A 57671-nucleotide genomic window follows, 5' to 3' on the forward strand; every position below is an offset into this window, starting at 1 on the left:
TACAGGCTATCGGCCTGGGCGCCCGCGATTCGCTGCGCCTGGAAGCCGGCCTGTGCCTGTACGGCCACGACATGAACACCGACACCACCCCGATCGAAGCCAGCCTGTTGTGGGCGATCTCCAAGGCCCGGCGTGCCGATGGCCCGCGTGCCGGCGCTTTCCCCGGCGCCGACCGGATCTTCACTCAGCAACAAGCTGGCGTCAGCCGCAAGCGCGTGGGCCTGCTGCCTCAGGAGCGCACCCCGGTGCGTGAAGGTGCAGAGATTGTCGACGAACACGGCACCGTGATCGGCACCGTGTGCAGCGGCGGTTTTGGCCCGAGCCTGGGGGGCCCGCTGGCCATGGGTTACCTGGACACGGCCTTCACTGCGCTGGATACCGAAGTGTCTGCGTTGGTGCGTGGGAAAAAGGTGCCACTACGTGTAAGTAAAATGCCATTTGTGCCGCAACGTTACTATCGCGGCTGACGGATTGTTTCCATAAGTAACGCGGTTGCGTTAACGTGCACTAAACTGTAACGCAACCGCCATAAAACAGTGCATTTGCGATAGTCATTTTATAGGAATAGCCCTATAACAAGTGAACTACTCTATCGAATAAGTCAGCTGCTCAGCATTCAACAAAGTGTCATGCACCCCAGTAAAAACGGGGCCTTGCGCAGGGCTTGTTTTTTTCATATTAGTTGGCGTAGAGTTTGCTCACTGTGTTTGCATGGGTCGCTTGGAACCTGGACCTGGGCAGTAGCTGAAGTAGTTGCTACAACCCGTTCGACGTCTCTTAACTTTCCTGCAACCCAGCCCAGTACTCTTTCGTGTGAAAGGGGCTGTCATTAATTTTTAGCGTCAAAGGAAAGAAGAAAATGTCGGATAAAGGTGGACGTCAGAGCGGTACCGTCAAGTGGTTCAACGACGAAAAAGGTTTTGGTTTTATCACTCCTGAAAGCGGCCCGGATCTGTTCGTGCATTTCCGCGCTATTCAGGGCAATGGCTTCAAGAGCCTGAAGGAAGGCCAGAAGGTCACCTTCGTTTCAGTTCAGGGCCAGAAAGGCCTGCAAGCTGACGAAGTTCAAGCAGAAGGCTGATCCTTGCTGCGACAAAAAGCCCCTGATATGACATCAGGGGCTTTTTTATGGGCGCCATTGCGTAAACTGCGTGCTTTCTCCAGAGAGCCCTGCCATGTCCAAACCCCTGTTGAGCCCCCAGGGCGAATTCCCCGCCGTTGGCCTGGGCCGCCGCCTGGCAGCGATGTTCTATGACTTCCTGTTGTGCACCGCCCTGCTGATCGTCACGGCGTTCATCTACAAGCTGGTGTGGATCGCCTTCATCGGCGAAGCGAAGATGCGCACACTCACCGAGTCCGGCGCGCTGGACGGTGACCCGTTGTTGTCGACGATCCTGTTGTTTGTGCTGTTTGGTTTCTTCGCCAAGTTCTGGACCCATTCGGGGCAAACCCTGGGCATGCAGGTGTGGGGCGTACGCGTGCAAAACGCCGACGGCTCGCGGATCAGCCTGTGGCAGGCGTTACTGCGTTTTGTGGTGTCGATTGCGTCGTGGTTGTGCGTGGGGTTGGGGTTTATCTGGTCGTTGTTCGATAAACACAAACGCAGTTGGCATGACATCTATTCGGATACGCAGCTGGTGCGGATCCCGAAGCAAAAGAAGTAACTCAAGCACATCGCCGATCAACTGTGGGAGCTGGCTTGCCTGCGATAGCGGTCTTGCAGCCAAACACCTGTGACTGTTACTCCGCTATCGCAGGCAAGCCAGCTCCCACATTTTGATTTGTGTTCAGGCGTTGCCGGCCAGCTTCAACCGCGCAGCCTGGGTGAAGTCCAACATCCGCTTGAGCGGCCGCACCGCCTGCGGAATCACCGACGGCTCGACGAAAATCTCGTTACTGCCCTCACGCAAACACTGCAATGTACGCTCCAGCGTATTCATCGCCATCCACGGGCAGTGCGCGCAGCTGCGGCACGCGGCGCCGTTGCCGGCGGTGGGTGCTTCGATGAAGACCTTGTCCGGACACAGCTGTTGCATCTTGTAGAAGATGCCGCGATCAGTCGCCACGATAAAGGTCTTGTTCGGCAAGCGTTGCGCCGCAGCGATCAGTTGGCTGGTGGAACCCACCGCGTCCGCCAATTCGATCACCGAAGTCGGTGACTCCGGATGCACCAGGATCGCCGCATCCGGGTACAGCGCCTTCATGTCTTCCAGCTGCTTGGACTTGAACTCTTCGTGCACGATGCAGGCACCGTCCCACAGCAGCATGTCGGCGCCGGTCTGGCGCTGGATGTAGGTGCCCAGGTGTTTGTCAGGGCCCCAGATAATGGTCTCGCCGTTGTCCATCAGGCTCTCGACGATTTCCAGTGCGCAGCTGGAGGTCACCACCCAATCGGCACGGGCTTTGACCGCGGCCGAGGTGTTGGCGTACACCACCACGGTGCGCTCGGGATGCTGATCACAAAATGCGGAAAACTCATCCACCGGGCACCCCAGGTCCAGGGAGCACGTCGCTTCCAGGGTAGGCATCAGGATGCGTTTTTCCGGGGTGAGGATCTTGGCGGTCTCCCCCATGAATCGCACACCGGCCACCAGCACGGTCTTGGCTGGGTGGGCAGCGCCGAAGCGGGCCATTTCCAGGGAGTCGGAAACACAGCCGCCGGTTTCTTCGGCCAGGGCCTGAATCACCGGGTCGCAATAAAAGTGGGCGACCAGCACCGCGTCCTGAGCCTTGAGCTCGGCGGCGATGGCAGTACGCAAGCTTGCCTCTTCAGCAACGCTGAGAACCTTGGGCTGTTTGGCGTCGAGGTGGGCTTGAACCAGTAGGCGTTCGGAAATGTGCGTCATGTTCGCAAGACCTGCAGGCGCAGTAGCGCGAAAGTCGAGTGTACCACCGGCTCGGGAGCCCTTCGGGCGCCGCCGGACGAAGTGTTTTTGTTCATCAAGCACGGGTAAAGCTGAAGCTGCGCAAGGCTACAGAATATCCAATGGATTCAAAAGCCTAATCTGGCAACGAGGCAAGCTGCCGTCCCTTGATCGGGCCCAGCCGATTAGGCGAAGTCTTGACAACAATCCAAACCATCCCTCTGCCACTTACACGCCTTTAAGCGCAGGAATGACGGGCCTGCACACCTCAGTCCGCACCAAAAATGTGCATAAAAGCACTTAATTACGCGACCTTTCTTACGTATTGTGTGATAAATCCTACAGAGATGTAACAAACCGTCTACCACTCACTCAAGTGTGGCAAGTCCCGCTGAGTTCACTATTTGGCTCGGGCGGATGCATCGCGTGTATTTCTACGTTTAAGGAAGTCGAGTGCCACATCAGCTCTCAACCGCACACCTGTGTTGTACCCGGAAACTGGGCATCGCCCTGCTCTGCCTGTGGGCGCTGCCGGTGGCTGCCGCCGATGGCCCACAGCCCGGCCAGGAAGCCCTGCGCTTGCAGCAGCAACAGCAGCGCGATTTGCAGCAATTACAATTGGAGCAACGCCAGCGCCAAATGCAGCGCGGCAGTTTCGGCACGCAACCGGCCACGCCGGCCATGCCAAAAGAGACTGCCAAGGATGAAGGTTGCTGGCCCCTGAGCGGTACGCGTCTGGCCGGAGTTACGCTGTTCACCCGCAGCGAGCTGGACAAACACATCGAACCCTACGTGGCCCCGTGCATGGGTGTCACGCAGATCAACCGCCTGCTGGCGCAGATTACCCAGCTGTACGTCGAGGCCGGTTACATCGCCAGCCGCCCGTACCTGATCAGTGCGCCGGCCGCCGGGCAGCCGTTGGATATTCATGTCGAAGAAGGCTACCTGGAGGCCATCGAGTTGGCCGATCAGAGCCTGCCGGTGGCGCTGGGCGGGGCATTCCCCGGGATGCTCGGCAAACCACTGAACCTGCGCGACCTGGAGCAGGGCCTGGACCAGCTCAACCGCCTGCGCTCGGTGGACCTGACCGCCGACATCGCCCCCGGCAGCACACCCGGCGCCTCACGCATCATCCTGCGCTCGCGCAGCAGTGCCTCGCGCTGGGCGCTCGGGCTTGGGGTGGATAACCTCGGCAGCGCCGGCACCGGGCGTGATCGCAACGCCATCAGCGTGAGCCTGGACAGCCCGTTGCAAATCAACGACTCGCTCAACCTGAGCTTCAGTGACACGCTCAACCATGGGCCACGCTACAGCCGCAGCCACAGCCTGTTCTATTCCATCCCTTACGGTTACTGGACCTACAGCCTGTTCGCCAGCCATGCCGAATACCGCTCACCGTTCAAGCTCAGCCGCACGACGCTTTACAACAGTGGCCGCACCGATCAGCTCAGCCTGCGCAGCGACCGCGTGCTGTGGCGCGACCAGAGCCACCAACTGAGCGCCAACCTGCAACTGGCCTACAAGGACGTCGACAGTTACCTGCAAAAGGTCCGTCTGGACATTCAGAGCCCGACGCTGACGGTGGCCGAAGCGGGCCTCAACCTGTTCTGGCTCAATAGTGCGGTATGGAACCTGGACGTCAATTACGCCCAGGGCCTGACGTGGTTCGGCGCCGATCGGGATGCCGACCAGGTGCAAAAAAAACACCCCAAGGCACAGTTCCACAAGTACCGCGCCAACCTCACCCAATGGCGCAACGGCCAATGGTCGGCGCAGCCATGGCAGTGGCAAAGCCAGCTGTCGGTGCAGTACAGCGAGGATGCATTGCCTGCCATCGAACAACTGCTGATCACCGATGACTCGGCCGTGCGTGGCTACCGCGAAAACAGCAGCTCCGGCGCCATGGGTGCGGTATGGCGCAACACCTTGCGCCTGCCGCTCAACACGGGCTTGCCGGTGAAGCTCACCCCGCGCCTGGGCCTGGACAATGCGTGGGTCAAGCACGAACACGGCGCCCAGAGCCAACGCCTGAGCGGTGCCAGTGCTGGGCTCAACCTGAGCTGGAAGAACGTGCAACTGGACATCGATTACCAACGCAACCTCAACACCCCCACAGGCTTTCGCCAGGAGCCGGAGGTCTGGCTGACACGCCTGAGCCTGCAAATATGAACCACCGCTGTTTTTAGCCTGAGACAACCGCCGTACCTGACCACCACAGCAGCGTTGCAACGAACAACGCACGTCGCGGATCAGCCAACACAGAGCGAAATTATTTATGCCGACTACTTCACACAGCTTTCACCTTTCTCCCCAGGGCAAACTGCGCTGGGCCATTGCCAGCCTGTTTCTGCTGCCACAGTTGGTACTGGCTGGCGGCGTGACCGTCGTCACAGGCCCCGGCGGCACGCCGCAACTGCAAGACCAGGGCGGTGTGCCCATCGTCAACATTGTCGCGCCGAATGCCGGCGGCCTGTCCCACAACCAGTTTCTGGACTACAACGTCGACCGCCAGGGCCTGGTGTTGAACAACGCCTTGCAGGCCGGCCAATCCCAACTGGCCGGGCAACTGGCGGCCAACCCGCAGTTCCAGGGCCAGGCGGCGAGCGTGATCCTCAACGAAGTGATCAGCCGCAATGCCTCGGCCCTCAACGGCGCCCAGGAGATTTTCGGCCAGGCCGCCGATTATGTGCTGGCCAACCCCAACGGCATTTCGGTCAATGGCGGCAGCTTCATCAACACCCCGAACGCCAACCTGGTGGTGGGCCGTCCGGAACTCAACGACGGCAAGCTGCAAGCCTTGAACACCCGCGATGCCAACGGCCAACTGACGATCCAGGGCCAGGGCCTGCACAACCGCGAGGGCTCCATCAAGCTGATCGCGCCACGCATCGACAGCGAGGGTCGCCTCAGTGCCCGTGATCAATTGAACCTCACGGTCGGTCGCAACCAGGTGGATTTCGCCAGCGGCGAAGTACGCCAGGTCGACCCGGCCGGCAAGGCCCAGGAGCAACGCATCGACGCACGCCTGTTCGGCGCGATGCAGGCCGGGCGCATCAATATCATCAGCACCGCCGAAGGGGCCGGGGTACGTGTGGGTGGTGTGCAGGTGCAAGGCACTGACGGTGTAAAGATCAGCTCGGCCGGTGACCTCGATGTCAGCGGCCAAGTTCACGCCAACAGCCTCGACGCCACCCGCGCCGGGGTGCAGAGCCGCCAGGGCGACGTCGACTTGCACAGCGCCAAGGACTTGAACCTGGCCGCCACTGACGTAGGCGGGCGCAACGTCAAGCTGGATGCCGGGCGCAACCTGACCCTCAGCAGCCTGGAAAGCCGCAAGCTTCAGGAAAAGCGTGAACAGTGGGACAACAGCAACTTGCTGTTCACCTACGAAACCTACGACCGCACCACCACCGACAAGGATTCCCGCCAGCACGGCAACACGCTCGTCGCCCAACAGGACGCGGCATTGTCTTCCGGCGCCAAGGCCGACATCAAAGCCAGCCACGTCGAAGCGGGCCACGCCTTGCGCGTCAACAGCGGCGCCGACCTGCAGGTGACCGCCGCTACCGAAACCCATGAGACCCGCGACCAGGGCAACCATCGCAAGCACCTGTGGAAAGCCAACTGGGACAAATCCAGCAGCGAACAGCGCAGCATCACCAGCAGCCTCAAGGCCGGCCACACGCTGGAGCTGACCAGTAAACAGAAACTGCAATTGCAGGGCGCCGAGCTGAAAACCCCAGGGGACATCCAATTGGCAGGCCGCCAAGTGGACATCACCAGCGCCAGCCGCACCCAAAGCAGCAGCGACAACACCTACGCAGGCGACCTCACCGGCGGCAGCTTCTTCGGCAAGAACGGCGACGGCAACCAGGGCAAGACCTTGAACACCGCCAGCAAGGTGAATGCCGACGGCAAGCTGATCGTCCAGGCAGACGACGTGCGCATCAGCGGCAGCCAGGCCCGAGGCGGCAAGCAGGCCAGTGTGATCAGCGACAAAGGCTCGCTGGTGATCGACGGCGTACAAGACACCTCCCACGACAACCGCTACAGCAACGACAGTAAGTTCTTCGGCATCTCCAAGGATGAAAGCCGCAAGAACCTCAAGGACAGCACCGTGGTTGCCAGTAACCTGCGCTCGGACAGCAACCTCAAGCTGCAAAGCGCCAAGGACATCACGGTGAGTGGCTCCCAGGTGTCTGCCGCGGGTGAGCTGCAAGCGAATGCCAAGGGCGATATCAAGGTCGTTGCGGCGCAGAACACCGCCCACGACACCACCAGTACCCATACCCGCGGCTTCGATGGCTACGCCAAGGAAACTGAAGGTGTCAGCCGCCAGTACCGTGCGGGCCTGAGCTATGAAGACCAGCAGCAAACCCGCCAGACCGACACCACCCGACAGCAGGCTTCAAGCATCAACGGCGCCAGTGTGGCGATTAACGCCGGTGGTGACGTCAGCATCAGCGGCTCCAACCTCCAGGCAACCAAAGGCGATGCAAGCCTGAGCGGCAAAAACGTCGAGCTGTTGGCCGCCCATGACCAGCGCACCGAAGCCGTCGACAAGACCACCACCGGCGGCAGTTTCTACTACACCGGCGGCATTGATCGGGCAGGCAATGGTGCTCAGTTCAGCCACCAGAGCAGCCACGACACCGCTGAAAAAACTACCGCGCAAACCAGCACCGTGGCCGCGACCGGCAAGCTGACCATCAATGCTGGCAACACCTTCACCAGCGAGGGTGCCCAGGCCAAGGCCGGCACCGAGCTGCGAGTCAACGCGGGCCACATCGACAACCTGGCCGCCCATTCCACCGAGACCAGTACCCACAAGCAAAACGGCTGGACCGCCGATGTCGGCGCCAATGTGGAATACAAAGGCATTACCCGCCCGATCGAAAAAGCTGTTGAAGGCGTGGCCCAGGCCAAGTTCCATCAGCCGGGTTTGCTGGATGCATTCGAACAACCCAATGTCGGGCTGGACGTGGAAGTCGGGCATACCCACAGCACCCGCACACAACAGGACAACACCGCCGTGGTCAGCCAATTCAGTGGCGCCACGGTGCAGGTCGATAGCGTCGGCAAGTTGCAGGATGAGGGCACGCAGTACCGCGCCACCGAGGGCGGACTGACCATCAATGCCGGCGAGCATATCGCCAAGGCGGCAGCCAATACCCACAGCAGCAGCGAGCAAGGCGTGGACGCCAAGGTCGGCGTGCGGGTCTACACCACCACCGGCGAGGACGTGAATGTACGCGGCAGCGGCAGTGGCGGCAGCCGTGATGTACGCCAAGCCAGCAGCACGGCAGTGGTCGGCAGCTACGCGGGCACCCAGGGCGTGAGCCTCCAGACCAAGGGCGATGCAAGTTATGAAGGCAGCCAGTTCAACGGCGGCCAGGCAGGCGTCAACCTCAAGACCGGCGGTGAGTTGGCGCTCAACCAGGCTAACGACACCCAGAGCAACACCAGCAGCACGTTGCGCGGTAACGCGTCATTGACCGTGGGCACAGCGCCCGGCGCCAATGGCACCAACATCAACCTCGGTGCCGGTGTGCAATTGGATAACCAGCGCCTCGACACCCAGGACAGCCAGGCACGCGTCGCGACGCTCCAGGGCAACGGGCCGATCCAACTCGGCAGCGGCGGCGACATGACCCTGCAAGGTACGCAGATCGGCTCCGGCACCGCCAAGACCGGCGATATCAGCCTCAATGCCGGCGGCAAGCTGGACCTGCAAGCCGCCACCCACCGCCACGTCAGCAACGGCAGTAACCTGGGCGGCGGCCTGACCCTTGGCGCTGGCAAAACCAGCAGCGCCGAAAGCAGCAGCAAGACCGGCAACCTCAGCGCCAATTTCAACATCGGCAAGGTGGCCGAAGATGACCAGGGCGTAGTCGTCGGGCAACTGCACAGCAACGGCAAGGTCAGCCTCGCCAGCGGTGCCGATGCAGCCGATGCCATTCACTTGCAGGGTACTCAGGTCAGCGCGGCCAGCGTCAACCTCGACGCACAAAACGGCGGCGTCCTGCAGGAGTCGGCACAATCCACCCTGGCTCATGACAGCTGGGGCGTGACCCTGGGCGCGGGCGCCAGTGTGGGCAAGACCACCTTGGCCGACGCCGGTGAGCACGAGACACCCAAGACCCAACGCGGCATCAATGCGCGGGCCAAGGTCGATGTGGATCACGTGCAAGGCACCACCCAGCACGACAGCCTGATCAAGGCCGATACCGTGGTCATCAACAGTGCCGGCGATACCCGTCTGGCGGGCGCACGCATCGACGCCGAGCAGGTGAGCGGCAAGGTGGGCGGCGACCTCGTTGTCGAAAGCCGCAAGGACCAGGTCAACAGCACCCAGGTTCATGTCGATGCCAAACTGGATGTCGAGAAAAACCAGCCTGGCGTGGTCGATAAACTCGCCAAGGCCAGCGGCCCGCTCAAGGACACCGTAAAAGCCAAGGCCGAAGGCGCGTTCGACAAGCATCGCGACAAATTGGAGAACGTGGTCGACAAGGGCACCGGGCACCTGGCTGCGGCCAAGGACAAAGTGCTCGACAGCGTGGTCAACGCCAAGGAACGCCTGGAAGAAAAACTCACCCGCAGCGCCAGTTACGACGTGAACCCCGAGCCCCGCGGCGCGTTCGGCACCCGCGTGGACAAGGCCAAGGCTTACCTGGCAGACAAGAAGGATGCGCTGGGCACGCGCCTGTCGGGCTTCAAGGACAAGGTCTGGCCAAAAACCAGCGACAGCTACGTTGTCAGCGGCAAGAACACCACCGGCAGCAAGGTGGCCGATACGGCTGAAAGCGTGTTGTTCGGTGACAAGAGTGGCAACACCAACTACACCCCGACCCTGAACCTGGACGTCAGCCATGTGATCAAGGACAGCGTCGCTCAGGCGTCAGGCATTCGCGGCAGCCAGGGCGTCAGTCTGCAGGTCGGTGGTGATACGCGCCTCACGGGTGCGCGGATCAGTGCCGAGCATGGCAAGGTCGAGCTGGGCGGTTCCAGGGTCACCGCAACCACACTGGCAGGCAGCGACTACCGCGCCGATGTCGGGCTGAATGTCTCCAAATCACCGGTCAACCTCGCACTCGGGGCCAAGGACGAACTGACCCAGAAACAGGACGACGCTACGCGCAAGGATCAAGCCTTGAACCTGGGCCTTCTGCGCGCCGGTGGCCATCGAGAGAGCCAGGCCTTGCAGGCGGGGATTGATCAGACCGTCAACTAACGCTTAAAACAGCAGAATGCTTCTGTGGCGAGGGAGCTTGCTCCCGCTGGACTGCGCAGCAGTCCTATTCTCAGGGCCGCTTCGCGCCCCAACGGGAGCAAGCTCCCTCGCCACGGAATCAGCCACTGCCTGCTCGTTCTATGTCAGTTGAACAGCGCCTGCAGGTTCTTCATCGCATCATCGGCAAAGCCTTGCAGGAACGCTTCGAACGCCGGCAGATCCACCTTGCCGCCAGTGCAGGGCTGGCCAATGATGGTCCAGGTCACCAGGCTCTGGTTAGGGCCTTGCGGCGCCACTTCCATCAGCGCCCACAGGTTGCCGATATTCAGTGAGGTGTAAATCAGTGACCAGGTCATCGTCATGGCTTGGTCGTCACGGGTGTTGAGTTGCTCAATCACCACATTGCCGTCCTTGAACAGTTTCTTGCGGACCGAACGCACGCCCTCGCCCGTCATTTCGATATGGGACAACGCCGGAATGAATTTCGCGAAACCCGCAAAATCTCCGACGATACTCCACACGCTGCGCGCATCGCCATTCACGGTGACGCGGGCGACTACAGGGTTGCCGAGCGGGTTACGGACCAGGGTATCGGGTTGTTGCATGAGAGAGCTCCTCTTTTCCGGGGGGCAGATAGTGGGCTCCAACCAAACGCAGTGGGCTGTACAAGTTCAACACCTCCTTGGCGTGGTTAAGCGTTCTTGGTTGACTGCCGTAATGCCAAGGCCGCGACACCACACAAGATCAACGCGATACAGGACACATAGAACGCATCGCTATAGGCCATCAGGTACGCCTCGCGACGCACGGTGTGGATCAAGCCCTCGATAACCTGCTGTTGAGCGGGCAACAGTTGGTTGAAGATAAAACCCTCGCTGTCAGCCATGCTGGCGCGCAGGCGTTCCTGCAAGGACGGGGAAAACAGTGTGATCGACTCCCCTACCCGCTCGGAGTGAAAGCGTTCGCGCAGGGCGACGATCTGCGTCAGGCCCGCCGTACCCACGGCACCGCCAAGGTTACGCAGCATGGAGAACAACGCCGAGGCAGAGCCGGCTTCGTCTTTGGCCAGCCCGGACACCGCCAGTACCGAAAGCGCCACCATGATCAGCGGCTGCCCGATGCCCCGTACCACGGTAGAAGGAATAATCACGTTGGCAGCGCTGTCCACGTCCAGGTGCGCACCGAGGTAACACCCCAGGGCCATGATGAAAAAGCCACTGGCGACCATCAGTTTCGGATTGAGCCACTTCATCAGGCGCGGCATGAACGGCGCCAGTACCAGTTGCACCATGCCGTAGGCGATCAGACTGATGCCAATCTCCCGGGCGTTGTAGCCCTGCAACTGGGAGAGGTAATTGGGCACCAGGAACACCAGGCCGAACGTGGCCCCGCCGAAGATGAACATCGCCGCGCTGGCTACTCCGAAGTTGTAGCTCTTGAGCAGACGCAGGTTGATAAAGGAGCGGCTGCCATACAGCTGCGACAGTACGAAGTACACCAGGGCAACGCCTGCGACCAGCGACATCCACACAATGAAATCGGAGCCGAACCAGTCCTTACGCCCGCCTTCTTCCAGCACAATCTGCAAGCCCCCCAGGCCGACGATCATGGCGATGATGCCGCCCCAGTCGCCGCGCTTGAGCAGGCTCAACTGCATGGGTCTGGCATCGATGGACCATGCCACCGCCAGCAGCAAAAGAATGCCGGGAGCCAGTTGCAAGTAGAAGATCCAACGCCAGGAATAGGCATCGGTCAGCCAGCCGCCGATGGACGGCCCGGCAGCTTGGGCGACGCTGTTGGACAGGGCGAACAGGGCCATGCCCATCGCGATCTTGCTGGGCGGCAACTCGGTGATAATCAACTGGAATGACAACGGGATCAGCACCGCGCCGGCTGCGCCCTGGATCACCCGAATGATGATCATCACTTCCAGGTTAGGCGCCCATGAACAGGCTATGGACGCCACCAGAAACACAAACGAGCCCACGAGCATCACACGCCGCAGAGAGAACACCTGCACCAGCCACGCGGTAAGCGGGATCATCACAATCTCCGCGACCAGGTAGGCGGTGGAGATCCACGAGCCTTCCTCGAACGTCGCCCCCAGGGAACCCTCGATCTCCGGCAGCGCGGCGCTGGTCACGTGCACGTTCATGCCGGCCATGAAACAGCCGAACAGCCCCCCGATTACCGCCACCCAGGCGCGAAAGGAGACGCTCTTTTCAGCCGCTTCAGTCATGTGCAGCGCCCTGCTTATCTGGGCGAGTGTCCACCGTGGTGATCACCGACATGCCCGGCAGAATAGGTCCGCCTTCGTCATGCTCATCAATGACGATCTTCACTGGAAAGCGTTGCACGATCTTGGTGAAATTGCCGGTGGCGTTGTCCGACGGCAACAGCGCGAACACTGCCCCGGAACCTGGCGAGAAACTCATCACATGGCCCTTGAGCTTGCGTCCTGAATAGCTGTCGATGCTGATGTCCACGGGTTGGCCGGCACGCATGTCGCGCAACTGGGTTTCCTTGTAGTTGGCCACCACGTAGGCCTGCTGCAAGGGCACCACTGCCAGCAGCGGCAAGCCTGGCGCGACGTACTGGCGGGTGCGCACTTTGCGCTGCCCCACCACGCCGTCGATGGGCGAGCGAATCAAAGTGTCTTCCAGGGCATGGGTCGCCAGGTTCAACTGCGCCTGGGCCTGACTGCGCCGGGCAATCTGCTGCTGGAGCGAAGCTTCGGCCAATTGGCGTCGGGTGACGGCCACGGTCAAGCGGGTTTCCTGTTGGCGTTGCATGGCCTTGGCAATTTCTACCGCGGCATTGGCCTGGGTGTAGCTGGCGGCGGCCGTTTCCAGACGCTGGGCGCTGGCGGCGTGGTCGCGCACCAACTCTTCGTAGCGGCGCTGGTCGAGGCTTGCGCGGCGCAATTCTGCGGCCACACTGCGGGCGTGAGCCTCAGCCTGGGCAACCCCGGCCTTTTGCTGGGCGATCAGGCTATCGGTGACGTGCAGGTTGGCCTCTTGCGCTGCCACCGAGGCCTGGGTCTCGGCCAGTTCTGCACGAGCTTGTGCCAAGCGCGCCTGGTAGTCACGGTCCTCGATGCGCACCAGCACGTCACCGGCCTTGACGGGCTGATCGTCCTCTACCACCACCTCGGCCACATAGCCTGAGACCTTCGGGCTGATGGGAATCCAGTCGGCCCGCACATAAGCATCATCGGTCTGTTCCAGATACCGGCCGACCGTCATCCAGTACACGCCGAACACCACTGCAGCGATCAACAGCGCGGCGCCGCCCAGCAGGAGCAGATGCCTTTTGCGGCGTGGGCTGCGCGTATGCGCCTGTTCATCCTGGACAGCAGTTTTTTCATCAACGGCGATATTCATGGTTGGGTACCGGAAAAAGTGGTGTGAGCGTGGGTGGGCGCTGAAGGCTGCCAACCACCGCCAAGCGCCTGAAACAGGCTGATCTGGCGTTGCAGCAACTGGCCGTCGGCGTCGGCGCGAGTGGCCTGCAAGCGGATCAGTTCACGCTCGCTGTCCAGCACGTCCAGAAAGTCGATAGACCCGGCGTCATAGTTGAATTGGGCCAACCTGTAGGCGTGGCGGCTGCTGTCCAGTGCCTGGCTCAAGGCCGCGTGGCGCTGGCGTTCGCCGTCATACAAGGCCAGGGCCTGGCGCACCTCCTTGAGCGCCTTGAGTACGCTGGCCTCGAATTGCGCCACCTCCACCTGCTCAAGCGCCCGCGCCTGGTTGACCCGTGCGCGGTTGGCGCGCCAATTGGGGAACTGCCAGGTGATCAGCGGGCCGATGCCGAACATCACCGCGCTGCTGTCGCCCAGCTCATGGGGCCTGTTGGCCGATAAAGACACCGAGGCGCCGAAGGTCACCTTCGGGTACAGGTCGGCCTGGACGATATCCACTTGCAGCGTGGCCGCCTGCAACGCTCGCTCGGCCTGAAGGATATCGGGGCGGCGCGCCAATAATTGCCAGCCATCGCCCACCGGCAGTTCGGCATTGAGGTGTGGAACCACCTCACAGCTCGCAGCGCCAGCGCCTTGTTGCAGATCAGCCACGCCGGTCAGCATTGCCAATTCGTACAGCGCATCCTGTCGACGCGCCTCCAGCATCGGCAGCAAGGCCTGGGTTTCGCCCTGCAAGGCTTGCATACGCGTGTATTCAAGGTCCGTCACCACACCGGCCTGGCGCTGGCGATCGATCAACGCCAGGCTGCGCCCGACCACGTCCAACGAATGACGCTGGACCTTGGCACGAGCACCGAGGGCACAAGCATTCACATAGGCGCGGGTGGTTTGCGCCACGACCGTGATGCGCAACAGGTCCTCGGCGTCCTGCGCCGCCGCGGCTTGCACCTGGGCTCGTTCGATGCTGCGCTGGACCTGGCCCCACACATCCACTTGATAAGCCAGTTCAAAGCCCGGGTTGAACGCCCACTGTGACGGCGCATGGCTATCGGTGGCCTTGGCCAGGGTCTGATCATCGGCGGTCTTGCCATAAGCCGCCCCCAGTGACGCCTGGGTGGCCGGCCAGCGCTCGGCATCAGCCTGCATGATCCCGGCCAGCATCGCTTGCAAATGGGCCTGGGCCGCCGCCAGGTCACGGTTGTGCAGCAATGCCTGCTGCACCAGCCCATCGAGCTGTGGATCGTTGTACAACTGCCACCAGCGCTCGGGTAATGCCCGGGCCGAAACACCTTGCGGCAAGTGGCTCAGGGCATTGATGCGCTCTGGATGTGACTGTGCAGGCGAGTGAGCAACCCAGGACGAACAACCCGCCGACAACGCCAGCGCAATGCCCAGCAGCGCAACACGGCCATGCCATGGGGGAAAAGAAGGCGAACCCATCGAAGAAATCCAGAAGGCCAAGTAGAGACCCAGGGTAAGAGCGCAACGAGGTACGAATCTCTCGAGTTCCGGACAACCATCGTTTTGATTGGGACAAGGTGCGGGGTGGCTTGGCAGTACTCGGGGCAAATGTGGGAGGGGGCTTGCTCCCGATGAGGGAGTATCAGTTAGCAAATCTGTAACTGACCTACCGCCATCGGGGGCAAGCCCCCTCCCACATTTGAACCGAGGCTGACAGGGAAGCCTATCGCCAAGTCAAATCACACCAATCGACAGTTACTCGGGGGGTAACCCATAGTGCGCTTGAACATCGCAGTAAACGCACTCGGGCTCTGATAACCATGCTCCAGCGCCACTTCCAGGATCGACACACCACAGGCCAGCCGCTGCATGCTGAGCAACAGCCGCGTGCGCTTGCGCCATTCGCCGTAACTCATGCCCAACTCCTTCCGGAACAGCCGCGCCAAGGTGCGCGAACTCATATTGAGCTGTAGCGCCCAACTCTCCAGTGTCGATTCCTGGGAAGGGTTGTCGATAAAGCCCGCACACAACAACTTGAGCCTCGGCTCATCCGGAATCGGCACATGCGCCAGCACCCTTTGTGCCCTGTCGAGCTCCGAGAAAATCAACTCGACAATCTGTGCGTGGCGCATCAATGCCGCCTCACTGTCGAGCTTATCCCCGGCAGCGATAATCAGCTCACGCAACAGCGGCGAAACCCTGATGACCTCGCACTCCGTCGTCAAGCCACGATGCGCCCCCGGCGAGATCAACAAGGTGCGCATACGCACTTCACCGGTCATGCGGATCTGATGCTCCAGCCCAGAGGGCACCCACAGTGCATGCCCGGAAGGCACCACCCAGGCGGTCGCCTCCACCGACACCAGCATCACACCGTTGATGGCATAAACGAGCTGGCCCTCGTCATGTCGATGGGGCGCCACGATGTGGCCGTGTCCATAGTTAGCGGCGAGCGCAGCTAATGCGGTAGGCGCGTTCATTTCAGTAGGCCATCGCGGCGTTTGCTCGTTTTGAGAGAAGCGCGCTATGTCGGCAGTTGCAGGAAGAGGCTGTGGGCATCATATCGTTTTCTCCTTTCTAGGGCAGACCGCCAGGAGCGTTCGGCGCGTCTTGAGTGCGGAAATAACCCGTACATCAGAAAAAATGCACAAATGCATATTTTCGCCTTGAAAATATCACTGTATGGATACACAGTATCAGCAGGCCTCATCTTATGCCGATTCATCGCTACCGACGAGCAGCGCGGAGAGGCTGAGCCAGAGGGGTAATTCCCAGCAATTGACCGAAATATATATCGATAAGGATATCGACTCATGACTATCGTTCTTCCACCCATCGTCGTCACTGCCACCGAGCCCGGTTACCCGGCAAATCCTGGAGGCCTGCCGTTTCCCGCGCCGAACCCGGCAGTTGTGTTCCAAGGGCAGATGCTGGAACGCTTTGCTTATTATCGCCAGGGGTTGTGGCGCGAGATGCTAATCAAAATCGCCAACGAACAGGTCACCTGGGGAATGACAGGGGGGCCAGCGCCAGGGATCGTCCATGATTTGCAATCGGTGCCGTTTGCAGATAGCTACCTTTACTTTAATCCGGGCCTGACTTCTGGCCATGGTTTGAATTACGCCCAGCAATATTTCCAATCAGGTGGCGTAACCTCCTCTCCAGGCCTCTCGGGCGGAGACCTGACTCCGGTCGCAGCCGTTGGGCACTTCCTTTACGGCAAAGGTACTCCAACCGAAACCTCAATCAACCTATTCGGGCTGAACTCATCGAGCATCTCAAGCGCTGTGTTCAATGATGTTCTAGCCTCAGCGCCAATTGGAACGTCGCCGATTTCCATTGGCAACATTCCTTTTACGCCAGACGCCACGTCCTGGCAGCTTGCAACATGGATAGACAATCTTTCCCTGACCTTGCAAGGCACCCTCAATAAGGGTCAGGACGGTAGTTATCAATTTAACGGCGCCGTATCCGCCGCCAACCACACCTACGATTCGATGCCTGCCGGTTTTAAAGCGGCCATCGGCGAAGCGGCTGCAAATACGCTTCAAAGCGTATTTGACGCTCATGGCGCTATGCCCTTTGAGGTCGTGATCAAAGGCGAAACCGCAGTTACCGTTACCAAAGAGCTCACACCCGATGAAAAGGCTGCCTATACAGACGCTGTCAGCTTCGTATCGACTGCCAATGAACAAATGCTTCAAAAATATGGTGCCAACTTGAGCAAAGTTGCCCAAGACATGCAGGCTGAGATCGCTGGCAAGAAAGTCAGAAGTTATGCAGAAGCAATGGCGACCTTTGAGAAAATCAGCGCTAACCCCGCTATGAAACTGAATGCGTTGGACACCCAAGCAGTGGTCGATGCGCTGAATGCACTGGATAAGGCGACCTTTGCGGATAACATCACCCGTTTGGGCAAAGCATTCGGTGTGGTCGGTAAAGTCGTACAAGCAGAAGCCATCCGCGAGAAAACCGTTTCCGGTTTTCAAACCGGCGACTGGAAGCCTCTGATGCTTGAACTTGAAGCGATGGCAGTCGGCACAGGTGCTGGAATTTTGCTCGCCACCAGCATGGCGTTCTTCTTTCCTGTTTTTGCGTCGGCTGCCGCTGGAGTCGTCGTCGTGGCCTTGATGATGGCAGCCACCGCTGCCTATTTTGATGCAGCCAAAGTCGATGAGATCAACAACCTGATTCTTAACTAAAACAAAGGGTCCGGGCGAGCCGAGTCTTGTCCGGGCCCAGCGTGTTAGGATTAAAAATCGTACAACAGGATTTCCGAGCAATGAACAAGTCAATCAAACAGTGCATACCTCTGCCCTATTTATTCATTGCAATGACCATGGCACCTATATTTTTCATAGCTTTTTTATTTCCTGCAAAGGCCACATCCGCGCCCTATACAAATATTGAAAGCTTCATAAACACCTACCTGCTCGGCGTGGTAGGGTTTTGGTCGTCTAACTTCCCTTTCAGCTCCACAGTCATAACAAACTACATTGGCTTGCTCGGACCGATATTTGCGGTGATCTTTTTCTTGAAGGTCCGCAAGGGGATGATCATCGATGCCGATCAATATGCAAACATGACCATCAGCAAATATCTGTTCGGCTTGATAGTTTTATCGAGCTTTATCTATATGATCGTATCCGTGAGCTATTTTTACCCGCATGATCTGGCGGCTCACAACTTGAAATGGCGATTGTTTGGCACACACCTATTCACATATGCAATATTCTCTTCGGGCGTGCTATTTATTATTTACTTTATTACCTTGATCTCATACTTCTCTTTATTATACATACCGAGACTTTTAATAAAAAAGAATAAACAGCGCTAGCTTCACGCCATATAGCAAGATGACGGATAAAAGGATATTTAGTCCCGAAACAGGTGTAAGCCTATTTCGGATTGGAGACCATATCCCCTTCTCCCACTGCCACACCAATACTAGTGCCTTTTGCTGTCTTTACGGCTTTTCAGCCCCAGCAACCACCCCCACCACCCAGACTCGGCACTTGAATTAGGTGTTGGTATCACTTTCTCATTGGGATGTAGCAAATCACCCGGATAGTGCTCGTGCCCAATGCAATCGCTGTCCTCAAGCCCAAATACTTTCACGGCGGCGACCGCCTCAAAACACCAGCGGCCGAAGTAGCTTCCCATCTCAAGTGGGTGCATTACCGGATCACCATAAATGTACCACCACGGTTGCTGTTTACCGCGCCTGTTCAGCTCTGGATACCAATGCTCCACGAACGCCAGCAGTAGAGTTGCTTGCTGCGCCTGTTGCGCATCAATTGCCTTGAGCAGTCTCACATATGGCTTGGCATGTAGCAGCTTCTCCCCAATTTCCCGCTCTGGTTGGCGGTATGCAATGATCCGATCCAGCAGAATGTCCTGCCCCCCATCACCTATTAACGCAACCAATCGAAGCCACTGCTCATCGGGAATCTCCAGAGTAAGCGCTAGCCCCACCAACCAGAAACAATAGATGTAATGGTTTAAATCGGTTAGTTCGAAGGTCCAGTCTCGGCAAGTCTTAAGATCATTTTCAGCGCATATTTTGTCGGACTCTCGGTTGGAAATTTCCCATGCATCCAGAACGCCGGGGAAGAATGTTGCAATCGTCGTAATATTTCCACCACTCGAGTAGCCCCGTATAGCCGCACGCAAATTATCTTTGGCAAAGTCGAATGTAAATTGCGCTCTATATACGGGATTAGCCGAAGGCTCCGACAGAATCTTACTGACACGCTCAATCCATTGCAGATCTTTTGCCTCATGATCATCCCAATACTGCTTATTTCCCCAAGGTGCACGAATCATGGAAAAACTCCATTCAACGCCGCCTTTTTACAGGCGGCGCCTTTATTTACAAGGCAAACCCGGACAGTGTCCGGTGATTACCTAAGGGTTGATCAACTGCCCAACAGTCCACTGGTGTCCGCGTCGAAGCGCTTGCGGGCCTGATCAGCCGTCGGTTTGAGCAGCATGAGCAGCGCCGCCTCACTGTACAACTGAGTGACCGCCAGTTCCTTGGGGGTCGGCTCAATCGGGATCAGCACATCTTCGCTGTCTGCGTGCAGCCAGATTGCCACAACGTGCAATGCCGAGATGAACAGCACTCGCAGCTCAACGGTTTTACCTTGCAATTGCGCGGACTGTTCCGCCAGTTTCAGCGCATCCACCGTCGCCGCAGCCAGGGGCCCGTGGTTGAGCGAAGCGAACTCGACATGCCCGCCTACGTCGGCCAATTGCGCATCCGCAATCGTCACGCCATCGGCAAACACCAAGTAATGCCAATCGCCGACCTCAGCGTCTTTCAGACCTTTACCCTGAGTCAAATCCTCGAGGGTGAGCGAGTAGCCACGATAGGCTTCGCTCAGCCTGATGTTGCCCGGTGCGGCGGCCGCGAATGAGTGATTGCGCCCCAGGCCCTGGGTTTGCAGCGCGGCTTGCAACGCCGGACGCAGTGTCTGTACGCCGTTTGAGGGCGCCTTTGGATAAATCAGTTGCATGATGCAGCCCTCCTCAGTTTTTTACGGTGAAGTAAGTGTTGGTCCAATTGCCGCCGCCGTTGTACGAACCAGGGAACGCGTTCAACGCACGGGTCGAGTAACCGTAGATCGAATCTGCGATCAACAGGTAGTTGCCGTTGGTCCCATAGATCACCAAAAAGTGCGCACCGCCACCGTACCAGGCACAACGCAAACCGATGGGGCGGCCCCTGTTGATCTGGCTCTGGATGGCCGACATTTGCAACGAGCCTTGATTCATGCCGTTGTAGCTGCGCGTGGTTCGTAAGGCGGAATCCAGATAGCCGTAGACGTTGCACGGTCCAGGTTGATTGCAGCAGTTGCGGTCAAGCTCGCTGCTGGCTACACCGCACTGGGTCCAGGACCCGGTGCCGTAGTAGTTGCCGACCGAGGCAGAGAGCGCCGCCCAGCACCAATTGCTCTGGGTTTGTCTCTGCATGCTGAAATTGAGACTGGCGGCAGCCATTGCTTGGGGCTGAGCAGTCGCTTTGACTTCGACCAGTTGCGGATCGAGCAGATGGCCGACCAGGCAATTGGGCGGTGTGTCGCCGGTGAGTCGGGTTGTTTCAGTGGATAACATTTTTCAATCCTCCATGAGTGAAAACCAGCGTCCTGCTGGTAAACGTGTAGCGGTGTTGCTGAGCTATCGACGTTCAAGATGGCCCATATTTGATGGGGGCGTTGCGATCTGACTCGGGGTAACCCTAGGCGTTAGTATGCATATACGCAAATATGTAAATGCATTGGCGCATATTTTTGATGAGTGCGCGGAGTTTGTCTGGCAGGGTGAACCTATTTCAGGACTAGACATGGAAAAAAAAATCTGTCCCGAATGGCACTTACTTAACAGCTAACTAGCTGATTCAGCTGCAAAAAAATGAAAAAAAGGCCGTCCTTAGTCTACGGTGATAGTTGCGAACACACACCACCCGAACAAGGACAGCCCGCGTGAATCGTAGACGTCAAATCGTCAGGCATCAACAGCAGCGCGCTCATCAGCACGCAAAAAACAGCAATGCCCATGCATTCTTCAAGCTGCTCGCCGATCCAGAGCTGCTTCAGCGTGTCGAGTCAATGATGCCCAAGCATCGTCAACGGCTGTTCCCGCCCACCGAAACACTGTCGATGTTTCTAGCCCAGGCCATGAATGCAGACCGCTCTTGCCAGAATGCCGTGAACGACTTTTCAATCAAACGCTCTTGCAATGGGTTAAAGCCCAGCAGCGTACACACCGGCGCTTATTGCAAAGCTCGGGCGCGGTTGCCGGTAGAGATGGTGTCAACATTGTTGCGCTCCACGGGATCTGCGATGAGTCACAACGCGCCAGCGGCATGGCGCTGGATGGGTCGCCCGGTGCGCCTCGTGGATGGCACCACGGTGACCCTGCCGGACACCGCCGCCAACCAAGAGGCTTATCCGCAATCTCGTGGTCAGAAGCCCGGGCTGGGTTTCCCCATCTGCCGTTTGGTTGGGATTATTTGCCTGGCCAGCGGTTCCGTTTTAGACGCCTCGCTGGGACGCTTTCGAGGCAAAGGTGGTGATGAACAAACACTTCTCAGAACGATGCTCGACACGCTGAACCGAGGCGACATTGTGCTGGGTGATGCCTACTACGCGACTACGCGACGTACTTTTTGCTGTGCGAACTGCAACGTCGCGGGATCGATGGTGTGTTCGAACAATACGGCGCCAGGCGGCGCAGTACCGACTTTCAACTTGGGCAATCGTTGGGTCCGGAAGATCATTTGGTTGAGCTGAAAAAGCCCCCACAACGACCCTCCTGGATGAGCCAGACATACTACGACGATGCACCGCAAACACTGACAGTACGTGAACTGAAAACCGGTGGAAAAATCCTGGTGACCACCTTGAACTGCCCACAGCAAGCGCCCAAGGCTGGGCTGAAATCTCTGTACAAGGACCGTTGGCATGCTGAGTTGGATCTGCGCAATCTCAAGACAACGCTGAGGCTTGAAACGCTGAGCTGCAAGACGCCTGCCATGGCCGTCAAAGAGTTATGGGTGTATCTGCTGGCGCATAATCTGATTCGGATGATCATGGCCCAATCGGCGCTATTGGCGGATTGTTTACCGCGAGAGCTGAGCTTCAAACATAGCCTTCAGCTATGCCTTGCACTGAGGCATTACGGAGCGGGAGAAGACGACGAGGACGTGTTGAGCCTGCTCAAATTGATTGCCCGAAAACGTGTTGGAAATCGACCCGGTAGAATCGAGCCCCGCGCTGTAAAACGAAGACCCAAGCCTTACCCCATGCTGATGCAGGCACGAAGGCTGGCAAGGGCCGAGGTACGCGAGAATGGGCATCCGAAGAAGGTTAAGTAAGTGCCATTCAAATCTGTCCCCTTTTTTTCCAAGTCTTCTTTAGCTCTCACTTCCAGAACCTCAAACAAAAAAACATTTCCTTTTACTTTCTTAACAACCCATAAACTCCTGGACTGAAGCCTTCTGGCCACTTAGTTAAATTATTATATACCCCCCCCTGAAGCTTACACGCTTCCAACCCAACAACACTGACATCTGCCCCGGAAAAATCAGCGCCTCGAAAGTCGCAACCATCTACATTAGCGCCCTTTAAATTTGCCAAGCCTAAATCCACATTAGAAAAATCAGAATACATTAGTAACGCCCCAGACAAATTACTCCCCCTCATTCTAGACCCTGTCAATATTGCATTAACCATTGAAACATTTTCCATGCACACATGATCTAACACAGAAAAATAAAAAACGGAATTCCTCAGATCACCACCTGTAAAATCAGCCCGACTAAAATCCAGATACTCAAATATAGCACGATGAAAATCTATCCCCTTAAGATCCGCTCCGACAAAGCTTTCAATAGGAAGCTGTAAATTGTCACCCGTCTCAAACCTTACAGTAATCATCTGTTATCCCAATCTAAAGGTGAAATCTCAAGATTAACGGTTGGCCTTTTCTTACTAGCTTTGTAGCTAGTCAACACACCAGGATCTATCTCAGGCTCCTTACCAAGTATTTTAGCTGCAATATATCTATGATTCCCATCCACAATAACACTGCCATCCATTTTAATTGGTGGAGCAACATCCCCTTTAAGGAGCCTATCAACGTACCGTTGAATCATTGGCAGAGAAACACCATCTTGCGCACTAATAGTTTTGTCATCCCTCAGTGCTTTCTGGATAATTTCTGGAGTTACATCGCTTCCTTTAGTTACCAGTGGCTTTGCATTTGCACCGCCCGCTTTTTTAACTCCAAACAGCATAGCTGTCCACTTGGAAAGCATACCCACCGTCTCAGGGGCTATGTCAACGCCTACCTCTCCTGCCGCATTACTTGCTGCCTGTAATCCACCGTCGACAATTCCTACACCGACCACCTTCAACCGGGAGTTGACGTTCAGCAAGTCAACTGCCCCTAGCATGCGATCCACCTCACCAGGTAGGTCGCCATGGGCCCGTACTTGGGAAATCATCTCATGGGTTTTGTCATAGCTCGCCACCCAGTCGCCATAAGCTTCCTTGCACTTAGCAGGATCGCTTTCACAAATAGCATTCAGGCGTTTTTCGTTAGCCTCATTCAAATCAGCATATTTATTGATGACATCTCTGCAGCTGTCTGTGGCGGTACAGGTCTTGGCTTCGCCAATGAGTGCTTCAACCTCCTTGTGCTGCAACTCGTTGTAAATTGTTCCCTGCTGAGCCACCCACCCCGCCACTTCCTGGTCTTTTGCACTTCCACCCACACCTGCCGCAACCGTCATTCCGATTAACTGAGAGGTCATGGCCAACACGCGATCATGGGCCTCGCCAGGGAATAACTTCTCACCAAACGTTTGTATCAGGGCCTTATTCGCGCCAGCAGCAATAGCACCAGAAGCGAAATCCCCTCCTGCCGCTTCGGCGATTAATCCTCCGACAATCGCATGCACTGCCACCTTAGTGGAAAGGTTGGAACCAACGAGTTCGGTCCCCACACGCTCGTAAATCATTCCAGACAGGACGCTGGCAGTCAGATCAATAGCTGCTTGACCAATATTCTTAGTAAAACTGCCGCCATTGGTGACAGTTCTCAGCGCCGAGTTGACCGCCAATTGCCTCCCAAGGTCTGCGGCAGTGAATTCACCGGTGACGCCGGCAAACTTCGCTATCGCCCCACTGAGCCCTGCGATTGCATAGCCTTTCAGGCTATCGCCCGACGTCACATCCTTGGCAATATCGCCTAAGTTCCCTTTGTTGTTGATGGTACTTGTCGCGCCTTTGACTGCGACCGCAGTAACCACCGAGTTCGCAACGAGACCGGTTGTTGTAGTAGACGCCGCTCCGACAAGACCCGCTCCAGCGCCCCAGGTGAAGTAAGTGACAATGATGGCGATGACCAACGCCGCACCACCACCCAGGCTTGAGTTGTTGTACTTGAAGCTATCGTGAACCTCTTGGACCTTGCGCCAATCCACGTCCCCGCGCTGCTCGGCTTCTTTCAACCAAGCCAGTTGCGGGTCGGCCTTAACCATCACATCAATGGTCTGGCTTACGGTGCGCTGGTCGATCTGCTTGACATCAATCTTCAAACCATCGACCGCTTTGATCACGACGCTACCTTGCGCAATCATCTGCGTTTGGCGCAACGTCTCGTCGGTCTTGCCTTTGCCTTTGGAGCTCGTCCACACCATGTCACTCTTGCTCTTGGTGTGGCTCTCGTCATGCAGATCCTTCACTGCCTCAAACGTCACCGCCCCACCACTGACAATCGCAATATCCCCACCACTCTCAAGCTTCGCCGCCTGATACTTCTGATCACCTCCACTCTCCAGCGTCAAATCCCCCCCAGTCTTGATCTCGCTCCCGACATTCTTCACATCGGTCACTTCATCACGCTGAGTCTTCTTGCTGCCCCAACTGCCCTTCTTGCTCATGTCATACAGCGAGTAGTGGCTGTCCTGCGCCGCCAGCATTTGCAGTTCGTTATCCGCATGCACATAGGCTTCATTGCCCGCGCTGATTTTGCTGGCGACTAGCGTGAGGTCGGTGCCAGCAATGGCGATCAGGTCGCCGCCGGCTTTGAGTTCGGCGCTTTGTTGGGTGACGTCGTCCAGTTGAGTAGTGGTTTTGGTACCGCCTTTTTTGCCTTTGGAGTAATCGTGCTGTTCGTTGGCGGCGGCGGCCAGGGTCAGGTTTTCGCCGGCTTTGACGCTAAGGTCTTTGGCAGCGCTGACGGTGCTGGCGACCACTGCAACGTCGCGGCGGGCGTCGATGGCGAGGTTGCCGCCCACGTCCACACCGGAGACGTGTTGCAGGATGGTTTGCTCGGTGCCGCTAATGCGGCGGCGTTGGTAGGCGTAGTCGTCCTGTTCGGTCTGGCTGGCGATCAGCACATCACGCCCGGCGGTCACGCTGGCGTTGCCACCGGCTTTCAGGTTGCTGCCGAGGTTGAGCACGTCGCGGCCCGCGTTCAGCTTGAGCGTGTCGGTGGCTTCGAAGCGTGAGGCTTCGCTGGCCACGTCGTTGCGCAGTTGATAGCCCTGCCCGTCCTGTTTGAAGGTGGTGACGGTGCGCTCGTTGATGACATCGCCAGTCACGGCAGTGGCGCTGATGTCGCGACCATTGACGATGCCGCCACGGCTGTTGCGGATCGAGTCGGTGGCGAGCATTTCCAGGCGGTTGCCGGCTTGCATCAGGCCGCTGTTGTCGATGTTCCCGGCGACCATGTTCAGGTTGTTGGTGGCACGCAGGGTGCCGCTGTTGTGCAGGTCGCCGCCGGTGATCAGGCTCACGTCCTGGCCCTGGATCAGCGCGCCGTTGGGGGCCAGGCGGTTGTTGGCCTGGGCCAGGTAGAGCACGGGGGTCAGGACTTTTTCGCCGTTGACCTCGGCTTCTTCCATCCACACGATGTCGTGGGTCAGCGCGGCGACTTGTTCGGCGGTGAGGGACACGCCCAGTTGCAGGTTGACCGAGTCCTTGTAGGCGATGGCGTTGTCCATCAGGTAACGGAACAGCGCGTCATCGCTGGCGATGCCATCGATGTAGCGTTGGCCGGTGCGGGCCATCACGGCTTCGCGGATCAGGCGTTGCTCGTACAGGCCGTCGCCCAGGCGCTTCCAGCTGGCATCGGGGTTATAGCCGAGTTTGCCGAGCAGGTAGTCGGAGCTCATGAACTGCTTGAGGTCGGTGAGCGCCGGGTTGGTTTCGATCAGGTATTTGTGGCTGTTATCTACCGGAGTAATGTCCGGCAGGCCTTGCACGCGGGTGATCGAGGGGGAGCGATTGTCCAGAGCCAACGGGCCCTGGCCGTTGACTGCGCCGCTGACGGGCTGGCCGTCGAGGTTGAAACCGCGTTCTTGCACGGCGGTGTAGTCGAGGGTTTTCTCGCTACGACCACTTAGAGTTGTTACAAGGACAGCTTGGCGACTTGCACCCTTTCATGCCGCAGGCTTATAGTCCGCCGGTCGCCCACATGGCGATTCAGGTTTGGCGACCTGACGGTAGAGAATGCGCAAGCTGATGGCTTTTTTGCAGCCACTTGCGCGCCTGCAAAGTCGTCTTATGACGGCTGTGCGCGGGAGACCTTCGGGTCTGCCGGTTTTCTCTACTGCCGGTTCGCCAACCTGCGTACAGCTGTCACCCATTCGTTTGGCGACGTTTGAGTGATCGCATTTATCACTTAAGTAGAGAGCTTAAACATGAACCGATACATGCCATTAACAGGCCACGACTCAACCATTCCCGCGCTGGTGATCGACTCCCAAGCTCCCCTTGATGTCCTCTATGATGCAGCCGCATATCGTATTCAAGCGGTGACTCAGTTTTTAGAAAACCTGGCATTTCGGGAGCAGATTAGTAGTGATGCGGTTGTGCTTCACGATTTTGCATTGCTGCTGGCCATCCCTCTGAGGGATGGGTGTGATTTGTTGGACGTGATTGGTCGAAAACTGAATTCACAAGTCTTATAAAAAACATGGGCGGTTTAGTGCCGCCCAACTTAACTTAGTCACCGTCAAGTAAAAAAATAAAATCAATTATTAAAGAGCCCTTATCACCTGTCAGCGAAAACGCGCAACCAGAGGGCCTAACATTTCGCCAGTAAAGTATCGGGTATCTAAGTCTTTGGCAGGCTCCACCCCTCCGTAATACTCCTTCATACGAACTCTATCAGAAATCTCTTTTATATATTTCTGCAGCAGAAGCATGACTTTATCAACATCACTAAAAATAGAATCATCAAAGCACAATTCCACATCAACATCCTCCCCATACTTTATAACTCTAAGCAACACAAAAAAATCGGAGGAGGCAGATACAATGTCAAAACCATACAATTTAGCAGACACACAAACATCACCTTCAAAATGACAAAGCTCCGCAATCATAATTTGATCAAGGCCCAAGCAACTCACAATGCCGAGTACTTCTGAGGCTGTCACATCGTCAACGCGCTCCGAATGACTCTCGAGGTCCTTCAGGAGAACAATAATATCTTCTTTAACCACGCCACCTAGAACAACCTCATATGATTCTTTCATAAATTAGTCGATAAACCCTTTAAATGTCCCATCTAGATTCAACCGTATGCCACGCCCGTCACCAAGACGTTTCTCTATAAATGGAATTCCCTTATCTGTTGTCACCGATTTGAACTCGCCGGGAGCACGTATTATTTCACGTAACTGCGTCATAGCCTGCTCATTCCAAGTAGCCATAGACCCTGTAGTCTTACCCCAAATATCAGGATTTCTACCCGCGTGCTTCGATAGTGCATGACCGATAACGGTGGAACCTTTGTAAGGTAATTGGGCCGACTCCAGTACCGTTTTAGCCTCACTAAATGAAGCAGTTTTTTTCGCACTGATTGAGAGCTCAGGCAATAATTGAACTACCTTAGCTCCCCCATCTTGAACCGCACCTCCAGCTACCGTCAACGCCCCACCGCCAAACACACCAAGCGCCGTACCACCGAGAGCAGCATCTCCGCCCGCCACTTCTGCAACGGCTAACGCAGCCTGATTACACATCACCGGTGCAAGTGCGCAGCCCATCGCCAGTTCAGCTGACGCAACCCCTAGCCCAATGGCGCCAGGCACCAAGACCCAACCAGCAACATAATCATGGCCTGGCCCCTCATACCCATCGCTTCTGGCCAAGGATCTGAACGCCTCAGAGATCTGATCCGGTGTCTTGCCTTGCTCGATCATTTCAGCGCCGAGACTGGATGCAGCAGCTCCCCAATTCCCCCCCATATGTAGGAAATCGTTGTAGCGCTGGGCATTCCCCGCTACCCAACTGGCTGTCTCGGGATCACCGTTACCCAAAGCCCCCGCCAACACCCCAATAACCTGAGCGGTGGCGACTTTGAACTGGCCATTCGTAGAAAGCTGTGTATCTAGGTATTTGCCAAGATTTTCTGCCGCAACAGACGTCAATCCTTCCGTAGCAGCGCCTGCCAGCGCTCCGGTTTTAAAATCACCGCCCCTAGCGGATGAAAGTGCTCCACCCAGCACAGCATGCATGAAGATTTTCGAAGCTGTGCCAGGGCTGACATCCAAATAATCGGCCAAATCACCGACTTGTTTATTTCCAAAAGCAGCGGTGAGATCAAGGCCTTCCGAAATGGCAGCAGTACCGAGGTTATCTTTTAAACTACCGCCGTTGATCGCTGTGTTAACGCTACCTGCGACCAAAGCATGCGTACTGCTTCGAAGTACGTTCTCACTAACCGTATTCCAATCCAGCATACTTGAGCTATAGCCTGGATTGTTGACACCATTGGCATTCAGGATTAATGGTCCGTCGGGACTCCAGCCGGCGACAGCAGTATCTATACCGGCCAAAATACCGCTCGTGACCATCTGTGTCGCATACCCCTTAATCGCATTCTTATTGGTGGCAGCCTTAAAACCTGCACCAATATCTCCCCCGCCATTAATCGTACCTACAGCAAAATTACTCGCCATGGCTCCAGCAAGAGGCCCAAGGTAAAAGCTGGCAACGATTGAAATAATCAGCGCAGGCGCGGCCCCCAGCCCGGAGTTTTTGTAATCCCAACTGTCATGAATTTCCTTCACGACTCGCCAATCGACTTGCCCGTTGGCTTCAGCTTGCTTAATCCACGCTAATTTAGGTTCCGCTTTAACCATCGCATCGATTGTTTGGCTAACCGTCTGTTGATCAACTTGTCTAATATCTATATTAATCTTGCCAGCAGCCCGAATAGCTAACTGACCTTGGGCCACCATTTCCGTCTGACGCAGAGTTTCATCGGTATTTCCCTTACCCTTGGCACTGTTCCACGCCAAATCGCTTTTGCTCTTCTCATGACTCTCCTGATGCAGATCCTTCACCGCCTCAAACGTCACCGCCCCACCGCTGACAATCGCAATATCCCCGCCACTCTCAAGCTTCGCCGCCTGATACTTCTGATCCCCACCGCTCTCCAGCGTCAGATCCCCCCCAGTCTTGATCTCGCTCCCGACATTCTTCACATCGGTCACTTCATCACGCTGAGTCTTCTTGCTGCCCCAACTGCCCTTCTTGCTCATGTCATACAGCGAGTAATGACTGTCTTGCGCCGCCAACATTTGCAATTCGTTATCAGCGTGCACATAGGCTTCGTTACCCGCGCTGATCTTGCTGGCAACCAAAGTCAGGTCGGTGCCGGCGACAGCGATCAGGTCGCCGCCGGCTTTGAGTTCGGCGCTTTGTTGGGTGACGTCGTCCAGTTGAGTAGTGGTTTTGGTACCGCCTTTTTTGCCTTTGGAGTAGTCGTGCTGTTCGTTGGCGGCGGCGGCCAGGGTCAGGTTTTCGCCGGCCTTGACGCTGAGGTCTTTGGCGGCGCTGACGGTGCTGGCGACCACGGCGATGTCGCGGCGGGCGTCGATGGCGAGGTTGCCGCCCACGTCCACAGCAGAGGTGTGTTGCAGGATGGTTTGCTCGGTGCCGCTGATGCGCCGCCGCTGATAGGCGTAGTCGTCCTGTTCGGTCTGGCTGGCGATCAGCACGTCCCGCCCTGCGCTCACGCTGGCGTTGCCACCGGCCTTGAGGTTGCTACCAACGTTGAACACATCGCGGCCCGCGTTCAGCTTGAGCGTGTCGGTGGCTTCGAAGCGTGAGGCTTCGCTGGCCACGTCGTTGCGCAGTTGGTAGCCCTGGCCGTCCTGTTTGAAGGTGGTGACGGTGCGCTCGTTGATGATGTCGCCGGTCACGGCGGTGGCGCTGATGTCGCGGCCATTGATGATGCCGCCACGGCTGTTGCGGATCGAGTCGGTGGCGAGCATTTCCAGGCGGTTGCCGGCTTGCATCAGGCCGCTGTTGTCGATGTTGCCTGCGACCATGTTCAGGTTGTTGGTAGCGCGCAGGGTGCCGCTGTTGTGCAGGTCGCCGCCGGTGATCAGGCTCACGTCCTGGCCCTGGATCAGCGCGCCGTTGGGGGCCAGGCGGTTATTGGCCTGGGCCAGGTAGAGCACGGGGGTCAGGACTTTCTGGCCGTTGACCTCGGCTTCTTCCATCCACACGATGTCGTGGGTCAGCGCCGCGACTTGCTCGGCGGTGAGGGATACGCCCAGTTGCAGGTTGAGTGAGTCCTTGTAGGAGATGGCGTTGTCCATCAGGTAGCGGAACAGTTGGTCATCGCTGGCGATGCCGTTGATGTAGCGCTGGCCGGTGCGGGCCACCACGGCTTCGCGGATCAGGCGTTGCTCGTACAGGCCGTCGCCCAGGCGCTTCCAGCTGGCATCGGGGTTATAGCCGAGTTTGCCGAGCAGGTAGTCGGAGCTCATGAACTGCTTGAGGTCGGTGAGCGCCGGGTTGGTTTCGATCAGGTATTTGTGGCTGTTATCTACCGGAGTAATGTCCGGCAGGCCTTGCACGCGGGTGATCGAGGGGGAGCGATTGTCCAGAGCCAACGGGCCCTGGCCGTTGACTGCGCCGCTGACGGGCTGGCCGTCGAGGTTGAAACCGCGTTCTTGCACGGCGGTGTAGTCGAGGGTTTTCTCGCGGTCAGCGGCGGTGATGACACGCCCGTTGACGCTAAAGTCCCCGGTGGCGGTGTCCGCTTTACTCGCTGCGCCGCCTTTCGCTGCCTGGCCGCTGAGACGGAACAGGCCGTTCTGGCTGGTCGGCAAACTGAAGCCGGGTAAGGTCACCGGGTTGACTTGGCGTTGGGCCAGGTCCGGAGGAAGTTGCGCGGTGATTGCCGGTTTTACCGTGGAGGCAAATACGTCGGAGTTGGTGTTGCGGTTGGCCGCCGGGGTGTCGATATTGGTAGCGTTCGGGCGGATGACGCTGTTGTTGATTTCTTTGGTTGCGTTAACGGTGACCGAACCGGCTGCCTGGATCACCGCTTGGGCGATCACGCTGCCAGCGGTGGGGACGGTGTAGTCGATAGGTGATGTGAAGAAGGTGTCCGAGAACCTCGTCTTCTCAATGAACTGGTCGAACGTGTACTGACCCGGCTTATAGTCACTTGAGCTGGGATCGTTGCTACGGTTGAACTGTTCGACTTCGCTCATCAGCAATGAGTAAGCCGACCGGTTACGCGTGTAGTAGGCGTAACCGAAATTACGCTGCTCACCGCCGGCAGCGCCGGTGTTGTTCAGCACGTCGGTGTTGATCAGGATGTTTTTAGCGGCCGATACCGAGCTGTAGAGGTTATCGAACGTCTGGCTGCCTACCGTGAGATCACCACCGGCATTGATGAACGCGGAGGCGGAGCTGCCTTTGATGACGTCCTCATAGGTTTCGACGCCGCTGAAACTCAGCTCGCAGCCTTTACCTTTGCAGTAATCGTTGCCGTAAACACCGATGCTCCCGGAAACCAGGCTTTTCTCCGTGGTGAACTGGTCACGTCGGTTGCTCAGGGTATCCGCCAGCAAACGCATGTTGCCGTCGCTTTCCAAGGTACCGGAGACGTTTTCAATCAGTGCACTGCGCCCATTGGCATCATCGCGTGCGATGTCGAGGCCACCCAGGCTGTAGACATCACCAAAACGGTTGCTGAAGTCATTGACGCGCAAGGTCATGTCCTTGCCGCTGAACAACAGGCCTTTTTCATTGAGCAGATGCGTGGCGTTGAGGCGAACATTCTCGGAGCCGCCCAGGGTGCCGTAGTTGTTCAGGGTGGCAGCATCGACAGTCAGGTCACCCAGCGACGTCAGGCGGCCACGGTTGTTCAGGACGTTGTTGCTGGTGACCTGGGTAACTGCGCCACCGGTAATACGAGCGCTTTCGCCCAGGTCCATGTTGGCGGCGGATAGGCTCATGTCGCCCAGGCTGCTGACCCGGCCGTTACCGCTATAGCCGCCGGTGAGGGTCAACTTGAGGGTGCCGTCACTGGCCAGCAGGCCGTCGTTGGTCCAGGTGTCGCCCGTGCCGGTGAGGCTTTGTGCGCCGAGCAATTGGCCGCTGGCGGTCTGGGTGAATTGGCCAATGTCCAAGTTCAGTCGTCCGGCCTGGATCACACTGCTGTTGGTCCAGCTTGCTGCCTTGATATCCAGTTGGCCGTTGGTGACGAAGCTGCCACCGGCACGGGCGACCTGGTCGGAGGTCAGGTCAAACGTGCCAGTGCCGGTATGCACGACGCGCCCACCGTTGTTGTCCAGGCTGGCGGTTTGCAGGTTGAGGGTTTCGTTGGCGCTTTCCAGCGCGCCGAAGCGGTTATCGAACAGGCCCGTGGTACGAATATCGGTGGTGCCAACCCGGCCCATGGCGCGCAGGTTGCCGCTGACGTTGTTGATGGTTTGCGCGGCGAGGCGCAGGGTGTCGTCGCTTTCAATCAGGCCATAGCTGTTGCTCAGCGTGCCCGTCAGGCCGAAATCAATTGCGCGGGCGCCGACCTTGCCACCATTACCGACCTCAGTGCCCTGGTTATCGAAGTTCGCGGCCGTGACTTTGAGCAAGGTGTCGGCATACATACCGCCGCCCTGGTTATTCAGGGTGGTGGTGACGATCTGGCTGTCACCGCCAAGGGCCGACAGATGCCCCAACTGGTTGAGCAGGCCGCCTTTGGCTTCAATGTTCAACGACTGTGCCTGGGTGATGCCGCTGCCGTTATCGAACAGGCCGGTGACCAGTTTGATCCAGCCTTTGCTGCTGTTGAGGATGCCACCTGCGGTATTGGCGACGCTGGCGGTTTCCAGGTCCAGGTTGCCACTGAGGCTGTCGACGCGGCCGCCCTGGTTATTCAGGGCGCCACTGAGGCGCAGGCGGTTATCGGTCTGGCTTTGCAGCGTGCCTTGATAGTTGGTGAGGCTGCGGGCGGTAAGGTCGAGCTTGCCCTTCTGGCTGAACATCAGGCCGTCTTGCTGGTTGTGAACGTCACCGGCCAACAGCCTGATCACCAGGTCTTTCTGGCTGGCGAGTGTGCCTTTGGCGCTGTTATCCAGGTCGCCATTGGCGAGGGTCAGATCAAGGCGGTCCTGGCTGACCAGTTGGCCCCCTCGGTTGTCCAGGCTGGCGGCGCTCAGCAACAGTGCTGCGCCACTGGCCAGGCGGGCGTTGTTGGCGTTGATCAGCGCACCACTGAGGGTGCCTTCCAGGGTGCCCTGGCTGATCAGTTGCCCGCCGCTGTTGTCCAGGCTTTGACCGGTCAGGGAAATATTGGCCGCGCTGATCTGGCCGCCACGGTTGAGGATTTCACTCTGGGCGTTGTTGAAGTCCAGCTGTTGACCGGCAGAAATCAAGCCGCTGTTGCCGTTGTCCAGGCGACCGGCAACGGTGAGGTCAACATCGGCCTGGCCGGAGATGATCCCTTGGTCATTGTTCAGGCTGGCCGCGCTGAGGGTTTGTTTGCCCTGGCTGACCAGAGCGCCCGCTGCGTGGTTATCCAACGCGCCGGTGAGGCTGGTTTGCAGGGTGCCGCTCTTGCTCGACAACGTACCTTCGGCACTGTTGTCCAGGCTGCCGCCCACTACCGCCAGGCCATTCCAACCGGAGATCAAGCCCTTGTTGGCGTTGACCACTGTATCCGCTTCAAGGCGCAGTTGATCGGCACTGAGGATGACCCCGCGATCACCGTTGTCGATGCGCTTGGCGGCGACGGTGAACGCCGTCTGGCTGGAGATTTCGCCTTGTTCGCGGTTGGTCAGGTTAGCCAGGCGCGCGAAGGTCAGCGGGCCTTTGGCGCTGATCAAGCCTGCGCTGTTATCGAGATTGCCGCCTTGCAGGTCGAGGGTTACGGCGCGTTCGCCGATCAAGCGGCCCTGACGCTGGATCAGCTGTTGGACGATGAGCTTCAAGTCGCCCTTGGCTGAGATTTCGCCATCCAGGCTTGAGTCGACTGTTTGCCCGGTCAGGGTCAGGTCCGCCTGGCTGTTGATCAACCCGGCAGTGTTATCGAGGTTGGCAGTGGTCAGGTTCAGCGCCTGTTGACTGCCGATCACACCCGCACGGTTATCCACATTGGCGGCAGTGACGGTCTGGCTACCGTCGCTGACGATTCGTCCGCCCTGGTGATTGTCCAGCGCGCCGGTGTTGAGCGTCTGTAGCGTGCCGGCCGAGAGGCTACCTTTGTCGCTGTTGTTCAAGGAGCCTGAGGTGGTAGTCAAAACCGTAGCGGCGGATATCTGCCCCTGGTTATGGTTATCCAGCACACCGGTGACCTTCAGGTCCAGCGCACCACGGCTGGCGAGCGCGCCACGGGCCTGGTTGTCCAGGCTGTCGGCTGCCACTTGCAGAACGCTCTTGGCGGACAGTACACCTTCCACGCTGTTATCCAGCGCCTTGGCGATACGTACCTGCAGGCTGTCGCCACTGATGACTTTGCCGCCGCGGTTGTTCAGCGCATCGGCCATCAACAGGAATGACTGGGTGCTGGAGATTTCACCGCCCTGACTGTTGTCGACGTTGCCCAGGTTGTTCAGCAGCAGTTGGCCCGGTGTCGCGATCAGGCCGTGGTCGCGGTTGATCAGTTGCCCATGGTTCAAGTCCAGTTCGATGTTGGTGTTGCTGACCAGCTCACCACGGTCATGCTGGTCTAGCCCATTCAGGGTTGCCTTGACCGTTGACTTGGCGAAGATCGACCCTTGTTGGCTGTTGTCCAGTTGCCCTGCGTTGAGGGTGATACCAGCGTCACTGCTGATACTGCCTCGCTGGCTGTTATTCAGGCCGGCACTGCGCACATCAACCTGCTGCTTGGCGCTGATCACACCGCCCTGGCTGTTGTTCAGCGCAGCGCTGACCAGCGTGGCTGTGCCATCGGCGAGTAGTTTGCCTGCCTGGTTGTTCAACTGGCCCTGAGTGGTGATCGACAGCGCATTGGCTGCGGACAAAATGCCGCCCTGGCTGTTGTCCAGCGTACCTGCCTGGATGGTTAACGCGCCCTCGCTGAGCAGCGTGCCCTGCCCTTGGTTGAGCAAGTCGCCGGTCAGGGTGATATTCAGGTCTTTTTGGCTGCTGATACGACCACCCTGGCTGTTGTCCAGTTGGGCGCCGTTCAACACAAGGCTCTCACGCCCCGCCAGCAAGCCTTTGCTCTGGTTGAGCAGGCGTTGGACCGTGAGCGTCAGGCCGCTGTCGCCGATCACCTTGCCAGTGGTGTTGTTCAGTTGATCGGCGACCATCAGCACCTTTGCCTGGCTGGATATCTCGCCTTGCTGGTTAAGGATGGTCTGGCTGCGCAGGTCCACGCCGTGGGTGGCAGCGATAAGGCCGCCGTTGCGGTTATCCAGGAATGTGCCGGTCAGGTTCAGCGCACCGTCGCTGACGAGTTCGCCCGCTTGTTGATTGAGCACACCGACCGTTGCCTGCAAGTCGCCCTTGGCGCTGATGCGACCGGCGCTGTTTTCGAGCCGGTCGGCGTTGAGGGTCAGCGCACCATCGCTGCCCAACTTGCCACCGTTGCTGTTGTTCAACTGATTCAGTTGCACGTGCGCTACGGCCTTGGTGCTGATCACGCCCGCTTGGCTGTTATCCAGATCGCCGCCGGTGAGGGTCAGCGCGCCGTCGGCAATGACCAGGCCACCCTGGTTGATCAGGCTGTCGCCGTGCAACGCCAGGGTAGTTTTGCTGGACACCAGGCCGCCCTGGCTGTTGTTCAACTGCCCTGCGGTTATTTGATGAGCCCCCTGGCTGACGAGGTTGCCTTCATTGCGATTGTCCAGCAGCCCGGCGACGGTCAGGTTCATCACGCCCTGGCTGGCGATGGAACCTTTGTCGCGGTTATCCAGGCTGGCCGCCTGTGCCGTCAGGCTGGTGGCGGAGAAAATCCCCAGGCGGTTATCGATGGCACCGCTGGCGGTCACGTTGAGGTTGCTGCCCAACAATTTGCCGGAACGGTTATCCAGGTTCGTGGCAATCACGGTGGTCTGGCTGGCAGAGATTTCACCCGCCTGGTTACTCAACTGCCCGGCGGTTACACGGGCCTGCGCCTGGCTGGCGACCAGGCCGTTATCGTTAGTCAGTTGGCCGGCGTTGAGCGTCAGGTTCTTGAGGCCGATTACGCGACCGCTCTGGTTATCCAGTGCAGCGGTTACCGTAACGTCGGTGCTGTTTTCACTGTGCAGCAGACCGTTGGTGCGGTTATCCAGGGCGGTAGCCGTGACCTTGAGCGAGTCCTTCCCCAATACACGACCGCCACGGTTGTCGAGTTGGCCGGCGTTAACCACGGCGTCTATACCGCTCAATGTGCCACCTTGATTGTTCAAGGTTTGGTTGGCTGTCGCGGTGAGGGTTCGGCTGGCAACCACGCTGCCACTATTGCTCAGGTTCGCTGCGCCCAGGCTGATATCGCCGCTGGCATTGCGGCTTTCATCAGCGTTGACACCGGCTTCGATGATGCCGCTGTTGACCACCGCGCCACCGCTGGTAACGGTGATACTGTCGCGGGCCGCCAGGCTTTTCTGGTTGTTCAGGCCCGCTGCGGTTTGCAGATCGATTCGCGTGCCGGCATACACAGCCCCAGCAGCGTCTAATTGACCGGCCTTGACCACCACCGCTTCGCTGGCTTTGGCATTAGCCATGCTCAAGCGTCCATTGGCATCGAGCTGAATATCCCCCCCACTGGCCATCAACGCACCGTCGAGCTTAACGCCCACACCGGCTTCAGTCCCCACCAGCTTGATCGCCCCGGCATACATCCCGCCCAACGCCGTCGAGTCAATCGCCAGCTCCGGCTTGGCACTGCCGTCATCGGCGCGGGCGGTGGCGTTCAAGGTCTGCGCATTTACATCATTGCGCCCAGCAACCACGCTCAAGTTGCGCGCATTGATCTGCGCATTGATCTTGGCCGAGCGGGTGATGATTTCGAAGCGGTCGACGTTGCTGGCGTTCAAGCCCTGGCCGTCGATAGTCACGGCACCGCCATCGACCTGGTAACGGTCCAGGCGGCCGTTATCGAGGATGGGTTTGCCGGTGGTCAGGGTAACGTTGGGGGTGTTGATGAAGCCGCAGCCACTGCAGGTGATGCCGTAGGGGTTGGCGACGATGACCTTGGCCGACTGGCCCGCCACTTCGGTGTAGCCGCGCAATTGGCTCGGGCTGCCACCGTTGACTTCGTTGAGGATGATATTGGCAGCGCGGCCCTGCAGGTTCGGGTTGCCCAGGATGATGCCGCCCAGTTGCGTCGATTGAGTGCGTTCGGTGGCGTTGTTGAGGATCACGCCGTTGGTGCCGACGTTGTAGTCCTTGAACTGGTTGTGGGACAAGCCACTGCCATTGGGGGTGGCGATGTTCACTACCGGCACGCCATTGCCCGCCGCGCCCACTGTGGTGCCGGGGGCGCTGACCACGATGCCTTCGGCCTGGGCCAGCAGCGGTTGCCAGAACAGCGCATTGGCCAGGATCAGCGCCAGGCCACGTTTGGGCAGGCCGAGGAACGCGTCACGGCTTTTCAGGGCAGCAGAAGGCTGGCGAGCCAGGAAGGCAAATTGGCGAACATCCATTTCAAATTCTCGTTGCAACTGGGCGTTGAATTACAGGAAGAAATCCATGCGGAAGTAGATCGGTGCTTCACGCTCAAACAGCGCGGCCGGTCGTTCCAGCGAGTGGGCAAAGGTCACGCTGGTACTGACGTGTTTGCCGCGGGCGAACAGCTCAAGCGAGTTGCTTGAGACGCGGCCGTGCACTTCGCCGTTGTAGCGACCGTTGCGGATCACGCCCTGGTCGTAGCCCACGCTGGCACCGTATTCACCGAACACCGGGCGCAGCCAACCGAGGGTCACCGGGCGGCTCCAGCGCAGGTCATTGCGCCAGTAGCCGCCACTGTCGCCGGTCAGTTGCTGGTCCTTGTAGCCACGTATCGACGCCGAGCCGCCGAGGCTCATGCGCTGGGGGCTGAACAGCACGTCTTCACTGCGCTGGCCGGTGGCCAGGCTGGTGAAACTGAACGACTCGCCCCACAGCGTGAACGGTTGCAGGTAGCTGACGGTGGCGGTGTATTTGCGGTAGCGGGAGTTGGCCAGTCGATTGCCGTTCTGATCGCGCTCATGTTGGGCCTGGGCATCAAGCAAACCAATGCCGTCCTGCATACCGAGGTCAATGTTGACAAAAGCACTGCCAACTCGCCGACCGTGGTTGATGCCCCACTGCAACTCGCTGAGCCGATTGCTGCTGACGGCCAAGCGGCTGTCTTCGATGTAATTGTTGGTACGCAGGTGGGACAGGCCGACGTTGAGCGAGGTTTTGCTCACGGCATCACGGTGGATCACCCGCTCAGCGCGCAACTGATGGTTTTCACTGTCCCCGGTTTGCTTGAAGTCGAAACCATCGCCCTGGACGACCGAACGGTAGTCGCTCTGGTTGTAGCTGTAGCTGAAGTTCCACCAGCCCCAGGGCACGTTGTAGTACAGCATCGCGTTCTTGGAGGTTTTCTGGTGATCGCTGACGGCGTCGTGGCCGCCGCGCAGAATCAGTTGATCGGCCAGGCCCAGCGGGCTGTCCCATTCAAAGCCGGTACCCCACTGTTGTTCGCCGGTGCTTTTCTGGCCATCGTTGTTACGCGACAGGCTGGCACGCCATGGCTTTTGCGGGTTGTTTTTGACCATTACCGAGCTGCCGCCCACGGCCTCGCCCGGCGTCAGCTCCATCTGTGCCTGATTGGACGGTAAACGGTTGAGTTGATCGACAGCCTGCTCGATTTCTCGCAGGTTCAATATCTCGCCGCTTTTGCCGGGAAAGGCCATGGCCAGTTCGCGGTCCGACAGCTTGCTGCTGTCGGCGCCCTTCAGGCCTTCAAGCTTGCCTTCCACCACCAGGACTTGCAGATGCCCTTTGGACATATCCTGCTGCGGCAAGTAGGCGCGGCTGGTCACCAGGCCTTTGTCGATGTAGTAGTTGGTGATGTCTTTGAGCAGGGCGTTGAGTTGTGCAACGCCTAGGCACTGAGCCGCGTACGGCTTGAGTAGACGCTCGCGTTCAACGGCAGGCAGGTGGTCGGCACCCTGGAGTTCAATGGTCTGGATCGGGAAGCAACGACTGTCCACCGGGGCTGCCGGCGCTTCGGGCCTGGCCGCTTTGCCGGGCAGTTCCTTGAGCTGCTCAAGACGGCGCTGCTGATCTTCCAACAGGCGGTTTTGCCGCTCGCGGATCAGGTCCTGATCACCCGGCAGGGTTGCCGCCATCACGCAGTGGGAAGCGAGGCAGGCAAGCAGGGCAATGCTCAGTGAATACCGAGTCCGTGGCAGTGAGGCAGACATGTTCGATCCATCGAATTTACGAAGGGTGGCAAATTAACATCGACCACCTTTCTCGCCAATAATCTGACCAAACTTTAGGAAAAGCCCTAAAAAACACGTAACCACCTGATGGCTAACGAAAAAAATCAAATAGGAACAGATCTCGCTTGAAGTTTCTGGTTGTTTTCCGACCAGCGGTATCAAATTTGATACACATTGAAGACGCACACGAACGACCGGACTATTCGGCCAACGCCGGTCCGCGTATGAGTATTTGATTGATTTAAGGAATGTCTGGACGACAACGGAAATCTGAGCAGACGTTGACCCAACGTCGACTCGGACAGGCCAAATGGCAGGCAAAAAAAAACCCGGAAATCCTCACTTGCGTGGGCCTTCCGGATTTTCTAAACCGCCAAAAATGGTGGGTCGTGTGGGATTCGAACCTACGACCAATTGGTTAAAAGCCAACTGCTCTACCAACTGAGCTAACGACCCGCTGTGTGGTGGCGCGTATAATACTGATTTCTAAGGATTATTCAACACCTTATTTGAAATAAATCAGAAAAAACGCATTTGAACGGTAATTCGGTGGGCAGAACGTCTCTCGCAGCAGCCGGATCAGCGCCCCGGCTCGTCGTTCCACAGGTACTTATGCAGCTGCAATTGCAGGCGCACCGGCAGGTTGTCTGCCACTACCCAGTCCGCCAACTCACGTGCATTCAGGTCGTGATGGCTGGGCGAGAACAGCACCTCGCCCGCGCGGCGCTCCAGGCCATACTGGATCAGTTTGGAAGTCGCCCAGTCATAATCGTCGCGGGAACAGATGACGAACTTGACCTGATCGTTGGCCGTCAGCAAGTCGATGTTCTCGTAGCGGTTGCGGTGGGCTTCCTTGGAGTCGGGGGTCTTGAGGTCGACCACCCGGCTTACACGCGGGTCGACCGCAGAGATGTCCAGGGCGCCGCTGGTTTCCAGTGAGACCTCGTAGCCGGCGTCACACAGCCGTTTGAGCAGTGGGATGGCATTGGGTTGCGCCAATGGCTCACCGCCCGTCACGCAGACGTAGCGCGGCCGGTAGCCGGCAACCTGTTCCAGGATGTCGTCGAGGGTGCGCACGGTGCCGCCGCTGAAGGCGTAGGCGCTGTCGCAGTATTGGCAGCGCAATGGGCAGCCGGTGAGCCGTACAAATACGGTGGGCAGGCCAGCAGTGCGCGTTTCACCCTGCAACGAGTAAAAGACTTCGGTAATACGTAATGTGTCTTGCATAGTCGCCACGGGCGTAACAGCTAAACAGGCTGTCCGCCTCCGTCAGGCACTTCAAGGGATTGCGCCAACGCGCCAACCCCAGGAAGCGTGTTTCATAAAAGGGCGTGGATTCTAACGAAAAAACCCGCGCCAGGCGCGGGTTTCTTCTAAACGGGCGGTATTGCTTACAAGCGTTGCAGATCGCGCTGGGCCAACTGCGCGGCGGAGGTACCCGGATACTGGGCAACCACCTGTTGCAGAATGCCTTTGACCTTGTCGGTATGACCCAGGCGGCGCTCTACGTCAGCGAGCTTGTACAGCGAGTCCGGCACCTTGGCGTGCTTGGGGTACAGCTGGCTGACCTTGGCAAAAGCCTGGCCTGCCCCCTGCAAATCACCCTTTGCCAGGTTGACCTCGCCCAACCAGTACTGGGCATTGCCCGCGTACTGGCTGTTGGGGTACTTGCGCAGGAATGCGGTAAAGGCCTGGCTGGCCTTATCGAAATCCTTGGCCTTGATCAGGTCGAAGGCTGCATCGTAATACAGCTTTTCCTTCGCCGGATCACCCGGTTCATTGCTGGCGGCAGGGGCAGCCGCGGCGGCCCCAGCTGCAGCGCCACCGGCAGCAGCGCTTGGCGCGCCACCGGCAGCAGAATTATCAGGAGTAGCGGCAGGTGCAACACCGGCTCCAATACGACGATCAAGATCCTGGTAACGCTCCAGGCCTTCTTGCTTGAGCTGGTTCACCTGGTTCTGCAGCACTTCAATTGCGCCTTGTTGCTGCGCCAATTGATCCTGCATGCGTTGCAGCTGGTTAAACAGCTCGCCCTGTGCCGAGGGAGCGGACGTAGCCGCTCCCCCCGCATAGGCGCCGTTCGTGCCATAACCTGCTGGCGGATAACTGCTCCCGCTATTGTTATAGCCTGAGTTGCTATCCGTTACAGGAACCGCAGCCCACACCGCAAGCGGGGCGAGGCTGAGAGCCAATACAGTCAGAGCACGACGGCACGTTCGCATGACGAATTACTTACGCAGTTCGACGCGACGGTTCTGAGCCCACGACTGTTCGTCGTTGCCAGTTGCAACCGGACGCTCTTTACCGTAGGAAACCAGTTCCAGTTGGCCTGGAGCAACACCTTGCAGTACCAGGTAGCGCTGAACGGCTTTCGCACGACGCTCGCCCAGTGCCATGTTGTACTCACGAGTACCACGGGCGTCAGTGTTACCTTCCAGAACAACGCGAGCGCCGTTAGCTTTCAGGTCCTTGGCGTGAACGTCCAGAGCGCGCATGGCTTCTGGCTTCAGGTCCGAACTGTCGTATTCGAAGTAGAAAGTGGTGATAGCGCGCAGAGCAGCTTCTTCGCTCAGGGAGCCGTCGACCGCACCAGTGTTAGCGCCGTAACCAGCGTTTGGATCAACAGCTGCGCCTTCACCGGCATTGTCGCCGCCTTTAGAGGAGCAACCAACGGCTACGGACAGAGCCAGAGCCAGAGCAGCAAACTTACCAAACTTCAGCATTTCCATCGTGAAACTCCTAATGAACCCCAGTGTGTTAAGTACTTCTTTTTGTAGCGCCGCGTCAGTTCAGGTAAGGGGACCAGGATGGTTCTCTGACTTCGCCTTGTGCGGTAGGAAGTGGGAGCCTTACGCGTCCATTGATGGACACGAGCATCAAGACTCCCCGGCCCTGCTGGCGGGTGGCGTAGATTACCATGGTGCCGTTGGGCGCAACAGTGGCTGACTCATCAAGGTTGGTATCTGTAAGGATTTTAACGGTTCCGCGCTGCAAATCCTGGGCCGCAACCCGGAAATTAGTGAAACCATCCTGACGGTGAATCATCACCAACGTCTTTTCATCGGCCGAAAGCTTGGGGTTGGCGTTGTAGTTACCGATAAAGGTCACACGCTCAGCACCGCCACCGTTCACGTTTGCCTTGTAGACCTGAGGCTTGCCGCCACGGTCGGAGGTGAAGTAGATGGTCGAACCATCCTTACCCCAGAACGGTTCGGTGTTGATGCCCGGGCCGCTGGTCACGCGACTCAGTTGGCGCGAGGCCATGTTCATCACGTAGATATCCGGATTGCCGTCCTTGGAGAGCACGAAAGCCAGGCGCGAACCATCCGGCGACCAGGCTGGCGCACCGTTGAGGCCTTCAAAGTTGGTGATCTGCTCGCGACGACCCGTATCAATGTGCTGCACGAAGATGCGCGGGCGACGCTGTTCGAACGATACGTAGGCAATACGCTTGCCGTCCGGCGCGAAGCGCGGCGACAGGATTGGCTCGCGGGACTGCAGCAAGGTCACTGCACGTGCGCCGTCGTAGTCCGAACGTTGCAGGGTGTAGCGGGTGTTGTCTACCGAGAAACGCTCAGCCGTGACATACAGCAGGCGCGTCGAGAACGCCCCTTTGATACCGGTGAGCTTTTCAAACGACTGGTCCGAGATGTAGTGGGCCATGTCGCGCAGTTGCTCGGCGGTACCCGATACGCTGCCGGTCAATACCTGCTGCTCGGTAGCCACGTTGAACAACGTGTACTGGATCTGCAGGCGACCACCGGCCGGCGTGATGTTGCCGACCATCACGTACTGCGCGCCCACGGCTTTCCAGTCACGGAACACGACTTCGCTGGCCTGGTTGGGCTGGCTGATCATGTTGCCTTTGGGGATCGGCGCGTAGTAACCGGAGTTACGCAGGTCGTCGCTGACGATCTGGGCCATGTCGTCCGGCAGCACGCTGCCGCCCTGCCAACCGAAGGGTACGACTGCAATCGGAGTAGCCCGATCGCTGCCGCTGGTTACCAGGATGTTCTTTTCATCCGCCGCCGCTATCCCTGCCATACAGCAAATAACGACAAGCATTCCTCGAAGAAGGTTTCTCACAAGGCTAGATCCTCAGGTGTGAATGTCATCTTGAATGAACGATAGGGAGCGAAGTCACTTGGTTTCATTCCCTGCATCTCGGTCAACCGGCCAATATTCTTGACTGCGGCAACCGCTGAACTGTCGAACGTACCGTCACCACTGGACTTGGCCACGCTGACCGAAGTCACCGTACCGTCCGGCAACATGCCGATCTGCAGCACTACTGTCATGCCTTTGCGTGCCGAAGGTGGACGTGTCCAGCCTTCCGCTGCCCGCGCTCGAATCAGATCGTCGAAACTGCCCGCGACTTCATCACCACGTTCATCGGCCAGGGCTTGCTGACGCTGCGGCGTGTCGGAAAGCAAATCTGCCAGGGCCTGGGCCTTTTTCTCTTCGGCGGATTTGCGTGCTGCTTCCTGGGCCTTTTTCTTGGAGGCGTCGGCGGCAGCTTTCTTCTTCGCTTCGTCGGCGACTTTCTTCTTCGCCTCGTCTGCTTCAGCTTTTTTCTTGGCGTCTTCGGCGGCTTTCTTCTTCGCGTCTTCGACTATCTTTTTCTTGGCTTCTTCAGCGGCCTTTTTCTTGGCCTCTTCCTCGGCAGCCTTCTTGGCTTCTTCTTCAGATTTCTTCTTGGCTATATCAGCCAATTGTTTCTCTTCAGCCTTTTTGGCTTCGGCAGCTTTCTCGGCTTTCTTGGCTTCATCAGCCTTTTTCGCCTCGTCGGCTTTCTTGGCTTCGTCGGCCTTTTTCGATTCCTCGGCCTTTTGAGCCGCCTCTTCTTTCTTTTGTTCCGCAGCAGCCTTCACCGCTTCCTGCTCGACCTTCTTCTGTTCCATCTGCTCGACTTCAGTCTGGCGCGCAGCCGACTTCTGGGCCTCACCTGCAATCTTCTGATTGGTCTGGGTGGTGGCCTGGCTTTTCGATTTCAGCTGATACAGGGTCGCCTGCACGATCGGCTTGGCTGGCGGCAGGTCCGGGGTCATGGCAAAGCTGACAAACAGCATGCCGAACACCAGGACGTGCAGGGCTATCGCCCACACGCCAGGCCAGAAGTAGCTTTCCGAGGCGGACGGCTCTCGCTGTTGCTGCATCAGGGCGCCTCGGTAATCAAGCCAACGTTACCGACGCCGGCTTTCTGCAGCCCGCCCATGGCACCCATGACGGAGCCGTAGTCGACCGATTTGTCGCCGCGGATAAATACCTGAGTGTGCTTGCCGCCTTCGTTGCCGGAGCGAATGATCTTGGTCACCGCATCGGTCATCGCCGGCAAAGTCAGGGCCTTGTCCTGCTGCTTCTGGGTGTCGACTTCGCTGCCAAGGTTCCAGTAATAGGTCTTGTCAGCCTTGATCGAAATGGTCAGGACCTGCGTGTTGTTGTCCTGCGGCAAGGCTTCACTGGAAACCTTGGGCAGATCAACCTTCACGCCCTGGTTGAGCATCGGCGCGGTCACCATGAAGATCACCAGCAGCACCAGCATCACGTCGATGTAGGGCACTACGTTCATCTCGGCGACCGGCTTGCGCTTTTTGCGAGCTCGAGCGATTAAAGCCATTGGGAATTACCTGCTTATTCTTCGCTGGTGTGCACTTTACGGTGCAGGATCGCCTGGAATTCATCGGCGAAGGTGTAGTAACGGCCGATCAAGGTTTCGCTGGTTGCGGCAAAACGGTTGTAGGCGATTACTGCGGGGATAGCGGCAAACAGGCCGATCGCGGTGGCGATCAGGGCTTCGGCAATACCCGGGGCCACGGTGGCCAGCGTGGCTTGCTGGGCCTGGGCCAGGCCGCGGAAGGAGTTCATGATCCCCCATACGGTACCGAACAGGCCGATGTACGGGCTGACGGAACCGACGGTGGCGAGGAACGGCAGGCCCTGCTCGAGTTTCTCTTCTTCGCGGGAGATGGCCACGCGCATGGCACGGGCCACGCCTTCCATCACCGCTTCAGGGTCGACACCCGGCTGCTGGCGCAGGCGCGAGAATTCCTTGAAACCGGCACGGAAGATCTGCTCGACGCCCGAATCCGGGTCCGGGTTGCTGCCGGCCTGGCGGTACAGTTTGGACAGGTCGATACCCGACCAGAAGCGCTCTTCGAAGCTCTCCAGGGCACGTCGACCGGCGCGCAGCATGTTGCTGCGCTGAAAAATCATGACCCAAGAGGTAACCGATGCGGCTACCAGGGTCAGCATGACCAGTTGAACCACGACACTGGCATTGCTGACCAGGCTCCACATGGAGGAATGGTCGACGACGGTAGGTTCCACGCTAAATCTCCTGCTTTGATTGTTTACCCGCGCCGCTCACGGCGGCAAAGGCCGCGCGTAGAGTTTCGGGAATGGCCCGAGGTTTCAAACTGTTGGTGCGTACACATGCCACCAGGAACTGCCCCTCACAGAGCAGCGTTGCATCCGTTGCCCGCCTGACCTGCTGTTTGAATCGCAGGCTGGCACGGTTCAATTCGATGACCTCAGCGCTGACCAGCAATTCATCGTCCAGTCGCGCCGGTGCGTGATAACGCGCCTCGCTGGAATGCACGACGAATAACAGGTCCTCCCCTGCCAGCGTGGATTGGGCAAAGCCCAGCTCCCGTAGCCGCTCGGTTCGAGCCCGCTCCATGAATTTCAGGTAGTTGACGTAATACACGATGCCGCCGGCATCGGTGTCCTCGTAATAAACGCGACAGCGATGTGCGAACGACTGATCCCCGTTTTGCGCGCGCATACTCTAGTGCTTACTCCTCAGGTTGCCAATCCGGCTGGACAACTGTTTTTTCATTCCTGAACGCTTTTGCAGTGACTCAAATGACGACGCCAGACACTGGGACAGCACAAAGCTCAGATAAATCGTCCGGCGTCAGCTTTTTAATCGTCCACTGCATCAAGGAATTCGTCTACCGCAGGCATCTCGCCCAATCGTGACGGAATGTTTAGCCCAAAGTGCAAATAGGCATGGCGCGTCACCACCCGGCCCCTCGGTGTACGCATGATATAGCCTTGCTGGATCAGGTACGGCTCCAGCACATCCTCAATGGTATGGCGCTCTTCACTGATAGCCGCCGCCAGGCTGTCCACGCCGACCGGGCCACCGTCGAACTTCTCGATCATGGTCAAGAGTAGACGTCGATCCTGGTGATCGAAGCCGTGCTCGTCCACGTCCAGCAGGTTCAAGGCCAGGTCCGCGACCGCCTTGGTGATGTGCCCTTTGGCACGCACTTCGGCAAAATCGCGCACGCGGCGCAGCAAACGGTTGGCGATACGTGGCGTGCCGCGGGCGCGCCGGGCGATTTCAAAGGCGCCTTCCGGGTCCAGGGGCAAGCCAAGGATGCTCGCCGAACGGCTGACGATGGTCGCCAGATCAGCGGTGCTATAGAACTCCAGACGTTGAACAATGCCGAAACGGTCTCGCAACGGGTTGGTCAGCATACCCGCACGCGTGGTCGCGCCCACCAGAGTGAAAGGTGGCAGGTCGAGCTTGATCGAACGGGCTGCCGGGCCTTCGCCGATCATGATGTCGAGCTGGAAGTCTTCCATCGCCGGGTACAGCACTTCTTCGACAATCGGTGATAACCGATGGATCTCGTCGATAAACAGTACGTCATGGGGTTCAAGATTGGTCAGCAGCGCTGCCAGGTCACCGGGACGCTCCAGCACCGGGCCGGAGGTGGACTTGATCGACACGCCCATTTCCTGGGCGATGATATTGGCCAGGGTAGTCTTGCCCAAACCCGGCGGGCCGAAGATCAGGGTGTGGTCCAGGGACTCACTGCGCCCGCGCGCGGCCTGGATAAACAGCTCCATCTGCTCGCGCACGGTAGGCTGGCCGATGTATTCGGCCAGGCTCAGGGGGCGGATGGCCCGGTCCTGGACTTCTTCACGGTCACGCGGGCCGGTGGCCGCGATCAGACGATCAGCTTCAATCACTTAAATCATTCCCTTCAGGGCTCGGCGGATCATGTCTTCGCTGCTCAGGTTCTTGTCCTTGATGGCCGATACCGCCTTGCTGGCTTCCTGAGGCTTGTAGCCCAGGGAGATCAACGCACTGACGGCATCGCTTTCGGCACTGGCGATCTGGCCTGCCGGCATATCCGGCTGGTTCGGTACCAGGGCGAACATGCTCGGCACCACTTCCCAGGCCTTGAAGCGGTCCTTGAGCTCCACCAACAGGCGCTCGGCGGTTTTCTTGCCCACTCCCGGCACCTTGGTCAGGGCCGAGGTATCCTGGGCGGATACCGCACGCACCAATTCATCCACTTCCAGGCTCGACATCAACGCCAGGGCCAACTTGGGCCCCACGCCATTGAGACGAATCAGCTCGCGGAAGAAATCGCGGTCGCGCTTGCCGATGAAACCATAGAGCAGTTGCGCGTCTTCACGCACCACCAAATGCGTGTGCAAGGTTATCGGCTCGCCGACCGACGGCAAGCGGTACAACGTGGTCATGGGCACTTCCAGCTCATAACCCAACCCATTCACATCCAGAATCAGGTGCGGCGGCTGTTTTTCGGCCAGGGTGCCGCGCAAGCGTCCAATCACGGTTCAGATCCTTAAAGCTTGGGGGTCAGATCAGGGCCTGACCGCAAATAACCAATGCGCTGATGCTATCAGAGACGCAGCCGCCCGCCACGACTACGTGCCGTTCCCAAGCCGTGAGGCAGCAGGCTGGAACGGGTATGTGCATGGCAAATGGCGATGGCCAGGGCGTCGGAGGCGTCGATCTGCGGTTTTGAAGTGAGCTTGAGCATGTGCATGACCATCATCTGCACCTGCTCCTTGTTGGCTGCACCGGTGCCGACCACGGCCTGTTTGACCTGGGTCGCGGTGTATTCGGCGATTTCCATGCCCTCTTCGGCGCCTGCCACGATAGCTGCACCCCGGGCCTGGCCAAGCTTGAGCGCCGAATCGGCGTTCTTGGCCATGAAGACCTTTTCGATGCCCATGGTGACCGGGCCGTAGGTCTGGATGACTTCACGTACGCCGCGATAGACGATCTGCAGCCGCTCGGCCAATTCCCCTGCGCCGGTGCGGATGCAGCCCGAGGCAACATAGATGCAGCCGCGCGGGGTCTGCTGCACCACGCCAAAACCGGTGATGCGCGAACCGGGGTCGATACCTAGGATTAAAGTCATAACGCCTGCGGGTTGGATAAACACATTTTTTGATACACAGAGACTCTAATGTGGGAGGGGGCTTGCTCCCGATGAGGGAGTGTCAGTAAGTACATTTGTGACTGACCCACCGCCATCGGGAGCAAGCCCCCTCCCACACAAGCCCCTCCCACATTGGGATATTCATCGTTCTTAAGTGAGCTGTTCGGCCACAGACTCAGGGATGTCGGCATTCGAATACACATTCTGCACATCATCCAGGTCTTCAAGCATATCCAGCATCTTCAACACCTTCTGCGCCCCCTCCAGGTCCAGCTCGGCACTGGTGGTCGGCAGCATCACGATTTCCGCGTCGGTGCCGCTGAAACCAGCAGCTTGCAGGGCATTACGCACGGAGTAGAAGCTGGCGAACGAGGTAAACACATCGATAGAGCCGTCTTCGTTGGTGACCACGTCGTCGGCGTCCGCTTCCATCGCGGCTTCCATCAGCGCGTCTTCATCGGTGCCAGGAGCGAAGGTGATCTGCCCTTTGCGTTCGAACAGGTAGGCCACCGAACCATCCGTGCCGAGGTTGCCACCGCATTTGCTGAACGCGTGGCGCACGGCTGCGGCGGTGCGGTTGCGGTTATCGGTCATGCACTCGACCATCACCGCCACGCCGCCCGGGCCGTAGCCTTCATAGGTCAGTTCGACCATATCGTCGGTGTCGGCCGCACCGGCACCACGAGCCACGGCGCGGTCAATGATGTCGCGGCTCATGTTGGCACCCAGCGCCTTGTCCAGCGCCAGGCGCAGACGCGGGTTAGAGCCCGGGTCACCGCCGCCCTGACGGGCTGCGACGGTCAGTTCGCGAATCCACTTGGTGAAGATCTTGCCCTTCTTGGCATCCTGACGCTCTTTGCGGTGCTTGATGTTCGCCCACTTGGAATGGCCAGCCATAACACAACTCCGAAATTCTCTAGAAACCTTATCAATCCCGCCCCCGGCGGGATTTCCCTCTTTTAAACGCAAAGGCGCATCCGAAGATGCGCCTTTTTGACTGCGTACAACCTTATCGCGCTTTCACGCTGCAGCCTTACTCAGCCTTCGGCGTCTCGCGCAGACGGATGTGCAGTTCGCGCAACGCCTTGGCATCCACCACACCCGGGGCCTGGGTCATGACGTCCGCAGCGCTCTGGGTTTTCGGGAAGGCGATCACTTCACGGATCGACTGGGCGCCGGTCATCAGCATCACCAGACGGTCCAGGCCGAACGCCAAACCACCGTGCGGTGGCGCGCCGTATTTCAGGGCGTCGAGCAGGAAGCCGAACTTCTCTTCCTGTTCCGCTTCGTTGATGCCCAGCAGGCGGAACACCGCTTGTTGCATCTCTTTGCGGTGGATACGGATCGAACCGCCACCCAGCTCAGTACCGTTGAGCACCATGTCGTAGGCACGGGACAGTGCGCCTGCCGGGTTGGCTTCCAACTCCTGCGGGGAGCACTTCGGCGCGGTGAACGGGTGGTGCAACGCGCTGAAGCTGCCGTCGTCGTTCTCTTCGAACATCGGGAAGTCGACGACCCACATCGGTGCCCATTCGCAGGTCAGCAGGTTCAGGTCGTGACCGAGCTTGATACGCAGCGCGCCCAGGGCTTCGCTGACGATCTTGGCCTTGTCGGCGCCGAAGAACACGATGTCGCCGTCAACGGCACCGACGCGATCGAGGATCGTGTTCAGGTTGGCTTCAGGGATGTTTTTCACGATCGGCGATTGCAGGCCGTCAACGCCGTTAGCGCGCTCGTTGACCTTGATGTACGCCAGGCCCTTGGCACCATAGATGCCGACAAACTTGGTGTAGTCGTCGATCTGCTTGCGCGGCATGCTCGCGCCGCCAGGTACGCGCAGGGCAGCAATGCGGCATTTAGGGTCGTTGGCCGGGCCGCTGAACACCTTGAAGTCGACATCCTTGAGCTGGTCGGCCACGTCCACCAGTTCCAGCGGGTTACGCAGGTCTGGCTTGTCGGAACCGTAGCGGCGCATGGCTTCTTCGAAGGTCATGTGCGGGAATTCGCCGAACTCCAGGTCCAGCACTTCCTTGAACAGGTTGCGGATCATCTGCTCGGTCAGGCCCATGATCTCTTTTTCATCGAGGAAGCTGGTCTCGATGTCGATCTGGGTGAATTCCGGCTGGCGGTCAGCGCGCAGGTCTTCGTCACGGAAGCACTTGGCGATCTGGTAGTAACGGTCGAAGCCGGCCACCATCAGCAGTTGCTTGAACAGCTGCGGCGATTGCGGCAAGGCGAAGAAGCTGCCGGCGTGGGTACGGCTAGGCACCAGGTAGTCGCGCGCGCCTTCCGGGGTAGCCCGGGTGAGGATCGGCGTTTCGACGTCGAGGAAGCCGTTCTCGTCCAGGAAGCGACGGATGCTGGTGGTCATGCGCGAACGCAGGCGCAGCTTCTCGGCCATTTCCGGACGACGCAGGTCCAGGAAGCGGTAGCGCAGGCGGGTTTCTTCGCCCACGTCGGAGTATTCGTTGAGTGGGAACGGCGGGGTTTCCGACTCGTTCAGCACTTCCAGCTCATAGCCCAGCACTTCAATGCCGCCGGACGCCATGTTCTTGTTCACGGCACCGGCCGGACGCAGGCGTACCTTGCCGGTGATCTTGACGACGTATTCGCTGCGCACGCGGTCGGCGGCGGCGAAGCTCTCGGCGCGGTCCGGGTCGAACACTACCTGGGCCAGACCATCGCGATCACGGATATCGAGGAAGATCACCCCGCCGTGGTCGCGGCGACGGTGAACCCATCCGCAAAGGGTGATTTCCTGACCTTCCAGGGTCTCGTTCAGTTGGCCGCAATAGTGGCTGCGCATCATGGTCGTGGTTTCACTTCTCGTAATTCGAAATTCGGTGGCAGGCCCGCCTCGTCACCGTACATTAAAGCAGGGGACGGATAATGCAGGAGCCTGCGCGTAGAGTTCAACTCAGTCTGCTTTGTCGCCGCCGGCCAGGTTCTTCTTGGCACCGGTCTTGAAATCAGTCTCGTACCAGCCGCTGCCGCTCAGGCGGAAGCCCGGCATGGACAACATCTTCTTCAACTCAGGTGCCTGGCAGGCAGGGCAATCGACCAGCGGCGCTGCGCTGATCTTCTGAATGGCTTCCAACTGGTGACCACAGGAAGCGCATTGATAGTCGTACATGGGCATGGAGATGTCTCGGCGATCAGATCGTTACAGCGCCACGCCCTGCCCTGTGCATAAAGCCCCGGCATGCGCAGCAAAGCGCGGGATTATATCTGGTAAATCGACACAGCGCAGCCGGCTTTCTGCCCCGGGGCCGGCCCACAAGGATGAAGGCCGGGCCCAGGGCCGCCGGGCTACGACGCGAAGGTGCCCTCAGCGGCGGGAGCAACCCGGCCCTTGAGCACGTGAACCACGCACACCACCCTCACCAGCCCACTGAAGTTCTTCACGCCTCCGTAACGCAAATGCACTTCCCGATCGACATAGGACAACAAGGCACTGACCGAACAGGCATTGATCCTGGCGATCTCCGTCAGGATGTTCCAGTAGATCTGCTCAAGCCGCAGGCAGGTCGAAAACCCATTGAGCCTGACCGACCGCGACAAGGGCTTGGCCAGCCCCATATCGAACCCTTTTGCAAAAGGGTCGACCTTTATCTTGTGAAAACCACAGGTTTCCATCACTCCTTTACCCATTCCACGTGACATACACCCGACACTCCATTGCCAAACAGCAGCCAATGGGCTTCTCCCATTGAACGATGGGCCTATAAAACAGCACCCAGCGTGCAGCAGCCAGAAGACGGGGAGTCGTTAGTCGTAGGACAACGCCAGGAAGCGCAGGGAAACAAGCAGGCAGCGCTGAAACAGCGCCGCCCGGGTTTGACGGTTACTGGTTTTCGAGCAGCGAACGCAGCATCCACGCGGTTTTCTCGTGTACCTGCATACGCTGGGTCAACAGGTCGGCCGTCGGCTCATCGCTGACCTTGTCCAGCAGCGGGAAGATGCCTCGGGCGGTACGCGTAACCGCTTCCTGACCGGCCACCAGTTGCTTGATCATCTCTTCGGCGCTCGGCACACCCTCCTCTTCCTTGATCGAAGACAGGCGGGCGTAGATTGAATAGGCGCCCGGCGCCGGGAAGCCCAGGGCACGGATGCGCTCGGCAATGGAGTCCACCGCCAGCGCCAATTCGTTGTACTGCTCCTCGAACATCAAGTGCAGCGTACGAAACATGGGGCCTGTGACGTTCCAATGGAAGTTGTGGGTCTTCAGATACAGAACATAGGTATCGGACAGCAGTCGTGAAAGTCCGTCGACGATGGACTTACGGTCTTCTTCACTGATACCAATATCGATTGCCATGTTTTTCCCCTTCAATTGACGAGTATTCATTGATCAGGTGCAGGACCACTCTAGCAAGAGAGCGAGCCGCATGCAGCCCGTCACGCCCAGGCGACCTGCGGCAAATCGCCCCGCATCGCTTGCAACTCGCGAATTGGCAAGCCTTTTTAGCCGTAGGAACGGTCTCGCAACGCCCGCCAAAAAATCCTGCACCTGTCTAGGACAAGCGTTTGCTGCACAAATGCCGTTGCCGTCGCAACACCCCGAAATGCTTGATTTGAGTAGGCACAGCCTTTGCTGTTAAATAGACGCCGTGTGGCTGCCGTTTATTCCTGCGGCACTTCACATAGGCTGATACCCGTGCACGTGCTCAACGCCTCCCATTGTTCAGAAGCGAACCGTGCCAGTCAGCTCTTCCTTGTGATCCGTCTTAACGTGAGTTAATCAAAATGTTGAAAATCGTCCACCTGCTAACGGGCGTTGCAGCTTTGCTGCTGTCCTTTATCCCGAGCCTGCAGCCTGAAAGCCTGCCCTACCTGCAACAACATGACGCTCTGTACCTGGCCTTGTTCGGCCTTCTTAACCTGACGCTCGCACCGGTAATCCCTTACTGGAACAAAGGCACGCGTCATCAACTGCAAAACCTGGTCAGTGCGCTGCTGGTGCTGACTGTTGTTGTTCAAACCCTCACCCTTTTGGCGCCTATGCCTGAAGTGGGTGGCCATCCGGCTATCCTGCTCAGCCTGGTGATTGCTGTGGTTGCCATTGTTCTTCACCTGGCCATCAGCTTCTACCGTTCGTCTCCGGCGGCCGCGTCGCAAAACTACGACATGACCAACCGGGATACCGGTACCGTCAAGTGGTTCAACACCTCCAAAGGCTTCGGCTTCATTTCCCGCGATTCGGGCGACGATATCTTCGTCCACTTCCGGGCTATCCGTGGCGAAGGCCATCGCGTGCTGGTCGAAGGCCAGCGCGTGGAGTTCTCGGTGATGAACCGTGACAAGGGCCTGCAAGCCGAAGACGTCATCGCTGCCCTGCCGCGTCGCTGATCCCAAGCCTTCGCAGCAAAAAAAACCGCGATCCGGCGTTGGCTGGATCGCGGTTTTTTATGGCCTGTGCATTTCAATAGTGCGGCGGCGGCGCTTCTTCTTCAGATGACTCGAACTGGCCGCCCATTTCTTCCTGGCGCTTGAGCAAGGCCGTCATTTGCAATTGCAGGCGTTCAACCGCCCGCTGCTGTGTGACCAGGATGTCGTTGAGGGTCTCGATGGTGTCGTCCTGGAAGGCCAGGCGGCTTTCCAGGTCGGTAACGCGCTCTTGCAGGTCCATGATTCAGTCCTGGGTAAAGATGAAGTCGGCAGGCAACAGCGCACGCAATCGAGCGCGAATCGCCGCCACTTGCTCTTGGGTATAGGGCCGGGCCGGATGCTTGCCCCACACCGGCGCCGGCCAGGCCGCGTCATCGCGTTTGCGCACGATCACATGCACATGCAATTGGCTGACGACGTTACCCAGCGCACCGATGTTCATCTTGTCAGCGGCCAGCCCCTCGTTAAGCAGTTGCGCCAGGGCCGTCGTTTCTTGCCACAAGGTTTGTTGATCTGCGACATCCAGTTGAAACACTTCGCTGATACCGTCGATGCGTGGCACCAGAATGAACCAGGGGTAATTGGCGTCATTGGACAGCAGCAGGCGACAGAGCGGGAAGTCCCCAATGGCCAAGGTATCTTGTTGCAGGCGTTGATCTAAGGCGAACACGTGGGCACTCCGTTCGGCAGGTCGGGACAGGCGCCCAGCATACCTTTGAACGCCCAAGGCTTCACGGCCAATCCTGGCACTGTTGAGGCGGGCGGGTGAAAAAATGCACCTTTTGGAGGCAGAAAAACAGTTGATCTACGCTAGACCGGGCCTCAACGGCACGCACCAAAATGACCCACTCGTGCGTCAAAGGGATCCGCCAATTACCCACTGATGGGGTTAACCGGTAACGTTTTACTCAGGTGCAGGTATTGCGTAGCACCGAACAGCGGTAACACCCTGGGAGTCAAGCCCAAACCAAACGGCGTAAAAGGCCCGTGCTTATGCGGTTTTTACACTCCCATCACGCTTTTCACGAAAAAATGACATTCGCTCACCGGTTTGAGCACGCTTGTTGCATTCACCCCGGTATCGTCGGCAACGGCACCGGCCTGGAAGCAGGTGTTTCGCGATAAACAACAACAGCGTTTCAATGTGCTTCATGGACGAGTTCAAACTTTTAAAGAAGTATGAAAACAGCATTGAAGTTGTCAGCCTTGTTACATTTGGGCTGTGAATTTGCGACACGGATCTAGCGATTTACGACAGCCTCGTAAAGAAGCTGAAAGGAAAGTTGGACAAGTATCGTCATAAGGGCCTGCGTGATATAGCTTTACGCCGGCACCCATAAAGAAAGAGCCGCCCAGATAAAAATACAGGTGGGACGGCAGTACTCTTCCTAAAACCAAAGGAGCAAATCACGATGCGCGTGATGAAGTGGAGCATGATCGCCCTGGCTGTTTCAGCAGGCACCTCGCAGTTCGCAATGGCGTCCGCCCAGGACGATTCCAAGGGCTTTGTTGAAGACAGTACTTTCAGCATCAATACTCGCGCTCTGTACTTCAGCCGCGACTTCCGTAACAACCCGTCGGGCCCAGGCTCCAAAAGCCGCGCCGAAGAAACCGGCCTGGGCTTCAATGCCCTGTACGAATCGGGCTTCACCCAGGGCACCATTGGTGTCGGTGTGGACGTGATCGGCCTGATGGGCCTCAAGCTCGACAGCGGCAAGGGTCGCGCCGGCACAGGTCTGTTCCCTACCGGTTCCGACGGTCGCTCCCAGGACGACTACTCCAAAGGCGGCGGCGCAGTTAAGTTCCGCATCTCCAATACCGTGTTGAAAGTGGGTGACCAATACACCACCGCACCGGTGTTCGCCTCTGATGACAGCCGTCTGTTGCCGGAGCTGCCACAAGGTATCTCGATCACCAGCAACGAGATCAAGGGCCTGAAGCTTGAGGGCGGCCACTTCACCTCAAGCGTCGCGCAAAACCAGACCTACCATGACAGCCTGGGCCTGACCAAAACCGACTTTGTCGGCGGCGTCTATGCCTTCACTCCAGAAGTCACCGGTAGCCTGTACTACGCGAAAACCGAAGATTACTTCCGCAAGTACTACAGCAACCTGAACTGGACCCACGCCCTGAGCGATGACCAGTCGTTCGCGCTGGACTTCAACATCTACGATACCAAGAGCGATGGCGCCGGCCTGCAACGTGCAGAGAAGGATGGTGTGACCAAGCTCGACAACCGCGCGTTCAGCTTGCAGGGTGCCTACACCATCGGCGCACACACCTTCACCCTGGCAGCCCAGAAGGTTACCGGTGACGGCGACTACGGCTACGGCGTAGACGGCGGCGGCACGGTGTTCCTGGCCAACTCCATCGCCCGTTCCGACTTCAACGCCGAAGGCGAGAAGTCCTACCAGGCGCGCTATGACATCAACATGGCAACCTTCGGCATTCCTGGCCTGAGCTTCATGACGCGTTACGTTACCGGTAGCGGCGCCAACACCGGCACTACCAGCAACGGCAAAGAATGGGAACGCGACATCGAAGCCAAGTACGTGATCCAGAGCGGCCCGGCAAAAAACCTGAGCCTGCGCCTGCGTCAAGCGACTTATCGTTCCGGGGATGGCGTTTACTACGGTTCGCCTTCGATCGACGAACTGCGCCTGATCGCGAACTACCCGCTGAACATCTTGTAATTGCCGGTTTAATTACAACGATGGCTTGAGGCTTCGGCCTTAAACAAAAAGCCGCTCCTCTGTTTAACAGGGAGCGGCTTTTTTATTGCAGTTTTGTTTCAAACAACAAAACAACTAGCAAGCTAAGTAACTAGTTTATCAAAGCTGACCTTTCGGCCAACTTCGATAGCAGTACGCCAAGTTATTTCGGCGCACTTTCCTGCATCACGCGAATAACCCGTTGTGGAAACGGAATATCAATCCCTGCCGTTTTCAAACGGTCACGTGCCAGTTCATTAAACATAAACACCACGTCCCAATAATCCGGGGTGTTGGTCCAGCAGCGCAGCGAAACGGTGATGGAGCTGTCGCCCAGGGTCGATACCACCGCTACAGGCGCAGGATCAGCCAGCACGCGGGGATCTTTGGCCAGCTCCAGCAACACTTCACGGGCTTTTTGCAGGTCGGCCTCGTAGTCCACGCCCACATCAAAAACCACCTTGCGGGTCGGCTGGCGGTTGGTATTGGTGATGATGCCGTTGGACAGGATGCCGTTCGGCACGATCACTGTCTTGTTGTCACCGGTACGGATCACGGTGTGGAAGATCTGGATGCTATCGACGGTACCCGAGGTGCCCTGCGCTTCGATCCAGTCACCGATGCGGAACGGACGAAACAGCAGAATCAGCACACCACCAGCGAAGTTCGCCAGGCTGCCCTGCAATGCCAGGCCGATCGCCAGGGTTGCCGCA

The 57671-nt window shown here is 58.3% G+C and carries 42 protein-coding genes, 1 tRNA gene and 2 pseudogenes (2 of these 45 running past the window's edge); 11 read left to right on the forward strand and 34 right to left on the reverse strand.

Annotated features, from left to right (window positions below):
* The 3 genes from gcvT to LJX92_RS20835 all read left to right on the forward strand — a co-directional run.
* Positions 1 to 467, forward strand: partial view of a glycine cleavage system aminomethyltransferase GcvT gene (gcvT, locus tag LJX92_RS20825; RefSeq protein WP_005790848.1) — the 3' portion only. Its footprint begins 658 nt before the window's first position; 467 of the gene's 1125 nt are visible here — the last part of the coding sequence; its start codon lies beyond the left edge, outside the window; its stop codon occupies positions 465 to 467.
* A gap of 392 nt (positions 468 to 859) precedes the next feature.
* The gene (locus LJX92_RS20830) at positions 860 to 1081 is read left to right on the forward strand and encodes a cold-shock protein (RefSeq protein ID WP_014719702.1); all 222 of its coding nucleotides are present in this window, start codon (positions 860 to 862) and stop codon (positions 1079 to 1081) included.
* Positions 1082 to 1175: 94 nt separating this feature from the next.
* Positions 1176 to 1664 carry an RDD family protein gene (locus tag LJX92_RS20835; RefSeq protein ID WP_005790850.1) on the forward strand — a complete coding sequence of 163 codons (489 nt, stop codon included), beginning with the start codon at positions 1176 to 1178 and terminating at the stop codon, positions 1662 to 1664.
* A gap of 123 nt (positions 1665 to 1787) precedes the next feature.
* Here the strand turns inward: LJX92_RS20835 and nadA are convergent, their stop codons facing one another.
* Positions 1788 to 2846: a quinolinate synthase NadA gene (nadA, locus tag LJX92_RS20840; protein ID WP_032879720.1), complete on the reverse strand. Its 1059-nt coding sequence runs from the start codon at positions 2844 to 2846 to the stop codon at positions 1788 to 1790.
* 471 nt (positions 2847 to 3317) lie between these two features.
* Here nadA and LJX92_RS20845 point away from each other — a divergent pair, with 471 nt between their 5' ends.
* Entirely contained in the window at positions 3318 to 5033 is a 1716-nt protein-coding gene (locus tag LJX92_RS20845) for a ShlB/FhaC/HecB family hemolysin secretion/activation protein (protein ID WP_228308893.1), read from the forward strand.
* A gap of 106 nt (positions 5034 to 5139) precedes the next feature.
* Positions 5140 to 10095, forward strand: coding sequence for a hemagglutinin repeat-containing protein (locus LJX92_RS20850; RefSeq protein ID WP_228308894.1), 4956 nt, complete (start codon positions 5140 to 5142; stop codon positions 10093 to 10095).
* Positions 10096 to 10238: 143 nt separating this feature from the next.
* Here LJX92_RS20850 and LJX92_RS20855 read toward each other — a convergent pair whose 3' ends face one another.
* The 5 genes from LJX92_RS20855 to LJX92_RS20875 all read right to left on the reverse strand — a co-directional run bounded on the left by LJX92_RS20855 (position 10239) and on the right by LJX92_RS20875 (position 15957).
* A complete protein-coding gene (locus tag LJX92_RS20855; protein WP_032879718.1) occupies positions 10239 to 10700 on the reverse strand; it encodes an SRPBCC family protein in 462 nt (153 codons plus the stop codon).
* Between the two features lie 86 nt (positions 10701 to 10786).
* Positions 10787 to 12334: an MDR family MFS transporter gene (locus tag LJX92_RS20860; protein WP_228308895.1), complete on the reverse strand. Its 1548-nt coding sequence runs from the start codon at positions 12332 to 12334 to the stop codon at positions 10787 to 10789.
* A complete protein-coding gene (locus tag LJX92_RS20865; RefSeq protein ID WP_228308896.1) occupies positions 12327 to 13478 on the reverse strand; it encodes an HlyD family secretion protein in 1152 nt (383 codons plus the stop codon). Before LJX92_RS20865 ends, LJX92_RS20860 begins: the two co-directional genes overlap by 8 nt.
* Positions 13475 to 14956, reverse strand: coding sequence for an efflux transporter outer membrane subunit (locus tag LJX92_RS20870; RefSeq protein WP_228308897.1), 1482 nt, complete (start codon positions 14954 to 14956; stop codon positions 13475 to 13477). The genes LJX92_RS20865 and LJX92_RS20870 overlap by 4 nt, the downstream gene beginning before the upstream one ends.
* Positions 14957 to 15216: 260 nt before the next feature.
* On the reverse strand, positions 15217 to 15957 hold the full coding sequence (locus tag LJX92_RS20875; protein WP_228308898.1) for an AraC family transcriptional regulator: 741 nt from the start codon (positions 15955 to 15957) through the stop codon (positions 15217 to 15219).
* A gap of 333 nt (positions 15958 to 16290) precedes the next feature.
* Between LJX92_RS20875 and LJX92_RS20880 the strand changes: the two genes are divergently transcribed.
* Both LJX92_RS20880 and LJX92_RS20885 read left to right on the forward strand, forming a co-directional pair.
* Positions 16291 to 17679 carry a lipid II-degrading bacteriocin gene (locus LJX92_RS20880; protein WP_228308899.1) on the forward strand — a complete coding sequence of 463 codons (1389 nt, stop codon included), beginning with the start codon at positions 16291 to 16293 and terminating at the stop codon, positions 17677 to 17679.
* 80 nt (positions 17680 to 17759) lie between these two features.
* Positions 17760 to 18314, forward strand: coding sequence for a hypothetical protein (locus LJX92_RS20885; protein ID WP_103734719.1), 555 nt, complete (start codon positions 17760 to 17762; stop codon positions 18312 to 18314).
* Between the two features lie 110 nt (positions 18315 to 18424).
* Here the strand turns inward: LJX92_RS20885 and LJX92_RS20890 are convergent, their stop codons facing one another.
* The 3 genes from LJX92_RS20890 to LJX92_RS20900 form a co-directional block, all read right to left on the reverse strand.
* Positions 18425 to 19303, reverse strand: a complete 879-nt coding sequence (locus tag LJX92_RS20890; protein WP_228308900.1) for a PoNe immunity protein domain-containing protein — start codon at positions 19301 to 19303, stop codon at positions 18425 to 18427.
* A gap of 92 nt (positions 19304 to 19395) precedes the next feature.
* Entirely contained in the window at positions 19396 to 19995 is a 600-nt protein-coding gene (locus LJX92_RS20895) for a hypothetical protein (RefSeq protein ID WP_228308901.1), read from the reverse strand.
* Positions 19996 to 20008: 13 nt separating this feature from the next.
* Entirely contained in the window at positions 20009 to 20593 is a 585-nt protein-coding gene (locus LJX92_RS20900) for a papain-like cysteine protease family protein (protein WP_228308902.1), read from the reverse strand.
* Between the two features lie 368 nt (positions 20594 to 20961).
* Here LJX92_RS20900 and LJX92_RS20905 point away from each other — a divergent pair.
* Positions 20962 to 22355 (forward strand): annotated as a pseudogene (locus LJX92_RS20905) (IS4 family transposase).
* Positions 22356 to 22437: 82 nt separating this feature from the next.
* Here the strand turns inward: LJX92_RS20905 and LJX92_RS20910 are convergent.
* Positions 22438 to 22917, reverse strand: a complete 480-nt coding sequence (locus LJX92_RS20910; protein ID WP_081883329.1) for a pentapeptide repeat-containing protein — start codon at positions 22915 to 22917, stop codon at positions 22438 to 22440.
* Positions 22914 to 26351, reverse strand: a pseudogene (locus LJX92_RS20915) (hemagglutinin repeat-containing protein); the annotation flags it as partial. The pseudogene LJX92_RS20915 and the gene LJX92_RS20910, both read right to left, overlap by 4 nt.
* 351 nt (positions 26352 to 26702) lie before the next feature.
* Here LJX92_RS20915 and LJX92_RS20920 point away from each other — a divergent pair.
* A complete protein-coding gene (locus LJX92_RS20920) occupies positions 26703 to 26960 on the forward strand; it encodes a hypothetical protein (RefSeq protein ID WP_228309921.1) in 258 nt (85 codons plus the stop codon).
* A gap of 90 nt (positions 26961 to 27050) precedes the next feature.
* Here the strand turns inward: LJX92_RS20920 and LJX92_RS20925 are convergent, their stop codons facing one another.
* From LJX92_RS20925 to LJX92_RS21020, 20 genes are all read right to left on the reverse strand, one after another.
* Complete coding sequence (locus LJX92_RS20925) at positions 27051 to 27530, reverse strand: hypothetical protein (protein ID WP_228308904.1); 480 nt, start codon at positions 27528 to 27530, stop codon at positions 27051 to 27053.
* Between the two features lie 3 nt (positions 27531 to 27533).
* Positions 27534 to 37877, reverse strand: a complete 10344-nt coding sequence (locus LJX92_RS20930; protein ID WP_228308905.1) for a filamentous hemagglutinin N-terminal domain-containing protein — start codon at positions 37875 to 37877, stop codon at positions 27534 to 27536.
* Between the two features lie 30 nt (positions 37878 to 37907).
* Entirely contained in the window at positions 37908 to 39629 is a 1722-nt protein-coding gene (locus tag LJX92_RS20935; RefSeq protein ID WP_323134814.1) for a ShlB/FhaC/HecB family hemolysin secretion/activation protein, read from the reverse strand.
* Positions 39630 to 40030: 401 nt separating this feature from the next.
* Positions 40031 to 40106 (reverse strand) — tRNA-Lys (locus LJX92_RS20940).
* A gap of 123 nt (positions 40107 to 40229) precedes the next feature.
* Positions 40230 to 40877: a 7-carboxy-7-deazaguanine synthase QueE gene (gene queE, locus LJX92_RS20945; protein WP_020302705.1), complete on the reverse strand. Its 648-nt coding sequence runs from the start codon at positions 40875 to 40877 to the stop codon at positions 40230 to 40232.
* A 164-nt stretch (positions 40878 to 41041) separates the two neighbouring features.
* On the reverse strand, positions 41042 to 41872 hold the full coding sequence (ybgF, locus tag LJX92_RS20950; protein WP_228308906.1) for a tol-pal system protein YbgF: 831 nt from the start codon (positions 41870 to 41872) through the stop codon (positions 41042 to 41044).
* A gap of 6 nt (positions 41873 to 41878) precedes the next feature.
* A complete protein-coding gene (gene pal, locus LJX92_RS20955; RefSeq protein ID WP_003193861.1) occupies positions 41879 to 42379 on the reverse strand; it encodes a peptidoglycan-associated lipoprotein Pal in 501 nt (166 codons plus the stop codon).
* A 55-nt stretch (positions 42380 to 42434) separates the two neighbouring features.
* On the reverse strand, positions 42435 to 43715 hold the full coding sequence (gene tolB, locus LJX92_RS20960) for a Tol-Pal system beta propeller repeat protein TolB (protein WP_032803700.1): 1281 nt from the start codon (positions 43713 to 43715) through the stop codon (positions 42435 to 42437).
* Positions 43716 to 43732: 17 nt separating this feature from the next.
* Positions 43733 to 44806 carry a cell envelope integrity protein TolA gene (gene tolA / locus LJX92_RS20965; RefSeq protein ID WP_005790902.1) on the reverse strand — a complete coding sequence of 358 codons (1074 nt, stop codon included), beginning with the start codon at positions 44804 to 44806 and terminating at the stop codon, positions 43733 to 43735.
* Positions 44806 to 45258, reverse strand: a complete 453-nt coding sequence (gene tolR, locus LJX92_RS20970) for a protein TolR (RefSeq protein ID WP_161793227.1) — start codon at positions 45256 to 45258, stop codon at positions 44806 to 44808. The genes tolA and tolR overlap by 1 nt, the downstream gene beginning before the upstream one ends.
* 23 nt (positions 45259 to 45281) lie before the next feature.
* Positions 45282 to 45977 (reverse strand): protein TolQ, encoded by a 696-nt coding sequence (tolQ, locus tag LJX92_RS20975; protein WP_003193865.1) that lies wholly within the window; start codon positions 45975 to 45977, stop codon positions 45282 to 45284.
* Between the two features lies 1 nt (position 45978).
* A complete protein-coding gene (gene ybgC, locus LJX92_RS20980; protein WP_003175800.1) occupies positions 45979 to 46434 on the reverse strand; it encodes a tol-pal system-associated acyl-CoA thioesterase in 456 nt (151 codons plus the stop codon).
* A gap of 140 nt (positions 46435 to 46574) precedes the next feature.
* Positions 46575 to 47633, reverse strand: coding sequence for a Holliday junction branch migration DNA helicase RuvB (gene ruvB, locus LJX92_RS20985; RefSeq protein ID WP_005790907.1), 1059 nt, complete (start codon positions 47631 to 47633; stop codon positions 46575 to 46577).
* Positions 47634 to 48245: a Holliday junction branch migration protein RuvA gene (ruvA, locus tag LJX92_RS20990; RefSeq protein WP_005790908.1), complete on the reverse strand. Its 612-nt coding sequence runs from the start codon at positions 48243 to 48245 to the stop codon at positions 47634 to 47636.
* 68 nt (positions 48246 to 48313) lie between these two features.
* On the reverse strand, positions 48314 to 48838 hold the full coding sequence (gene ruvC, locus LJX92_RS20995; RefSeq protein ID WP_005790910.1) for a crossover junction endodeoxyribonuclease RuvC: 525 nt from the start codon (positions 48836 to 48838) through the stop codon (positions 48314 to 48316).
* 171 nt (positions 48839 to 49009) lie between these two features.
* The gene (locus LJX92_RS21000) at positions 49010 to 49756 is read right to left on the reverse strand and encodes a YebC/PmpR family DNA-binding transcriptional regulator (RefSeq protein WP_228308907.1); all 747 of its coding nucleotides are present in this window, start codon (positions 49754 to 49756) and stop codon (positions 49010 to 49012) included.
* A 136-nt stretch (positions 49757 to 49892) separates the two neighbouring features.
* Positions 49893 to 51668, reverse strand: a complete 1776-nt coding sequence (gene aspS, locus LJX92_RS21005; protein ID WP_005790914.1) for an aspartate--tRNA ligase — start codon at positions 51666 to 51668, stop codon at positions 49893 to 49895.
* 108 nt (positions 51669 to 51776) lie between these two features.
* Positions 51777 to 51998: an FmdB family zinc ribbon protein gene (locus tag LJX92_RS21010; RefSeq protein WP_003193872.1), complete on the reverse strand. Its 222-nt coding sequence runs from the start codon at positions 51996 to 51998 to the stop codon at positions 51777 to 51779.
* Positions 51999 to 52168: 170 nt separating this feature from the next.
* On the reverse strand, positions 52169 to 52522 hold the full coding sequence (locus tag LJX92_RS21015) for a ribbon-helix-helix domain-containing protein (RefSeq protein ID WP_032803701.1): 354 nt from the start codon (positions 52520 to 52522) through the stop codon (positions 52169 to 52171).
* A gap of 181 nt (positions 52523 to 52703) precedes the next feature.
* The gene (locus tag LJX92_RS21020; protein WP_003193874.1) at positions 52704 to 53177 is read right to left on the reverse strand and encodes a Dps family protein; all 474 of its coding nucleotides are present in this window, start codon (positions 53175 to 53177) and stop codon (positions 52704 to 52706) included.
* A 428-nt stretch (positions 53178 to 53605) separates the two neighbouring features.
* Here LJX92_RS21020 and LJX92_RS27025 point away from each other — a divergent pair, with 428 nt between their 5' ends.
* A complete protein-coding gene (locus LJX92_RS27025; protein ID WP_005790922.1) occupies positions 53606 to 54208 on the forward strand; it encodes a cold-shock protein in 603 nt (200 codons plus the stop codon).
* Between the two features lie 73 nt (positions 54209 to 54281).
* On the opposite strand, the gene LJX92_RS21030 is transcribed toward LJX92_RS27025, so the two are convergent.
* Both LJX92_RS21030 and LJX92_RS21035 read right to left on the reverse strand, forming a co-directional pair.
* Positions 54282 to 54488: a SlyX family protein gene (locus LJX92_RS21030; protein WP_005790924.1), complete on the reverse strand. Its 207-nt coding sequence runs from the start codon at positions 54486 to 54488 to the stop codon at positions 54282 to 54284.
* Positions 54489 to 54491: 3 nt separating this feature from the next.
* Positions 54492 to 54917: an HIT domain-containing protein gene (locus LJX92_RS21035; protein ID WP_032879698.1), complete on the reverse strand. Its 426-nt coding sequence runs from the start codon at positions 54915 to 54917 to the stop codon at positions 54492 to 54494.
* Between the two features lie 742 nt (positions 54918 to 55659).
* On the opposite strand from LJX92_RS21035, the gene LJX92_RS21040 reads away from it, so the two are divergent.
* Positions 55660 to 56940, forward strand: a complete 1281-nt coding sequence (locus tag LJX92_RS21040) for an OprD family porin (RefSeq protein WP_228308908.1) — start codon at positions 55660 to 55662, stop codon at positions 56938 to 56940.
* A gap of 181 nt (positions 56941 to 57121) precedes the next feature.
* Here LJX92_RS21040 and LJX92_RS21045 read toward each other — a convergent pair whose 3' ends face one another.
* A protein-coding gene (locus LJX92_RS21045) for a mechanosensitive ion channel family protein (protein ID WP_228308909.1) crosses the window boundary here: on the reverse strand, positions 57122 to 57671 show its 3' portion. 293 nt of this gene lie beyond the right edge of the window; only the last 550 of its 843 coding nucleotides appear in the window; the start codon falls outside the window, past its right edge; its stop codon occupies positions 57122 to 57124.

It is taken from the genome of Pseudomonas sp. HN8-3 (assembly GCF_020790195.1).
Taxonomy (GTDB): domain Bacteria; phylum Pseudomonadota; class Gammaproteobacteria; order Pseudomonadales; family Pseudomonadaceae; genus Aquipseudomonas; species Aquipseudomonas synxantha_A.

Excerpts from the sequence above, each read along its gene's own strand:
- pal (WP_003193861.1), bottom strand. The coding sequence starts at position 42,379 with ATGGAAATGCTGAAGTTTGGTAAGTTTGCTGCTCTGGCTCTGGCTCTG.
- LJX92_RS21010 (WP_003193872.1), bottom strand. The coding sequence starts at position 51,998 with ATGCCCATGTACGACTATCAATGCGCTTCCTGTGGTCACCAGTTGGAA.
- LJX92_RS20935 (WP_323134814.1), bottom strand. The coding sequence starts at position 39,629 with ATGTCTGCCTCACTGCCACGGACTCGGTATTCACTGAGCATTGCCCTG.
- LJX92_RS20860 (WP_228308895.1), bottom strand. The coding sequence starts at position 12,334 with ATGACTGAAGCGGCTGAAAAGAGCGTCTCCTTTCGCGCCTGGGTGGCG.
- LJX92_RS20885 (WP_103734719.1), top strand. The coding sequence starts at position 17,760 with ATGAACAAGTCAATCAAACAGTGCATACCTCTGCCCTATTTATTCATT.
- LJX92_RS27025 (WP_005790922.1), top strand. The coding sequence starts at position 53,606 with ATGTTGAAAATCGTCCACCTGCTAACGGGCGTTGCAGCTTTGCTGCTG.
- LJX92_RS20895 (WP_228308901.1), bottom strand. The coding sequence starts at position 19,995 with ATGCAACTGATTTATCCAAAGGCGCCCTCAAACGGCGTACAGACACTG.
- ybgF (WP_228308906.1), bottom strand. The coding sequence starts at position 41,872 with ATGCGAACGTGCCGTCGTGCTCTGACTGTATTGGCTCTCAGCCTCGCC.
- LJX92_RS20930 (WP_228308905.1), bottom strand. The coding sequence starts at position 37,877 with ATGGATGTTCGCCAATTTGCCTTCCTGGCTCGCCAGCCTTCTGCTGCC.
- LJX92_RS21020 (WP_003193874.1), bottom strand. The coding sequence starts at position 53,177 with ATGGCAATCGATATTGGTATCAGTGAAGAAGACCGTAAGTCCATCGTC.
- LJX92_RS20855 (WP_032879718.1), bottom strand. The coding sequence starts at position 10,700 with ATGCAACAACCCGATACCCTGGTCCGTAACCCGCTCGGCAACCCTGTA.
- LJX92_RS20920 (WP_228309921.1), top strand. The coding sequence starts at position 26,703 with ATGCCATTAACAGGCCACGACTCAACCATTCCCGCGCTGGTGATCGAC.
- LJX92_RS20890 (WP_228308900.1), bottom strand. The coding sequence starts at position 19,303 with ATGATTCGTGCACCTTGGGGAAATAAGCAGTATTGGGATGATCATGAG.
- ruvC (WP_005790910.1), bottom strand. The coding sequence starts at position 48,838 with ATGACTTTAATCCTAGGTATCGACCCCGGTTCGCGCATCACCGGTTTT.
- queE (WP_020302705.1), bottom strand. The coding sequence starts at position 40,877 with ATGCAAGACACATTACGTATTACCGAAGTCTTTTACTCGTTGCAGGGT.
- LJX92_RS21015 (WP_032803701.1), bottom strand. The coding sequence starts at position 52,522 with ATGTCACGTGGAATGGGTAAAGGAGTGATGGAAACCTGTGGTTTTCAC.
- LJX92_RS20850 (WP_228308894.1), top strand. The coding sequence starts at position 5,140 with ATGCCGACTACTTCACACAGCTTTCACCTTTCTCCCCAGGGCAAACTG.
- nadA (WP_032879720.1), bottom strand. The coding sequence starts at position 2,846 with ATGACGCACATTTCCGAACGCCTACTGGTTCAAGCCCACCTCGACGCC.
- LJX92_RS20830 (WP_014719702.1), top strand. The coding sequence starts at position 860 with ATGTCGGATAAAGGTGGACGTCAGAGCGGTACCGTCAAGTGGTTCAAC.
- LJX92_RS20910 (WP_081883329.1), bottom strand. The coding sequence starts at position 22,917 with ATGATTACTGTAAGGTTTGAGACGGGTGACAATTTACAGCTTCCTATT.
- aspS (WP_005790914.1), bottom strand. The coding sequence starts at position 51,668 with ATGATGCGCAGCCACTATTGCGGCCAACTGAACGAGACCCTGGAAGGT.
- LJX92_RS20925 (WP_228308904.1), bottom strand. The coding sequence starts at position 27,530 with ATGAAAGAATCATATGAGGTTGTTCTAGGTGGCGTGGTTAAAGAAGAT.
- tolA (WP_005790902.1), bottom strand. The coding sequence starts at position 44,806 with ATGCAGCAACAGCGAGAGCCGTCCGCCTCGGAAAGCTACTTCTGGCCT.
- LJX92_RS20865 (WP_228308896.1), bottom strand. The coding sequence starts at position 13,478 with ATGAATATCGCCGTTGATGAAAAAACTGCTGTCCAGGATGAACAGGCG.
- tolB (WP_032803700.1), bottom strand. The coding sequence starts at position 43,715 with ATGCTTGTCGTTATTTGCTGTATGGCAGGGATAGCGGCGGCGGATGAA.
- LJX92_RS20870 (WP_228308897.1), bottom strand. The coding sequence starts at position 14,956 with ATGGGTTCGCCTTCTTTTCCCCCATGGCATGGCCGTGTTGCGCTGCTG.
- LJX92_RS20900 (WP_228308902.1), bottom strand. The coding sequence starts at position 20,593 with ATGTTATCCACTGAAACAACCCGACTCACCGGCGACACACCGCCCAAT.
- LJX92_RS20880 (WP_228308899.1), top strand. The coding sequence starts at position 16,291 with ATGACTATCGTTCTTCCACCCATCGTCGTCACTGCCACCGAGCCCGGT.
- LJX92_RS21040 (WP_228308908.1), top strand. The coding sequence starts at position 55,660 with ATGCGCGTGATGAAGTGGAGCATGATCGCCCTGGCTGTTTCAGCAGGC.
- LJX92_RS21030 (WP_005790924.1), bottom strand. The coding sequence starts at position 54,488 with ATGGACCTGCAAGAGCGCGTTACCGACCTGGAAAGCCGCCTGGCCTTC.
- ybgC (WP_003175800.1), bottom strand. The coding sequence starts at position 46,434 with ATGCGCGCGCAAAACGGGGATCAGTCGTTCGCACATCGCTGTCGCGTT.
- LJX92_RS20835 (WP_005790850.1), top strand. The coding sequence starts at position 1,176 with ATGTCCAAACCCCTGTTGAGCCCCCAGGGCGAATTCCCCGCCGTTGGC.
- LJX92_RS21000 (WP_228308907.1), bottom strand. The coding sequence starts at position 49,756 with ATGGCTGGCCATTCCAAGTGGGCGAACATCAAGCACCGCAAAGAGCGT.
- LJX92_RS20875 (WP_228308898.1), bottom strand. The coding sequence starts at position 15,957 with ATGAACGCGCCTACCGCATTAGCTGCGCTCGCCGCTAACTATGGACAC.